The organism is Schumannella luteola (genome assembly GCF_013408685.1).
Classification (GTDB): Bacteria; Actinomycetota; Actinomycetes; order Actinomycetales; family Microbacteriaceae; genus Schumannella; species Schumannella luteola.
The window spans coordinates 1,025,488-1,082,163 of sequence record NZ_JACBZY010000001.1 but is presented as its reverse complement, the minus strand read 5'-3'; the positions used below and the strand labels follow the sequence as shown (position 1 = coordinate 1,082,163).

The following is a 56,676-nucleotide window of genomic DNA, read 5'->3' as shown; positions in this document are numbered from 1 at the left end:
CCGGCACGCGGCCGAGCATCCCGACCTCGAGTCGGCGATCGACCTGCGCGCCGAGCGCTTCGCGCACTCGTGCCTCAACCGGCTGCAGCTGCGCAACACGCTGCAGATGGTCGACCTGGCGAACCAGTCGCAGTCGCTCATCATGGCCGGCACGATGGCGAACCCGATCGCGAGGCGGTCGGCGGCGAGCTCGGCGGCCGGTTCGTCGGCGGTGGCCGGTTCGTCGGCGGCGGCCGGGGTGGATGCGGGACTCGTCTCCGTCGGGTCGGCCGGGTCGGAATCCGCACCCGGCTCCGAGTCCGACGCCGCTGCGGTCTGAGCGCGTGACGCGAGCCGAGCTGTTCCGCGACGCGCAGGGTGTTCCGCACCTGCGCGCCGCGGACCCACTCGCGCTCGCGCACGCCCAGGGTCGGGTCACGGCGCACGACCGCGGCTGGCAGATCGAGGTGGATCGGCTGCGCGCCGAGGGCCGCCTGGCGTCGCTGATCGGCGAGGCCGGACTCGCGTGGGACGTCTTCGCGCACCGCTCCCGCCTCGACGACACCGCCCGCCGCGCGCACGCGGCGCTCGCGGCACTGCACCCGGCGACCCGCGAGTGGGTCGACGCCTACACGGCCGGCGTGCGGGACGGGATGCGCGAACGGGGCGCCGCCGCGCCGGAGTTCGCCCTGCTCGATGCGCACTTCGGCGAGCGCCGCGCGCTCGAAGCCGAGCCCTGGCCCGACCACGCCCCGCTCGGCGTGCTGAACGTCGCGCACGCGCTGTTCGGCACCTTCCCGCTGCTGCTCTGGCGGCAGCACGTCGCGGAGGCGCTGGGCGACGCTGCGGTCGACCTGTTCGTGGGCGGCGGGACTGGCGACCGGGGCGGCGACGCCGCCGGGCCCGGCGACTCCGGCGAAGCTCCGGGCGACGGCGACCCGAACCTCCCGACCGCCGGGAGCAACGCCTGGGCCCTGCACGGCTCGCGCACCGCATCCGGACTCCCCCTGCTCGCGGGCGACCCGCACCGCCTGCTCGAGCTGCCCGGCGTCTACCAGCAAGTGCGCCTCGCCTGCCCCGAGTTCGACGTCGTCGGGCTCGCCTTCCCCGGGGTGCCCGGCGTGCCGCACTTCGGCCACACCGGCGCCGCGGCCTGGGGCATCACGAACGCGATGGCGCACGGCGCCGACCTGTTCCGCGAGCGGCTGCGGCGGGTGGATGCGGGCAGCGGCACCACGGGGCCCGGCCGATCGGCGGGGCCCGGCGACGCGGCGACCTCTGACTCGACGGCCCCCGGCCCAGCGCGGGTTCCCGGCGCGGCCGGTGCCGCGGACGACGCTCCGCTCATCGAGCTGGAAGCGCTCAGCCCGGACGGCTGGGAGCCGGTGTCGGCATCCCGCGTGACGATCGCGGTGCGCGGCGGCGATCCCGTCGAGCTCACGACCTACGAGACCCGGCGTGGGCCGATCGTGACCGAGCTCGCCCCGGTCCCGACCTCCGCCGCCGACTGGTCCGACACGACCGCCGCCTCCGGTGCCGGCACCGTCGGCGACGGTACCGAGTTCATCGCCTACAGCCTCCGCACGCCGGCGCGGGTCGACGCCGACCTCGGCGTGAGCGCGATCCCCCGGCTGCTGCGCGCCCGCACCGCCGACGATGTGGTCGCGGCGTTCGGCGACTGGGTCGATCCGGTGAACCGTCTGCTCGCCGCGGATCGTGACGGCTCCGTGCGCTCCGCGGTCGTCGGCCGCGCGCCCGACCGCGACCGAGCGCAGCGGCGTCTGCCGCTCGACGCGACTCGGGATGCGGTCGTGCCGAATCGGGTCATGCCGCCGTCCGTCGCGGTCGAGCCGGCATCCGGCGGCATCGCGGTCGACGCGAACGAGGCCCCCTACGACCCGGCCCGCGACCTCGGACTCGGCTACCCGTCGGCGAACCGCGCCCGCCGCATCCGCGAGCTGCTCGATGCCGGCCGCTCGACCTCGGCCGACACCGCCGGCCCGGTCTGGGCCGACGCTCGGCTCGACCCGGCCGACACCCTGCGCGCGCTGCTATCCGCGGTCGCCGGCAACGCTGGCGGGCTTCCGTTCGCCGACCGCGGCGCGCACGCCGCTCCGGAGGGCGCCCACGCCATCGGCCTGGTCCCCGACGCTGACTCGCCGCGGCTCTCGGCATCCGCTCGCACTCTCCGCGACGAGCTGCTCGCCTGGTCGGGCGACATGGATGCGGACTCCCCGACCGCCGCCGCCTTCGCCCGCTGGCGCTCAGCCCTCGTCGTCCGCGTCGCGGACGCGCCGGCGCTCGCGCCCCTGCACCGTCCGCACGGATTCGGAGCGATCTACGACCCGTGGTTCTCGGTGCGCGGGCAGGTCGCCGGCGCGCTGCCGCGGCTGCTCACCGACCCGGGCCTCGGCCTCGACGCGGTCGAGCTCGCGCTCGCGGCGCTCGAGGATGCGGCGCACTGCGATGAGACGGCTGAGGGTGCGGATCACGCCGCCGCGGGCGCCGCCCGGGACACCGGATCCACCCGGGAGCCGACCTCCGACGCGACCGACTCCGCCTCCGCGGCCACCCCCGCACTCCGCCCCCGCGCGACCTGGGGCGATACCCACCGAGCGCATCCGCTGCACGTGCTCGCCGACGTGCCCGGCCTCGACCTCGCACCGCTCGGACTGCCCCCGCTCGACGTGCCGCTCGCCGGCGACGGCGACACCGTGCGCTGCACCGCCTCGGCGCCCGGCGTCAGCGACCGCTCCTGGCGCGCTTCGGTCGCCCGCTGGGCCTGGGATCTCGCCGACCGCGAGCGCAGCCGCTGGGGCGTCCCGTTCGGCACGGATGGCGACCCCGCATCCCCCCACTTCGCCGACCAGCTCGACGACTGGGCCGACGCCGGAACGGTCCCGATCGCCACCGACTGGGGCCGCCTCACCCGCGACCCGGCGTTCTCCGACTCCGACGCGATCGGCGAGCGCAACACCGTCGGCTCGTGCACGGAAACCGCTGAGCGGGCCGTCCGAGCTGTCATGCGGCTCGACAGCGCCCCTGACCAGCTTGCGTGCACAGCACCGCGCCCAACCGAGCCTGCCGCCGCCCGCACCCCGACCCCCGAGGAGCCCGCATGACCTCCGACGCCGCACCCACGGCCACCACTGCACCGGCTCCGTCCTTCGACCCCGCGCTCACCGCCGCCGGCGACCCCGACCGGCTGATCGGCGGTTCTCGCGGCGAGCTCGTCTGGAGCGACCCCGACTCCCCGCTGGGCCTCGTCGAGCTGCGCGTGCTCGACCCCGTCGCCGATCTCGCGGCGCTGCACGGCTGGATCGCGCAGCCGCGATCCCGCTTCTGGGGCGGACTCAGCGAGTCGACGCCCGACGAGCTGCGCGAGGTCTACGAGTTCGTGGATGGGCTGCCCACCCACCACGCCTTCCTCGCCTCCGTCGACGGCACGCCCGTCGCGCTGCTGCAGACCTACCAGCCCGAGCACGACCCGGTCGGTGACGCGTACCCGGTCGAGCGGGGCGATGTCGGCATCCATCTCCTCATCGGAGCCCGCGCCGGCGCCCGCATCGCCGGCTTCAGCACCCTGCTCGGGGTGTCGTTCGCCGGCTTCCTCTTCTCCCGTCCGGCCGCCGAGCGCATCGTCGCCGAACCCGATCTGCGCAATGAGGCCGCCGTCACCCGCGCGCGGCTCAGCGGCTTCGAGCTGGGACCCGAGATCGAGCTGGCCGACAAGCGGGCTCAGCTCGCCTTCCTCACGCGCGCCCGACTGGATGCGCTGGTCGCCCGCCTCGCCTGACGCACCAGCTCCCCGCCACCTGCAACCACTTCCCGCAGTCCGCAGTCCGCGGTCCGCAGGGTGGCCACAAACTGCACGCGACACGCCGCCGAAGCGTGCACTTCGTGGCCACCCTCCCGCCCCACCAGCGCCCGCATCCTCAGCACGTCCGTCCCACAGCGCCCCTCGACTGTTCGCGCTGGCAGGCGCGCAACCGCGACGCGCACGTCCCCGCACGGCTAGCGTGGATGCTCGTGCTCACCGTGATCCTCGGTCTCGCCGCCGCGCTCGCCTACGGCTCGGCCGACTTCGTCGGCGGGCTCTCCGGGCGTCGGCTGCCGGTCCCGGTCGTGACTGCGCTGAGCGCGACGACCGGCCTGATCGTGCTGCTTGCCATCGGGGTGCCGGTCTTCGGCGGAACCTGGTCGTCGGGCGCGCTGCTCTGGGGCGGCCTCAGCGCGGTGACCAGCGCGACCGCGCTCCCGCTTCTCTACGCCGCGCTCGCCCGCGGTCCGATGAGCATCATCTCGCCGCTCACCGCGCTGCTCGGCGCGATGGTGCCGATGGTGTGGGGTCTGCTGCAGGGCGATCACCTCGGACCGATGGGTCCGGTCGCGCTCGTCGTCGCCCTGATCGCGGTCGTGCTGGTCGGCTTCGTCCCGCCGGCGCGCGACCCCGCCGATCCGACCAGGCGGCTGCCGATCGTGCGGCCGACCGTGCCGGCGCTGCTGCTGGCGGTCGCGGCGGGCATCCTCGTCGGCGTCATCGTGGTGCTGCTCGACCAGACCCCGCACGATTCGGGCATCCTGCCGCTGTTCGTCAACCGCATCGGCATGGTGCTGATCCTCGGCGTCGCGTCGGCGATCCTGCTGACCCGGATGCGGTCGCGCGCCCGGGCCGCGAACGCCGCCGGAGCGGCTCCCGCATCCGGAGTGCGCACGTTCTCCGGCTTCACGCCACGCACGATCGCCTTCGCGAGCGCCGCCGGACTGCTCGACACGACGGCGAACACGCTCATCCTGTCGGCGCTGCGCATCGGCGACGTCAGCGTCGTGGGCGTGCTGACGGCCATGTACCCGGCGGGCACGATCCTGCTCGCCTCGGTGCTGCTGCGCGAGCGGATCGCGCCGGTGCAGTGGATCGGACTCGTGCTCGCCCTCGCGGCGGCGGCGCTGCTCGCGCTCGCCTGAGCCCGCTGCCTGCGCGCGTCACCGAACCGCCGACTGCGGCCGGCTCGACTGCGAACTCAGGCCTTCGGTCGATTCGCGAGCTCGACGATCCACGGCAAGGTCGTGATGCCGCGGAGCTTGTCGACGGCGACACGCGCCCGCGCGGCCGCGATCGCTTCACGCTCGCTGACGACGAGAGGCTTGTCGGTCGTCGCGTCAGGAACGGTCGGGTTCACGGTGTCGGTCATCGCGATACTCCTCCCGCTCGTGAGTCCCATTGTCCGCCTGCACCTGAGAATCACCAACATCCGCACTCGCTGCAGAAGCGGCACCGGCGCCGGCACCGGCGAGCTCGATCGAGCCCTGGTACGCCGCGAGCGAGCGATTCGTCGCCGCGCTGATGATGTCCGCTTCGTGGACCGCCGCGTACTCGCTCGTGCTCAGCGAGCCGAGCGTCTCGTAACCCACCTCACGGATTGCTGACTCGCCGCTCAAGGTGAGGTTGAGCGCCCATTCCGCGCGCTTCCACCACTGCTCTTTGCGTTCCGCCTGGCGTTGCGAGGCGGATTGGTGGCGCGCTGCCGCGAACGCGATCGCGGCAGCGATCACCGCCGCGAATCCGCCGAAGCCCGGGCTGGTCACCCAGGGGAAGAACCACGAGCCGAACCACTCGTACGCGCCTGGAATGAAGATGCCGACAATCACGAGATCGGCAGTACCGACGATGATCGCGAGCCAGCCCAGCTGCCACGGGCCGGGTTTCCAGCGCTGCCGGATCGCCTGCGGTGCGGCGGAGCCGACTGGCGCTTCGTCGCTCATGCGCCGATACAACTCGACACCCGGGCGGGCGCGATGAAGTTGTCCACAGCCTCGACCGCCGCTGCGCCACAGCCCCGACTATCCGGATCGACGATCGTTCGAGAGCAGGTTAGGATTGCCTTACCTGACCCGTTCGCCCGACAGGAGCACCCGTGGCATCCATCAGCAACATCGAGATCACCCACGGCGTCGCCGGCCTCGTGCGGGCGGAGGTGCTGCGCAGCGAGCGTGTCTCGCCGCACTTCCAGCGGGTCACGATCGGCGGCGACGACCTGGCGCGCTTCGAATACCAGGGCTTCGACCAGTGGTTCCGTCTCGCGATCCCCGTCGCCGAGGGCGACCCCGGCTTCGACCGGCTGCCCGACCGGATCGACATGCGCGGCTACCTGAAGTACCTGACGCTGCCGAAGGCGACGCGTCCGGTGATCCGCAACTACACCGTCCGCGCCTTCCGCCCCGAGCAGCGCGAGCTCGACATCGACTTCGTCGTGCACGGCGACGAGGGCGTCGCCGGGCCGTGGGCGGCGGCAGCGCAGCCCGGATCCGCGGTGGCCCTCATCGACCAGGGATGCGGCTGGAGCCCCGTGCCCGCCGACTGGTTCCTGCTCGTCGCCGACCCCTCCGGGCTCCCGGCCGTGGCCGGCATCCTGCGCGACCTGCCGCGCGATGCCACGGGGATCGCGATCATCGAGCTCGACACCCTCGACGACGCCCAGCACATCGAGGCGCCCGACTCGATCGACCTGCACTGGGTCATCCGCCCCGAGGGCACGAAGGTCGGCGCGACCGCGCTGCAGCACGTGCGCGACCTGCCGTTCCCGGTCGGCGCGCCCTACGCCTTCGCCGTCGGCGAGGCCGCCCTCGTCACCGGAACCCGCCGCTACCTCGTGAGCGAGCTCGGCGTGAACAAGAAGAACGTGACGTTCTGCGGGTACTGGAAGGCCGGCCGCAACAGCGACTGAGCCGGCGCGACGCTCCGACCGCGGAGCAGCACCACCGCGAAAGCCCGCCGCAACAGCGACTGAGCCGGCGCGACGCTCCGACCGCGGAGCAGCACCACCGCGAAAGCCCGCCGCAACAGCGACTAATTCCTCCCCCGTTCACCCGACGCACGCGCCGGGCACCGCCCGATCCGCGGTGAGCAGTGCCACAGTGACGGGATGAAGATCGCGATCGCCGGGGCGACCGGCGTGGTCGGGCGGCACACCGTGGCCGCCGCCGAAGCCGCCGGGCACGATGTGGTGCCGCTGTCGCGCTCGGCCGGGCACGACATCCTCGACGCCGCCGCCACCGTCGCCGCGCTGGACGACGTCGAGGCCCTGATCGACGTGACCAGCGTCGCCACGATCAAGGAGCGCGAGGCGGTCGAGTTCTTCGAGCGCGGAACGCGGGCGCTGCTCGAGGCCGAGCGTCTCGCCGGCGTTCCGCATCACGTGGCGCTGTCGATCGTGGGCATCGACGACATCGACGACGGCTACTACGCCGGCAAGCTCGCGCAGGAGCGGGTGCTGGCCGCCGAGCACGGCGCGGTCGACTGGACGGTGCTGCGGGCGACGCAGTTCCACGAGTTCGCCGAGCAGACCCTCGTGCGAGCGACGGTCGGGCCGGTGACGGTGGCCCCGAAGGCGCTCGTGCGCACGGTCGCCGCCCGCGAGGTGGGCGCCCGTCTGGCCGAGCTCGCCGCGGCGCCCGCCGTGGGCCGCGCGACCGATCTCGCCGGACCCGAGCAGGCCAGCCTGGCCGATCTGATGCGGCGGATGCTGCAGCACGACGGCGCCCGACGCCGTCTGGTCGAGGCGCGCCTGCCCGGCGCCTTCGGCCGCGGCATGGCCTCGGGCGCCCTCGCGGGCGAGCCGGACGCCGACCGGGGCACGATCACCTTCGACGCCTGGCTCGACTCGCCCGACCACATCCGCGTGATCTGAGGATGCCGACCGCCGACGAGGGCGCGGAAGCGAGCGCGCGATGACCGCCTCCGCATCCGACTACCGCTGGTTCCTCGACTACCGGCTGCTCGTCGACTACGGCTACTGCGCCGCAACCGTGCCCGGTATCACCCCGCGCCGCCTGCTCGACCTGCTCGAGGCTCGCGGTCGCGCCACGGCTCCCGACCTCGATTCCCTCATCGGGGCGAGTCAGGACGCCTTCGAGATCGCCACGGTCGACCGGCAGCTGGTCGGCGTGCGGGCGATCGGCACCGCGACCCTGCTGCTGCAGGCGAATGGATGGGTCGGGGTGACCGACGAGCTGATGCGTCCGGTGATCGACGACCACGAGGTGGCCGCACACTTCCTCAACGTGAACGGCGTCGACCGCTTCCACTGGTGGAGCGGGCGTCGCGAACGGCTCGCCTTCGAGCCGCTCGCCTTCTCGGCGCGGCACGACCTCGACGACGACGTCGCGTCGGAGACGCTCGCGGCTCTGACGGATGCCGGCTTCGATCTCGACGACGGCGATCCCGACTCCCCCACCGCGAGCGCGTGGGCGCTGGCCGAGAACCTCACGGGCGTGCGGGTGACCGAAGACCAGCTCGCCGGCCCCTGGCTCACCGGCGTCGTGACCTTCCCCGGGCAGCAGCGCTGACATCCCGCCCTCCTCCCCAGCCGCACGGGGCACGCGTTTCGCACTTTTCACCCCCGAACGGGTGACAAGCAACCTGAGGTTTCCCTACGGTGGTGTCAGCAGCCGAGACCGGGGGAGAGCATGGCCGAGGGCACCGAGATCATCGCGATCGATCCCGACGTGCTGCACAAGGTCGCGAAAGACCTCACCGCCGTCGGCGACCAGGTGAGCGAGGTGGATGCGCGCATCACCCAGAACCCGATCAACGCGGCGGCCTTCGGGCTGATGAACGCGTGGATGGCCCCGCCGATCTCAGGACTCATCTCGCACACGGCCGACGTCGTCAAGGTGACCGCCGAGCTCGCGACCGCGGTCGGCGCCGCCACGAAGGCCTCGGCCGACGACTTCGAGCGCAACGAGCAGTCGATCGTCTCCGGCGTCGGCAAGCTCGAGCAGGATCTCGACCACGCGAACGGACGGTCGATCCTGCGATGACGCTCACCGCCCCCTCGACCTTCGGCGAGACCGGCTCGTTCAGCGAGGCCGGCGCCGCGCTCGGCTCCGCCGCCGGCGAGGCCGCCGGGCGCGCGCTCGGCTCCGCCGCCGACGTCGCCGCGCAGCTCGCCTCGGGCGCCTGGGCGCAGGGCGGCGCCGAGGCCTTCCGCGTCGCGTTCGCCGATCCGGGTGCGACCACGGTCAAGATCGTCAGCTGGGCGCTCGAGTACGTGCATCCCCTCGACACCTGGCTCGACGCGCTCACCGGCGACAAGGTGCAGGTGTCGGCGTTCGCGCAGACCTGGACGGGCGTCTCCTCGTCGCTGCACGACGCGCGCGAGCAGGTCGTCTCGGCGCGCAGCACGATGGCCGAGCAGAAGGGCCAGACGGCGCGGGCCGTGCGCAAGCGCCTCGACGACCTCGACGGCGCGCTCACCGAGGCGGGCGACTGGTCGAACGCCGCCGCGAAGGCGCTCGAACTCGCCTCCACGATCGTGACCGCCGTGCACGACGCGATCATCGGCGCGCTGAGCGAGCTCGCCGGCCTCGTGATGGACCTCTTCGGCTTCACGATCAACCCGTTCAGCAAGATCGACGACCTCAAGAAGGTCATCCACCGCGCGGGCGAGTTCATCAAGGTCATCGGTCAGCTCATCGACCGCATGACGACCGCCTTCGAGCAGCTGAAGGCGCTGCTCGAGGCGCTGCTGCCGGTCATCGGCGACATCCTCGAGAAGCTGCGGCCGATCCTGGCGAAGATGGTGCACGTCGCCGCAATCGGCATCGGCGCGGGTGTCGGGTCGGCGTTCGGACCGCTCGGCACGGCGGGCGGCGCCGTCGTCGGCGGCCTGTTCGGCGGGGCGGCGGCCGACCTCATCCAACCCGACCGCCGCGTCACCGACCTCGACCCGAGCGTGCTCAGCACGCAAGAGCAGCGCACCGCCTATGAGCAGGCCAACGGCGTCACTCGGCTCGACTCGCTCTCGGATGCGGTGCGGCAGAACGGCTACGCCGACCAGATCGGCGCCGCCGAGCGCAGCGTCGTCGACATCAAGCAGATCGTCGGCGACGACGGCCAGACCCGCTACGTGGTCGCGCTGCCGTCGACGCAGGACTGGAACTTCCCCTGGAAACAGGATCAGGGCTCGCTCGGCGATCTCGACACGAACGTCGCGCTCGTCACGATGGACAACCCCGCGCTGCGCACCCAGTACGAGCGGGCGGTCATGCAGGCGATGCAGGATGCGGGCGTGCCGCCCGGCGCGCACGTCGTCTACACCGGATTCAGTCAGGGCGGCATCATGGCCGCCTCGATCGCCGAGCACGACCGCACCTACGTCACCGACGCGATCATCACCAACGGCGCCCCGATCGGCACCTTCGACATCCCGCCGTCGACCCGTGTGGTGAGCTTCGAGCACGCGGCCGACCCGGTGCCGATCGCCGACGGCCAGTACACCGACAGCACCGCCTCCGACCCGAACCGCACGAACGTGAAGCTGCCGAACCCGCCCGAGGGCTGGGATCCGATGAGCACGCACAACAACGCGCACTACACGCAGTCGGTGGCCGCCTGGGAGGCGGCGAACCCGGAGGCCGCGGCCGACGTGCGGTCGATGATCACCGGGCGCGTGGTCGACCACCAGTTCCACGCCTTCAACGAGTGAGAGGCTGAACCGTGGCCTCCCGACGCGCGTCGCGCTCGCTTCTGCCCCGCGGTTCCCGGTCGTCGCTGACGGCGCGCGCCCGCCGCCGCGGGATCCGCCGCCGCTCCGTGCGACGACTGCGGATCGGCGCGGCCCTCGCGATCGGCATCGCCGCCCTCCTCGCGTTCGCCGGATGCGCGCCCGCGTCGAGCGGCGGAGGCGACGTGGTGCTGACCGACGTGAAGAAGGCGATCATCGCCGCCGACCCGGACATCGCCGACGTCACCGTCGAGAGCGCCCGCGACGGGCTCGCCCGGGTGCTCGCCGTCAATGTCGCGATCGCCGACGACGCGATCGACGGCGACCGGCTCTCGGCCCTGCTCAAGGCCACCGTCGACACCCGCGGAGCGTCCGACTTCAGCCAGCTGCACTTCTCGGTCTGGACGCCCGACCTGAACGGCGGACTCGTCGACCTGAGCGACCCCGCCGACGAGCTCGGACTCAGCGCCGCCGACAAGACGATCAGCGACGACGTCGCGACCGTGAAGTCGAAGCTCGGCTGAGCGCCACCGGCCCGACGACCCCGGGGCCGGGCGGCCCCGATCCGAAGACCAGCCCGAAGCGCGATGCGCGAGACACCGGAGAACGACATGAGCGACCCCGCCAGCGGAAACCCCTCCGACCCCTACGGCAGCCCCGACCGGGTGCGAGCATCCGTGCAGGCGCAGGTCGCCGCCGCGGAGGCGCGCACAGCCACCGTCGACGCGCTCGCCGAGCGGGTCGCCGCGACCACCGCATCCGCCCGCTCGCTGCGCGGCGAGGTCGAGGTGACCGCCGAGCCGACCGGCGCCGTGCGCGAGGTGCGCTTCAGTGAGGATGCGCTCGGGCTGCGCGCCGCCGACCTCGGCCGGCTCGTGACGGAGACGATCGCCCGGGCCCAGCGCGACGCGGCCGAGAAGGCGCTCGCCGCCGCCGCGGAGGCCCTCGGCGCCGGCAGCGCGGTCGTCGGGCAGATCCGCGACGAGATCTCCCGCCGCCCCGAGCCGCCGACCGCCGGCGCGCGCCAGGTGCTCTGAGCCGGCGCCGCCGCGACGCCGCGACGCCGCGACGCCGCGAGAGTACGTGCTTTGCAGCCCTACGACCGCTCGTGACCCCGCAAAGTGCGTACTCCCGCGGGGTGTGCACGCGGGGTGTGAGCGCCGGTCAGGCCGCAGGAGCGCCCGGTCCCGGGCCGTCGACGACGAGGCGCTTGCCGAGCGACACGCTCGCGTCCATCGTGTAGCCGAGCGCGACGTAGAGCCCCAGTGCGGCGGCGTTGCCCTCGCGCACCTGCAGGTTGACCTTCGGGCAGCCACGGGCGAGCAGCAGCCGCTCCACCTCGGTCATCATCTCCCGCGCGAGTCCCTGACGCTGGGCGCCCGGGTCGACCGCGAGGTAGTTCACCCAGCCGCGGTGTCCGTCGTAGCCGGCCATCGCCGTCGCGACGATGCGCGGGGCGCCGGCCACGGCGAGCTCGCCGACCAGGAACAGCTCGGGCTGCACCTCGGCCTTGCGGGCGATGTCCTTCCGCGGGTCGTTCCACGGGCGCACGAGTCCGCAGCGCTCCCAGATCTCGACCACGGTCTCGGTATCGGCCTGGGAGAAGGGGCGGATGCGCATCCCTCCAGGCTACCCAGCGGCTCGGGCCGGACTCGCCGCGCATCCACAGCCGGGCATCTACCGGCAGCATCCACCGGCGCAGACGACGAGAGCCGCCCATCCCGGGGATGAGCGGCTCTCGATCGACTCAGTGCCTCACGCGTCGCAGCCCGAGGGCCGCGGCGACGATCGGCTCGAGGTCAGTCCTCGTCGGTGTCGGCGAAGTCGTCCGACTCGCCGTCGACATCCACGCCGTTGGCGCGGTCGGCGATCTGCGCGATGAGCTCGTCACGCGGGCGCACCTCGGTCCACTCGGCCTCGATCTCGGCGCGCTGCAGCAGCGACTCGGTGCGGCGGCGGCGGTTGAACGGCGCCAGGGTGACGACGATGCCGTCCTTGCCCGCGCGGCCGGTGCGGCCGGCGCGGTGCAGGTACGTCTTGTAGTCGTCGGGCGCGTCGGCCTGGATGACGAGGGTGACGTCATCCACGTGGATGCCGCGGGCCGCCACGTCGGTCGCCACCAGCACGGTCGCGCGACCGCTGGTGAGCTTCTCGAGATTGCGCGTGCGGCGCGACTGGTTCAGGTCGCCGTGCAGGCTGACGGCGCGGATGCCGTAGTCCTCGAGCATGTCGGTCAGGTCCTCGGCGAACGCACGGGTGCGCGCGAAGACGAGCTTCTTGCCGGGGCCGGCGGCGAGCTCGGCCAGCACGGCCTGCTTGTCGCGCTGGTCGAGCATGAACACGCGGTGCTCGATGGTCGAGGCGTCCTGGTCTTCACCGGCGACCTCGTAGACGGCCGGCTCGCGCAGGAACTCGTCGACGAGCGCGGCGACGGCCGCGTCGAGCGTGGCCGAGAACAGCAGCTTCTGGCTGGTCTCGGGCGTGCGGCGCAGCAGGTCCTGCACCGGCTCGAGGAAGCCGAGGTCGCACATGTGGTCGGCCTCGTCGAGCACGACGGTCTCGATCTGCGAGAGGTCGAGGCGGCCCTGGCTGACCAGGTCGCCGATGCGGCCCGGGGTGCCCACGACGATGTCGACGCCGCGCTGCAGCGCGCCGTACTGACGGGCGTAGGGCACGCCGCCGTAGAGCTGCGTGGTGAAGAGGCCGACGCTGCGGGCGATCGGCTGCACGGTGCGGTCGATCTGCAGGGCCAGCTCGCGGGTCGGCGCGAGGATGATCGCGCGGGGCGCGCGGCCCGGCTTGCGACGCTCGTTGCTCGACTTCTCGGCGTTCAGGCGCAGCAGGCGCTCGACGAGCGGGGCGCCGAAGGCGATGGTCTTGCCGGAGCCGGTGCGGCCACGGCCGAGCACGTCGCGACCCTCGAGCACGACGGGGATGGTGCCGGCCTGGATCGGGAACGGGCTGGCGGCGCCGAGCTCGGCGAGCGCGGTGACGATGTTGCCGCCGAGACCGAGATCGGTGAACGAGGTGCTCTCGGTGTCGTCGACCTGGATCGCCTCGGCGGTCAGGCGCTCGAGCACGACGTCGTCGGGAACTCCGGCACCCGGCTCGCGGTCGCGGCGCGGGCCGTAGTGGCCCTGCGTCTCACGGTCGCCGCGGTAGCCGCGGTCGTCGTCGCGACGGGGGCGGTCGCCGAAGTCACGACGGGGACGGTCGCTGAAGTCGCGGCGCGGACGGTCGTCGCGGTCGCCACGGAAGCCGCGGTCGCGGTTCTGGTCGCGGTCGCCGAAGTCGCGGCGGGGAGCGCGGTCGCGGTCGCCGAAGTCACGACGCGGTCCGCGGTCCTCGCGGTCGCCGAAGTCACGACGGGGGCGGTCGTCGCCGAAGTCACGACGGGGACGCTCGGCGCGGTCCTCGCGGAACGGGGTGTGGTCGTGACGCAGGGCGCGGGGAGCGCGGTCGCTGCGGCCGGCGCCGTCGAAGCGGTTCTCGCGCCGGGCGCGGTCACCACGGTCGCGGTCGCCGCCACGGAAGCCGCCGTCACGGTTCTGGTCGCGGTCGCCGAAGTCACGACGGGGACGGTCATCCCACTGACGACGCGGACGGTCGCCGCCGTCGCGATTGCGGTCGCCGCCGCGGAAGCCGCCATCGCGGTTCTGGTCACGGTCGCCGAAGTCGCGGCGCGGGCGGTCGCCGAAGCGGTCCTCGCGCGGGCCGCGGTCGCTGCGGTCGCGGTCGAAGCCACGGCCGCCGCGGTCGTCACGGCGGTCATCGCGTCCGCCGCCGAAGCCGCGGTTGCCGCCGGCGTTGCGTCCGCCGCGGTAGCCGGGCTCGGCCGTCTCGCCGTTGCGTCCACGGGGCTCCCAGTTGGGACGGCCGTCGACCGGGGCGTCCCGGCGGTCGTTGCGGTCGCCGCCGCGAGGGCGCTCCGAGGAGTGGCCGCGCGCGACGCGCTGCTCGCCCGACCAGCGGGGCTTCTTGCCGCCGTGAGCGGAGCCCTCGCCGTCGGGGCGGTAGCCGCGGTGCTTGGGGCTCGGGCCCCCGGCACGCGCGCCGCCGCGGGCGGGGCTGTTCTTTCCGGCGCGCGACTGCGCGCCCATGTTCTTGGGCATGGTGCTACTTCCAGGGTTACGTGAACGACGCGCGAATACACACGCGTTTGGGGAACCCGGGCACTCTTTGACCGGGGGCCGCTGCTCAGCAGATGAGTCCTCGCCGCCAGAGATGGCGACGATCCGGCCCGCACGACAAGACAAGTGATGCGCACGACCAGCAATTGGCCGAGGTGTCGAGAGCCGACCGACAGAGCATACGCGGGATCCGCCGCGAATACGACCCCTCGATCCGTCGCGACCTCGCGCAGTCGCCCCGGGTCGCAACTGTGCATGACTCGGGAGGCGCCCGGCATGGCCGTCTTAGGGTGGATGCGATGCGTCTGTCCCCGCGAGCGATCCGAGCCTCCGGTGCCGCGGCGACCCTCGCCGCAGCACTGCTGCTGGTCGCCGGATGCACGCCGACCGGCGACGACGCCGAGACCAACACCCCGCCGACGCGACCGGCGATCCCCGGATTCGTGACCGACCCGGGCGTTCCGGTCGTGCCCGACCTCGTCTACGGCACCGCGCAGGACGGCACGAAGCTCACGCTCGACATCTGCCTCCCGCCCGAGGGCTACGACAGCCGCGACGGGCAGAAGAAGCCCGGCGGATCGGGTGGCGATCCGGCCGGCGATTCCGACGACGCGTCCGGCGACGGCTCGACGGGTGACTCCGGCGGCGATGCGAGCGGCGATGACACCGGCGTCAGCGACTCGAGCTCCGCATCCCCCTCGCCCGATCCGAACGGCGACCGCGGCGGCTCCGATAGCAGCGGCAACAGTGCGAGCAGCGACACCCCACAGCCCGCGATCCTGTTGGTGCACGGCGGCAGCTGGCGCCGCGGCGACAAGGCCGAGCTGACCTGGCGCAGCATCTGCCAGTGGATCGCGAAGAACGGCTACGTCGTCGCCAACGCCGACTACCGACTGGCGCCGCAGTACACGTTCCCGGCCGCGATCACCGACCTGCAGCAGGCGGTGCGGTGGATGCGGCTGCCGGCCCAGCAGGACCGCTTCCGCATCGACCCGAAGCGCATCGGCGCGATGGGCGGCTCGGCCGGCGGCAACCTGGTCTCGCTGCTCGGCACGCGCGGATCCGGCCCGACCGACGAGAACGCGCGGGTCAGCGCGGTCGCCGAGCTGAGCGGACCCATCGACCTCACCGGCGTCGCCGTCACCCCCGACTTCGTGCCCGTGCAGCTCACCTACCTCGGCTGCACGTCGACGACCGACTGCCCCGCCGCCGAGAAGGCGTCGGCGACCTCGTTCATCGACAAGACCGATCCGCCGTTCCTCGTCGCGCACTCGACGAAGGAGCGCATCCCGCTCGAGCAGGCGAACCGCTTCGTGACGCAGCTGCGCGCGAAGGGCGTCGACACGACCTACATCAAGGTCAAGGGCGCCCGCCACTCCATCGCGATGCTCGCCGACAACGACCCGCTGCGCGCCCGCATCATCGAGTTCTTCGACACGAAGCTGCGTGACGCTCCGCGCGTCGCCGCGGTTCCGCCGGGCGGCGCGGGCGACGGCGCGAGCGACACGGATGCGGATCCCGTGGGCGACGACTCCAGCTCCAGCTCCGGCTGAGCCGCCGATCCCTGCGATCCCGCCGTGCAGGTCGACTCGGGTGGCCACGAACTGCACACCATAACGGCGTGTCGCGTGCCATTTCTGGCCACCCACCATCGAGAGCACCCCAGGGTGGCCACAAACCGCACACTATTACGGCGTGTCGCGTGCCATTTCTGGCCACCCACCATCGAGAGCACCCCAGGGTGGCCACGAACTGCACACCAGCACGGCGTGTCGCGTGCCATTTCTGGCCACCCACCATCGAGAGCGGCTCGAGGGGGCGCGGGGTCATCGCGCCGGCAGCACCGTCCGCGAGCGGCGGACGGATGTCAGCCGATGGCGGTGACGCTGAGGGCGATGCCGCTCAGGATGCCGACGGCGCACAGCAGGGTCGCGAGCACGGCGATCCACCCGATGCGGCGCCCCCGCCCGCCGACGATCGGCGCGAGCACCGCGATCGCCGCGACCGCGACGATCCCGACGACGAGCGGCACCCCGATCGACCAGGGCAGCAGGTCGAGATCGCAGGGATGATCCGGCCCGCACGCCGCGACCCCCAGCTGCCGGAACCACAGCGCGACCGCGGCGAGCGCCGTCGCCGCCAGGTTCGCCGGAGCGAGCACCATGACGAGCACGATCTCGGCGGTTGCGGGCACGACGGCGGCAGACGGCCGGTCGCGCGGGTCTCCGGCACGATCACCCCAGCCCCCGCGCTCGGAATCGAGGTCGTCGCGCAGGCTCACCCGCCCAGCCTGCGCCGCGCATCCCCGCGCCGCACCCGGGTCAGCCCTCGCCGGCACTCGCCCGACCGTCGTCGCCCAACGCGCCCCTCGCGCGCCGCGGAGCACCCGGCCGCCGAAGCCCGCGGGTGGCCGCGAATGCGCGCGACATGCCGCGTTGGGCGTGCAGCTCCGGCCATCCACGAGTCAGGCGGGACGCCGAGTGGCCAGAAGTGCAGATGACACGCCGGGCGCGATCTGCATCTCCGGCCACTCGATGCGGGGTGCGGCTCAGCTCGGGGGCGTGAAGACCGGACCGGGACCGGATGAGGGCGCAGGGCCGGTCGGGCCGGAACCCGCCGTCGGCGGCTCGTCGTCCGGGCCGTCGTCCGGCGACGTCGAGCGCGGAGTCTCCGGCGGCGCCTCGGGCGAGGTTCCGGGGGATGCCGCAGCCGGTCCGTCGACCACCGGCTCGGCGGGTGCGCTCGTCGAGCTCGCGGCCGAGCCGGCGGACGCCTCGGCCGCGCCGCGCTGGGCAGAACCCTGCGGCGTCGGCGCACCGGCACCGGCGGTGCCGACAGCACCAGCACCAGCACCAGCACCAGCACCAGCACCAGCACCAGCCAGCGCACTCACGCGCGCATCCGCATCCGCCGAGTTCGCGCTCCCGGTCGCCTGATCCACCGCACCCCCGCCGGCCAGCGCCGCCTTGGCTGCGCGTCGATCCATCCGCCGTTCCTTCGCGCCCTCGACGACCCAGTACAGGGTCGGCAGCACGATGAGCGTCAGCACCGTCGACGACACGAGTCCGCCGATCACGACGATCGCGAGCGGCTGCGAGATGAAGCCGCCGTGGCCGGTGAGTCCGAGCGACATCGGCACGAGCGCGAAGATCGTCGCCGCCGCGGTCATGAGAATCGGCCGCAGTCGTCGCGCGGCGCCGTGCGTGATCGCCTCGCGCACCCGCATTCCCCGGTCGCGGTACTGGTTGACGAGGTCGATCAGCACGATCGCGTTCGTCACGACGATGCCGACGAGCATGAGCACGCCGATGATCGAGGCGACGCCGAGCGGCAGGTTCGCCGCCACCTGCAAGGCGATCGCGCCGGTCGCCGCGAACGGCACCGAGATCAGCAGCAGCAGCGGCTGCCGCAGGCTGCGGAACGTCGCCACCATGACCGTGTAGACGATGAGAATCGCGGCGAGCAGCGCGAGCCCGAGCTGACCGAAGGCGTTCGCCTGGTCGCTGGTGACGCCGCCGAGGGTCGCGGTCGCGCCGTCGGGCAGCTTCACCTCGTCAACCACCTTCTGAACCGCGGCGGACGCGGCGGCCGTGTTCTGGGTGTCGGGCGTGATCGTGATGGTCGCGCTGCGCACGCCGCGCACGGTGGTGACCGAGGTGGGTCCGTCGCGCTGCTCGACGGTCGCGAGCGTCGACAGCGGAACGGCACCGGCGGCGGTCGGGATCTGGAAGTCCCGCAGCTCCTGCAGCGTCGTCGGCGCGGTCGTGTTCTCGATGTACATGTCGAGGGTCTTCTCGTCGATCACGACCGTGCCGATGGATGTCGGCAGCATCGCATCCGCCACGATCCCGCCCACGGCGACCTCGCTGAGTCCGGCGGCCGCGGCCTTCTGCCGGTCGACCTCGATGGCGATGTAGGGCTGCGTGGCCGAGAGGTTGCTCTCCGCCTGCGCGGTCTCCTTCAGCGCGCGCACCTTCTCGAGGATCTGGTCGGAGGCGTCGCGCAGCTTGGCCGAGTCGGGCGCGAGGATGTCGACCTCGATGTCGCTCGATCCGAATCCGCCGCCCGAGCCGGCGACGGAGACGTCGCCGACGTCCTTGAGGTCGCCGACCGCGTCGCGCACCTTCGAGCGCAGCTTCGTCTGGTCGACCGAGGGGTCGGTCGTGATGTTGAAGGTCGCGTCGCCGCCGCCCGTGAACGCGGACTGCAGGCTGCTGCCGCTCGAGCCGAGCGTGGTCGCGACGGTGTCGATGCCGTCGATGCCGCGCAGTGCCGATTCGACCTTCTTGGCGGCGTCGTTCTTGGCATCCAGGCTGGTGCCGGCCTTCATCGACTGGGTCACCGTGAGCGTGTTCTGGCCCGAGTCGCCGAGGAAGTTGAACTGCAGGAACGCCCCGCCGAGCGCACCCGATCCGACGAGCACCAGCAGCGCCGCGACGAGGGTGATGACGGGATGGCGCAGCGTTCCGCGGATGATCGGCAGGTACGCCTTCTGCAGGCGCGTCGGCTTGTCGAGCTCGTCCTGCTCGGGCGCGACGGCGGCCTCGGCGTGCTTGCGGTTCTTGCTGCCGAGGAACCAGTAGGCGAGCACAGGCACGATCGTCAGCGAGACGAAGAGGGAGGCGGCGAGCGCGATCGTCACGGTCAGCGCGAACGGCCGGAACAGCTCGCCCGTGATGTCGCTGACGAGCGCGAGCGGCAGGAACACCGCGACGGTCGTGACGGTGGAGGCGGTGACCGCGGTCGCGACCTCGCGCACGGCCTTCTTGATGGCCGTCAGCTTGTCTTCGCCGAGGCCGATATGCCGCTTGATGTTCTCGATCACGACGATCGAGTCGTCGACCACGCGGCCGATCGCGATCGTCAGCGCGCCGAGCGTGATGATGTTGAGCGTGTAGCCCGCGGCGAGCATGCCGATCAGGGTGATCAGCACCGACACGGGGATCGAGATCGCGGTGACGATCGTCGACCTGATCGAGAACAGGAAGATCAGGATGATGACGACGGCGAAGCCGAGACCGAGCAGCCCCTCGGTCGCGAGGCTCTCGATCGACTGCTGGATGAACGGCGCCTGATCGAAGACGACCGTGAACTCGGTGCCGTCGCCGAGGGCCTTCTGCAGCTCGGGGATCTGCGCGCGCAGCGCCTTCGACACGTCGACGGTGTTGCCGTCGGGCTTCTTGGTGATCGAGATCGACAGCGAGTCCTTGCCGTCGACGCGCGAGTAGCCGGTGACCGGGTTCGCCTCGACCTTCACCGTGGCGACGTCGCCGATCGTGGTGACGGCGCCATCAGACCCGCCGGTCGCGGCGCCGGTCGCGCCGGAGCCGCCCGTCGCATCCGCGCCGCCCGCGCCCGCGGCGCCGCTGTCGCCCGCGGCGCCGCTGGCAGCTCCGCTGCCGGCGCCCGACCCGGCACCCGCGTTGGCGCCCGATCCGCTCGATCCGGCGAGCAGCGGCACCTTCGCGATCTCGTCCGGGGTCGTCAGCCGCACGCCGCCCTGCACGATGAGGGTCTGGTCGTTCTCGGTGATGGTTCCGGCGGGGATGAGCACGCCGTTGCTCTTGAGGGCGTCGCGGATGCTCTGACTGGTGAACCCGCCGCCGTACAGCTTGGCGAGGTCAGGCGTGATCGTGACGCGCTGGCCGCTGTCGCCGAGGATGCTCGCCTCACGCACCCCGGCCGTCTTCTCGATCTCGGTGACCGTCGAGCCCTTCAGCGCGTCGCTGAGATCGTCCGCCGACTTGTCGCTCGTGACCGCGAGCACGAGCACGGGCAGGTCGGCGATCGACCCGGTCACGACCTGCGGGTCGACGCCGGAGGGCAGCTGGTTCGAGATGCGGCCCATCGCGAGCTGCACCTTCTGCTCGGTGCTGACGATGTCGGTGCCGTACTTCAGCGACGCCGACACGGTCGACACGGCCGAGTTCGAGGTGGCGGTCGTCGACTCGAGCCCCTCGATGCCCTGCAGAGCGCTCTCGATCGGGGTCGACACATCCTTCTCGACGACATCGGGGCTCGCCCCCGGGTACTGCGTCACGACGAAGAGCTGCGGCAGGGTGAGGCTCGGGATGAGCTCCTGCTTGAGCGTGGTGAGCGCGACCCCGCCGAACGCCGCGACGACGATCGTCAGCAGGGCGATCAGGGCGCGGTTGCGCAGACTGAAGACAGACAGCAGGTGCACGGATTGACTCCCAGGTCGCCGGCGGTGGTGAGGCGTGCACGACGACGCGCACGCGTCCAGTATCCGCCGCGGGGGTCGACCGGGGCGTACTCCCCGGGGATGATCAGGCGGTACCGCGGTGCCGGTGCCCGCTGATTCCGCTGCGCGGGCCTCCCCCGTGGGGCGGAGGCGGGTGGATGCTCGCGGTCAGTCGGCGGTCGTGGCCGGCGCGTCGGTCGCGCCGGCCTCCCGCTCGGCGCGCGCCTCCCGTGCCGTTCGCCGTCGCGCCGCGACCTTCTTCGCGGTCGCCGTGGCCTTGCCGACCACGCGGGTCGCCCGAACGTTGACCTTCTTCGCGCCCTCGAACTCGCTGCCGAGGATGCCGAGACCGCCGAGCGCGATCAGCGCGCCCGGTCCGGGCAGCGGGATGAGCACGACCCCGAGTGCGACGGTCGCCCCGCCGACCACGCCGACGCCCGTGCGGTAGACCCTGTCGGCCTTCGGGTTGCGTCGGATCGCCGCGCGTCCGCCGACGAACGCCGAGCCGACCGCCCGGCCGAGGGCGGCGCCGGCGCGCTGCGCGGTGGAGCGGGTTCGCGGCGATCCCGTCGATCCCGTCGCGCTCGCATCAGGCCCGGCCGCGGTCGACCCCGTCACGTCGGGCCCGGTGGCATCCGGCCCGCTCTCTCGAGTTCGCGCGTCATCGATCATCCGGGCACGCTAGCCGCCGCCTCTGCGCGCCGCCCGGAACCTCCCGCCGAGCGTCGGAGGGGCCTGATCAGTCGAATGCGGCGTCAGCCGTGCAGCCGCGCTCGCTTCACGAGGCGGTCGACCGCGTTGCGCGCGCCGTGCAGCGCGACGCCGACCAGGTCGAGATCGGCTCCGGCGACCCGGCGCACCGCCGCCCGGTTGGCGGCGTCGTGCGTGGTCGCGAACATGTCGGCGGTGTAGACGGCGACGCGCATCCCGCGCTCGACGCCCTTGGCGCGGGCTGCGGCGAGCGCCTCGGAATCCGCCTCGAACACCATGACCGGCTGGCGCAGCAGCGGCAGGTACCCGGTGTCGTCGGCGTCGACGTAGGGTTCGCCGATCAGCTCCGGGTCGGACGCGACGCCGCTCGCCAGGAACGCCGTCACGTTCAGCCGCTGCCAGGTCGCGAGGTCGTCGCGCACGAGCACCGCCACGCGGGTATCGAAACGCACGGGCGCGTCGGGGTCGGCTGCATCGGGGCCGCCAACGGCGGAGGCGGGATCGGCGGATGCGGAGGTGACGTCGTTCGGGTCGGTCATGTCCTCAGCGTCGCGGCCGCGCATCCGTCTCGTCTTGTACGTTGCTGACGTGATCAGCCGCCCCGACCCGAGCGCGGAGCACCTGCGCGCCTGGTCGCCCGGCATCCCGGGGATGAGCGAGGTGCTGCACGCCCGCTTCGTCGAGCACGCCTACCCGCTGCACGCGCACGGCGACTGGTCGCTGCTGCTGATCGATCAGGGCGAGGTGCACTACGAGCTCGACGGGCGACGGCATCGCGCCCCTGCCGGAACCGTGACGCTGCTGCCGCCGCGCGTTCCGCACGACGGGCACGCGGCGTCGACGCGCGAGGGATTCCGCAAGCGCGTCGCCTATCTCGATCGCGGCTGGCTGCCCGAGCAGCTCGTGTCGGCGGCGAGCGCGCGCCCGCTGTTCGACGACCCGGCGCTGATCGCCGCGACCGGACGCCTGCACGCGCTCGTCGCGCTGCCGGGCGAGGGCTTCCGCGCTGAGTCGGAGCTCGCGGGGATCGGCGCACGCCTGCGCGAGCTGCTCGTCGAGCGCGAGAGCGGGCGGATGCGCACACGACTGTCGGCCGTCGACGGCGGCTACGGCGACGCGAGCGGGGGCGCCGGTCCCGGCCGCACCGCTGACGCTCCGCTCGCGCTGCGGCTGCGCGAGCTGCTCGAAGACGCGGTCGCGCAGAACACGGAGGCCGCCGCCGCGCACCTCACCCTCGCCGCCGCATCCCGTCTGCTGGGCGCCTCACCCGAGCACCTCATCCGCGTGTTCCGGGCGCAGTACGGCGTGCCGCCGCACCGCTACCTCACGAGCATCCGCGTCGACCGCGCTCGTCGCCTGCTGCTCGGCGGGATGCGCGCCGTCGACGCCGCGACGGCCGCCGGCTTCTACGATCAGGCGCACCTCACGCGGCACTTCCGCCGCGTGCTCGGCACGACCCCGACCGCGTTCCAGCGCAGTGCGGCCTGACGCGCCCGCCCGTTCGACGTGCCCGCCGCCTACTCCCCCGCCGGCTCCCACAGCTCGATCGGCAGCCCCTCGGGGTCGTGGATGCGGGCGAAGCGCCCGAGCCCGGCGGCATCCCACTCGTCCCGGCGCTCGACCGCGATGCCGTCGGCCTCGAGCCGCGCGACCAGCTCATCGAGGGCGTCGACGCGGAGGTTCAGCATGAACGGCTGATCGGCGGCGAAGTAGTCGCTGTCGGCGGGGAACGGCGCGAAGACCGTGTCGCCGGACTGCTGCGCCCACATCCCATAGGGACCATCACCCACGCCGAGGTGCCGCTGATACCAGGCCAGTCGCGCCTCGGGGTCGCGGCTGCGGAAGAAGAGCCCGCCGATCCCGGTCACCGTCATGTCGTCTCCGTCCGTCCGCTGTCTGTCGCCGCCCGCCGCTGTCCCCGTCGCGCGGCATCCGCTCACGCGATCTGCGCCAGCTCCTCCGCGCCGAGCGCGATCGGGTTGCGCGAGATGGCCGCGTAGGCGCGAGCCAGCGCATCCACTCCCCGCTCGAGCTCCTCGGGCGGGTACGAGAACGGGATGCGCAGGAAGCGCTCGAAGACGCCGTCGATGCCGAAGCGCGGTCCGGCCGCGATCACGAGCCCCTCGGACCGGGCGGCGAGCGCGACCTGCGAGCTGATCGGGGCGCCGAGGTTGACCCAGGCCGTGAGTCCGCCAGGCACCTCGGGCATGCGCCAGGTGGGCAGGCGGCGGCGCAGCAGCGCGGCCAGCAGGTCTCGGCCCTCGCGCAGCTGCGTGCGGCGGCCGGCGAGGATGCCGTCCATGTCGGGCATGAGCTCGGCGACGATGAGCTGGTCGAGCACGGGCGTGCCGAGGTCGTTGGCGAAGCGGATGCGCGCGATGCGCTGCAGGTCGTCGCGGTTCGCGCGGATCCAGCCGATGCGCAGCCCGCCCCAGACGCTCTTGCCGACCGAGCCGATCGTGATCACCAGGTCGCCGCCGAGGCTCGCGAACGGCGTCGGCGCCTCACTGCCGTCGAGCTGCATCTCCGACATCGTCTCGTCGACGACGAGCCGGGTGCCCTGCCGCGCCGCGGTGGCGACGAGGCGCTCGCGCTGGTCGTGCGGCATCCGGCGTCCGGTGGGGTTGTGGGTGTCGGGCATGAGGTAGCCGAGGCTCGGGCTGGTGCGCTGCAGGGCCTGCTGCAGGGCGGTCTCATCCCAGCCGTCCTCGCTCGTGACGGCGACCTGCACGAGGCGGCCGCCGGCGTTGCGCAGCGCCTCGAAGGCGTGCGGGTAGCTCGGCGACTCGACGAGCACGCGGTCTCCGCGCGCGACGAAGGCGCGGGCGACGAGCGAGATCGCGTGCTGAGCGCCGATCGTGACCATGACCTCGTCGGGGCTCGTCGGCAGTCCGCGGCGGGTGTAGCGGGCGGCGATCTGCTCGCGCAGCGCGAGCACGCCGTAGGGGTCGTAGCCGGATTCGCCCACGAAGGCCGGCAGCTTCATGACGGCGCGCTCGGCGTAGGCGGCGACGCCGGGGATGGCGGGCAGGGTCGCCTTCGAGAAGTCGAGAAGGTCGTCAGCCGGCTCGGGCGCGCTCGTGGCGGACGGGTGCGGCAGGCGGGCGACGCTGCCCGAGCCGCGCAGGCTCTCGATGTGGCCGCTGTCGCGGAGGGCGGCGTAGGCGCTCGAGACGGTGGTGCGCGAGACGCCGAGCGCCGCGGCGAGCTCGCGCTCGGCGGGCAGGCGGGTGCCGAGGGGGATGCGGCCGTCGAGCACCAGCAGCCGTACGCGATCGGCGAGCGATTGGTATGCGGCGCCGGCACCGGAGAGTCGCCAGCCGGTGAGGAAAGTGGCCAAAGAGCGCGCGGACAGGGTCGCCATGCAGCCACGGTAGAGCAATTGGCTATGGATCTCCAAGCCAATCGGGGGATTGGATACTCGACATGAGCACGAACGACGCCGCCGCGACCGGCAGCACGGGTACCGGCACCACCGCCGCCCCGACCGCCGACGCCGCACCCAGCCGCATCCACGCCGCCCTCACCACGCGTCGGGCGATCTGGATCCGTCGCTTCGCGCAGCTCGCCGTCGGGGTCTTCCTCTACGGCATCGCGATCTCGTTCATGGTGCGCGCCGCGATCGGCGTCGCCCCGTGGGATGTGCTGACGCAGGGCCTGTCGAAGGTCACCGGGCTGCCCTTCGGCGTGCTGACGATCATCATCGGCGCGGTCGTGCTCGCCCTCTGGATCCCGATCAAGCAGAAGCCCGGCATCGGCACCGTCGTCAACATCATCGGCGTCGGCGCGAGCGCCGAGGTCGGCTTCGCCCTGCTGCCCGTGCTCGACACCTCGTCGTGGACGTCGCTGTGGGTGCGCATCCCCTTCTTCGCCTTCGGCCTGGTGCTGCTCGCCTTCGCGACCGGACTCTACGTCGGCGCACGCCTCGGCCCCGGCCCGCGCGACGGACTCATGACCGGGCTCGTCGCGCGCACCGGATGGCCCGTGTGGGTCGTGCGCACCGGCATCGAGGTCGTGGTGGTCGCCGTAGGCTGGCTGCTCGGCGGCAACGTGGGCGTCGGCACCATCGCCTTCGCCCTGCTGATCGGCCCGCTCTGCGGGATCGCGCTGCCGCGCCTGCGGGTGCCCGAGCCGCGCGAGACCCCCGCCGAGGCCGCCGCCGACATCCCCGTCGAGCGCGCCGCCAGCGGAACCGCCGCGCCGAGCTCGAATCCGGCGTAGCGTCGCGCCTCCTCGCGCGCCTGCCGCGCGCGGGACACCAGACCCCGGAGGGGCCGGCCGTGCAGGGATCGGCCCCTCCGGCCTTCTCCGTCCGCGGGCTCTCCCTCCGCGATCCCCGAGTTGCCCGATTCCGCGGCATCCGACGGGCGACACACCGCGGAAGTGGGCGACTCGGGTTCAGCGACCGGGGGTGGGTCAGTCCGCGGAGCGCTCCCCTCGCATTGCTGCGGCGTAGATCGCGAGGGCGTCGCGCACGAACTCGGCGCCGCGCCGGCCGCCGTAGTTCGCGGCGAAGCGCGGGTCGGCGACGTACATCTCGCCGAGTCCCGCGAGGTACTCGGCCGAGGGTCCGGCCGGATACCCGGGAGTTCCGGGGATGCCGGCGAGCCAGTCCACGTGCCGGGCCGCGAGCGCCTGCGCCGCCTCCGACGCGGGGTCGACGCCGCGCTCGGCGGCCGCCGCCCAGTCCGCGGCGAGCGCCGCCTGGCGCGCCTGCCACTCCTTCTTCTCCTCGGCGCTCTTCGACTCCCACCACGCGGACGAATCGGCGTAGGCCTTGCGACCCCAGCGCCGCTCGACCTCCTCGCGGTGCTGCGTGTGGTCGAATCCGTCGAACATGTCCTCCGCCATGAGCGGCTCTCCTCTCTCTCGTGCGTCGATCGTGTGCGCGACGGCGTCGATGCGCCGGGCGAGCAGCTCCTGCTCGCGGCGCAGCTGGACGAGGTGGATGCGCAGGGCCGCCACCTCGGGATCGGTCGCCGGCCCGGCCCCCGCGGCGCGCGACCCGCCCTCGATGGGCTCGTCCGCATCCGCACCCCCATCGCCGTGCGCGGCCGACCCGCTCAGCGCCTCCACGATCGCGGGGATGCCGAGCCCGAGCTCGCGCAGCAGCAGGATCCGCTGAAGCCGAACCAGCGCATCCTCGTCGTAGTAGCGCAGTCCGCCGTGGCCGATGCGGCTCGGCGGCAGCAGCCCGACCTGGTCGTAGTGCCGCAGCGCGCGGCTGGTCGCGCCGGTGATCCGACTGACCTGCTGGATGCTCCACTCCATCCGCTCGCTCCCGTCTCGTGTCATGCCGGCCACGCTACGAGTTGACGCTGCGTCAACCGCAAACGACGTTCCCGCATCCGTCGCAGATCGCGCCTTGCGCCCGCGTGAAACGCGATATATCGTGACTCCCACGCAAACGCGATATATCTCGAAAGGACGGGGCGCATGGCCCAGGAGAAGTGGCTCGTCGACGGCCCCAAGACGATCGACATCGAGCGCGTCCGCTCGCTCAAGGTCGGCCTCATCGGCGGACAGGTGGATGTCGTCGCGCACGACGAGCCCGGCGCCCGCGTCGAGGTGCACTCGGTCGACGGGCGTCCGCTCAAGATCACGATCGACGGCGACCGTCTCGAGATCGACCACCCCCAGCTCGGCTGGGACAACTTCCTCGACGTGTTCCGCAGCTTCCACGAGCGCGACCGCGCCGACGTCAGCGTCGCCGTCCCCCGCGACATCGCCCTCAAGCTCGGCGTCGTCAACGCCACCGCGCTGGTCTCGGGCGTGCGCAGCGACGCCAGCCTCTCGACCGTCAACGGCGACCTCGTCGTCGACGGCGTCGAGGGCGACACCACGATCAACTCGGTCAACGGCGAGGTCAGCGTGCGCGACCACCGCGGGCGCGTCGACGCCAAGACCGTCAACGGCGACGTGACCGTCTCGGGTGAGCTCGCCCGCTTCACCGCCGACAGCGTGGGCGCCGACGTCTACGTGGATGCGGCCGGCATCCCCGACCAGCTGCGCGTCAACACGGTCAGCGGCTCGGTCGCCGCCCGTCTCGACGCCGGCGTGCCCGCGCAGTACACGATCAACACCGTCAGCGGACGCATCCAGCTCGACGACGCCGAGATCACCGGCGTGCGCGGCCGCTATCAGGGGCGCTTCGGCGAGCTCGAGCGGCACTGGGTGGATGTGAAGGTCAACACGGTCAGCGGCGCGATCGACGTGCTGCACCGCGCCGACGACGCACCCGCCCCGGCGAGCGAGCCGGACGCCGCCGCGCCGAGCACCTCCGCTGACGCCGCCAGCGCGACCACCGACAGCGCCGACGCCGGCGACACCACGAGCTCCGTCGACCCGACCGCCGGGAGCCCCGCGTGAGCCCCGCGGTCTTCGGGCACGGACACCTGCGGCTCTACCTGCTGAGCCTGCTCGCCGAGCGCTCGATGCACGGCTACGAGCTCATCCAGGCGCTGAGCGACCGCTTCGGCGGCACCTACGTGCCGAGCGCCGGCACGATCTACCCCCGTCTCGCGAAGCTCGAGGAGGAGGGTCTCGTCACCAAGCAGCCCGACGGACGTAAGACCGTCTACGCGATCACCGACGCCGGCCGTGCCGAGCTCGCGGAGCGCGAGCACGAGCTCGACCGGGTCGAGAGCGAGCTGAGCGACTCGGTGCGCCGGCTCGCCGACGAGGTGCGTTCGAGCGTCGACGGCGCGATGAAGAGCCTGCGGGCCGAGCTCGCCGCGGCGGCACGGGATGCGCGCGACGAGTCGCGCGCCACCGGTCGCCCCGAGCGCGAGAGCACGCGGGCCGAGCGGGATGCTCGGGCGGCCGCCGCGGGGAACGCCGCACGTGAGTCGTTCGCGCGCCGCGGGCGAGGTGCGGATGCCGGATCGGGTGCCGTCGGCGCCTCGGCCGACTTCGCGGTCGGCGCTGACGGCACGACCTCGGCCGGCGCGAGCGCAGGCTCCGGAGCCTCGGACTCCGACTCGGCGACGCCAGGCGCCTCCGGCCGCTCGAGCTGGTCGGCCGCCGAGGCGCGCACCGCGAGCCGCGGCCTGCTGCTCGACGCGGAGTCGGCGCTGACCGACTTCCGTCAGCGCGTGCGCACCGACCTGCGCCGGGCCGCGAGTCGCGGCGAACTGCGTCCCGAGACCCTCGAGGTGCTGCGCGCGGGCCTCTCCCGTCTCGCCGACGAGCTGGCCCGCGCCCGCCGCTGACCTGCCGCCGAGCCGACTCGGCGGCGCAGACGCGTCCCCGGCATCGTCGCCGAGGGGTCGCAGATCGTTCCATCGGGGCCGTGATCCGGTCACCATGGACTCATCTGCGACCCCTCAGCCGGCGAGCACAGTCTCGGGAAAGGCACGCACATGGACGCCACGACGCTGCTCCTGGTTCTCACGATCGTCGGGGTCGTGCTCGCCGGGCTCGGCGCCGGCATCCTGCTCGGCTTCGCCGCGGGCGTGCTGCCGGGGATGCGGCGGGTCGACGACGGCGCATTCGTCGGGGCGTTCCGGGCGATCAACAAGGGCGTGATGAACCCGCTCTTCCTCGGGCCGCTGTTCCTGCCGCTGTTCGCGCTGGGCGCCGCTGCGATCGTCGGACTCAGTCGGGGCACGGCCACGCCGATCGCCGCAGCAGCATCAGCGAGCGACGCCACGACCACGCCCGGCGAAGCCGTCGTGCTCCTGTTCGCCGCGGCCGCGCTGCAGCTCGCCGGCGTGATCGGCGTCACGCTCGGCGCCAACGTGCCGCGCAACGACGCCCTCGAGCGCGACGGCGGTCGCGAACCGCGGGCGGCGCGTGCCGCGTTCGAGCGCCCGTGGACCGCGTGGAACGCCGTCCGCACTCTCGCGGCCGTCGCATCCACCGTGCTCGCCGTGATCGCGCTCGCGTTGCTCTGACGAGCGCCGCGGCACCGTCGCGAGCGCGCGCGACGACCGCACGGCGACCCCGCAGAACGCGGGTCGGGATCACGACGCCTGTCGCGCAACCTGAACCCCCGCTCGACAGCCGCCGCAAGCCCGGAAAATCCGGCTTTGACGGGCAACCCGGCCGGAGTAGTGTCTCCGCTCGTGACTGACGAGAGCGCCGGGGAGCATCGTTCTCCCAAGAGCTGGATCATCGGCGAGCCGCTCCCCTCCGACAAGATCGAGGGGCAGCTGCTGCCGAAGAAGTTCGCGCTGCCGATCTTCTCCAGCGACGCGCTCTCCTCCGTGGCCTACGCGCCGCAGGAGCTCATGATGATCCTGCTGATCGGCGGGCTCAGCTTCCTCAGCTTCACCCCGTGGGTCGCGGCGTCCGTCATCGCGCTCATGCTGATCGTGGTGGTGTCGTACCGCCTGCTGATCAAGGCCTACCCCTCGGGCGGCGGCGACTACGAGGTCGCGAGCAAGAACCTCGGCGAGAAGGCCGGTCTGGTCGTCGCCTCCGCGCTGCTGGTCGACTACATCATGACCGTCGCGGTGTCGGTCTCGTCGGGTGTCGACAACATCATCTCGGCGTTCCCCGAGCTGAACGGCGCCCGCGTCGAGATCGCCGTCGGCTTCATCATCGTGCTCGCCGCGGTCAACCTGCGCGGCGTGAGCGAGTCGAGCAAGGCCTTCGCCGTGCCGACCTACCTGTTCATCGCGAGCATCGTGGTGATGCTCGTCGTCGGCTTCGTGCGCATGGCGATGGGGGATGCTCCGGTCGCCGAGAGCGCGTCGTACTCGGTGCGCGCCGAAGACGTCACGCACGCGGCGATCATCATGCTGCTGCTGCGCTCCTTCTCGAGTGGATGCTCCGCCCTGACGGGCGTCGAGGCGATCTCGAACGGCGTGCAGGCGTTCCGCCGCCCGAAGATCCAGAACGCGCAGCGCACCCTCGTGATGATGGGCACGATCGCGATCATCCTGTTCGCCGGGCTCACGATCATGGCGCTCGTCTCGGGTGTGCACTACGCCGAGAAGGCGTGCGACCTGGTCGGCTTCCAGAACTGCGCCGACACTCCGCAGCGCAGCATGATCGCGCAGATCGCGGCGGCGACCTTCGGCAACAACTCGGTGCTGTTCTTCGTCATCCAGGCGGCGACCGCGGCCATCCTGCTGCTCGCGGCGAACACCGCCTTCAACGGCTTCCCGCTGCTCGGCTCGGTGCTCGCGAAAGACAAGTACGCGCCCAAGTCGCTCGGAACCCGCGGCGACCGCCTCATCTTCAGCAACGGCGTCATCGCGATGGCGGTCGCGGCGAGCGTGATCATGATCGTCTTCCAGGCGAACGTGACGCAGCTCATCCAGCTCTACATCATCGGCGTCTTCGTCTCGTTCACGCTCGGTCAGATCGGCATGATCCGGCACTGGCGCCGCCTCCTCAAGGAGGGCGTGAAGAACCAGGGGCCCATCCCCGTCTACCTCGCCGTCAACGCGGTCGGCGCGCTCGTCACCTTCTCGGTGCTCGTCATCGTGACCATCACGAAGTTCACGCACGGCGCGTACCTCGTCTACATCGTGATGCCGATCCTGTTCCTGCTGATGATGGGCGTGAACCGCTACTACCGCGACGTCGAGCGCGAGGTGGAGGTCGATTCCGACACCACCTTCGGCGCCACCGGCGACCACGCGATCGTGCTGGTCGGACGGATGCAGAAGCCCGTGCTGAAGGCGCTCGACTACGCGATCGCCGCCCGCCACGGATCGATCGAGGCCGTGCACGTGTCGATCGACGACGAGTCGAGCCGGCAGCTCGAGCGGGAGTGGGCGGAGCACGGCATCGAGGTGCCGCTGACGGTGCTCTCGTCGCCCTATCGCGACATCAGCCTGCCGCTCATCAAGTACATCAAGAAGCACCGCGAGCAGCACGGCGCCGAGGTCGTCACCGTCTACACGCCGCAGTACATCGTCGGGCACTGGTGGGAGGGCATCCTGCACAACCACAAAGCCCGCCGCATCCGCCAGAAGCTCATGCTCGTGCACGGCGTCATGGTCGCGATCGTGCCGTGGCTGCTCGACAGCTCCGACCTCATCTACGGCCGCCGCTCGCGAGCCCTGCCGGGGGATGTGCGCCGCGGCGAGGTGCGTCGCGGGGTCGCCCCGCGTCGGGCGCTGCCGCCGGCGGCCCTGCGCGCGAACCGCAGCGCCGAGGCACGCCGTGAGGCGAGCGACTTCCGCAACTCGGCGGCCGTCGTCGGCGGGAAGTGGCCGGATGCGCCGCGCCGCCAGAACGACGACCCCTACGCCGAGTCGCGCCTCGAGAACGGCGACTGAGCGCCGTCGCCACCATAGCCGTCCTCGTCGGCCAGCCCGCTACTCCTTCACCGCTCCCGAACTCGAGTTCATGATGCGGCGCTGGAAGATGAAGAACATGATCGCGACGGGGATCGTCATGATCGCGCCGGCGGCGAGCTTGATCGGGTACTGACTGCCCTGACTGAGCTGGCCGCTCGCGAGCTGCGCGACGCCCTTGGTCAGGGTCGTCAGCTGCGGGTCCTGCGCGGCGACGATGAAGTGCGCCAGCTCGTTCCACGACCCCTGGAAGCTCAGGATGATGATGGTCACGAGCGCGGGCCGCGCCATCGGCAGCACGACCGACCAGAACACCCGGAAGGTGCCGGCGCCGTCGATGCGCGCCTGCTCCTCGACCGACACGGGGATCGACTCGAAGAAGTTCTTCATGATGAAGACGCCCGCCGCATCCACCAGCAGAGGCACGATCAGGCCGACGTAGGAGTCGAAGATGCCGAGCTGGTTGATCACCAGGAACTTCGGGATCAGCAGCACCACGTTCGGCACCGCCATGACCGCGATCAGCGCCCCGAAGACGATCCCCCGCCCGCGGAAGCGCAGCCGCGCGAGCGCATAGCCGGCGAGCGAGTCGAAGAACACCCGGCCGGCCGTGACGAACACCGTCACCATCGCGGTGTTGCGGAACCACACCGGGAAGTCGGAGTGCAGGAAGAGCCGCTCGTAGGCCGCGGTCGTCCAGTTCTGCGGGATCAGCGACAGCGGGCTGGATGCGGCCTCCGCCTCGGTCTTGAACGACGTCGCCACGTCGATGAGGAACGGGAAGATGTAGATCACGGCGAGCGCGGCCAGCAGCAGGTAGACCACGCCGCCGCCGAACCGGGAGCGCAGTCCGCGGCGCCGGCCGGGGCGATCGATCACGGCGCTCATCGCGCACCTCCGCTCACGCGCGCCGCGTCGGAGGCGACGCCGGCCACGTCGCCGCGCGCATCCTCGATCCACCGCATGCGGCGGCGCGACACCTTGCGCTCGGCGAGCACCCAGCGCTGCACGAGGGTGAACACGATGATGATCGCGAACAGGATGAACGCGATCGCCGCGCCCCGACCCCACTCGTTGCTGTCGAAAGCGGAGGTGTAGGAGAGGTAGGCGGGCGTCAGGGTCGTCTTGCCCGGCTGCCCCTGGGTGCCGGTGTAGATCTGGTCGAAGACCTGCCAGCAGCCGATCAGGCCGAGCGTGATGACGGTGAAGAGGGTCGGCCGCAGCTGCGGCAGCGTGACGCGGAAGAAGCGCTGGGCCGCGTTGGCCCCATCCATCTCGGCCGCCTCCTGCACCTCGCCGGAGAGGTTCTGCAGGGCCGCGAGGAACAGCAGCATGAACGTGCCGCCGGTCGTGAACACGGCGAGCATGACGAAGGCGCTCATCGCGACCGAGGGCCCCCCGAGCCAGTCCCACCAGCTGACGCCGAGCGCGGTCGGGCCGGTCAGCGCCTCGGGCCCGCTCGTCGCGCCGAAGTGGAAGATGCCCGAGGGGTCGTTGAACCAGTCGGGGCCGTTGATGCCGACCCACGACAGCACCGCGTTGACCGCGCCCGAGCCGGTGAAGAGGAACAGCCAGAGCACCGTGATCGCGACCGAGCTCGTGACCGACGGGAAGTAGAAGGCGGTGCGGAAGAAGCCGCGCCCGCGCAGGATGCGCTTGTTGACCAGCAGCGCCAGCCCCAGCGCGACGATCGTCTGCAGCGGCACGACGAGGATCACGTACCAGAAATTGTTCTTCAGCGAGATGCCGAAGTCACGCTCGGCGAGCCCGCCGCCGCCCAGGATCTGGACGTAGTTGTCACCGCCGATGAAGTTCACGCCCGCGGCGAAGGGGCTGCCGCGGCCGGTCCAGTCCGACACGCTCACCCACGCCGCCATGAGCACGGGCACGAGCAGGAACAGTCCGAGGATCACGATCACGGGCGCCGTGAACAGCCAGCCCGCGAGGCCTTCGCCGCGGCGCAGGCGTCTGCGTGCGTTCGCCATGCTCGTCACTCCCTTTCGTGGGGATCGGATCGAGATGTGGGGTGGGGGACGTGGGGTGGATGCCGCGGTCGCCACCCGAGGCGACCGCGGCATCCGCTCGGGCCTACTTGAACAGCGCCTCGAGGTTCTTCTGCGTGCTCGTGAGCAGCGTCTTCGGATCTCCCGTCTTCAGGCTCGCGAGCTGCGAGTTGAAGTCGGTCACGACGTCCGCCCCGCCCTTCACCGTGGGGGGCGTCTTGGCGTAGTCGGCGGCCTCGATGAACGGCACGAGGGGCGCGTTCTGGCTCTTCCACTCCTCGGCGGCCGACTGGATCGACGGCATGACGCCGAAGGCCTTCGAGAAGGCGAGCTGCTGGTTCTTCGCGGTCAGCGCCTCGACCAGGCTCTGCGCGCCCTTCGTGTTGCCGCTGTCGGCGGCGATGCCCCAGCAGTTCGCGAACTGCAGAGTGCCCTTGCCCTTCGGACCCTCGGGCAGCGGCACGACCTTGTACTTCACGTCGGGGAAGTCGTTCTGCATCGCGCCCGTGATCCAGTTGCCCTCGACCGTCATCGCGCCGAGCTGCTTGCCGAAGGCCTCGCCACCCCAGCCCGCGCCGACATCCTTCGCGAAGGCGAAGTCGCCGGCCTGCAGGTTCTTCTGCACGTACTGCAGGGCCTGCAGGTTGGCCTCGCTGTCGGCGGTCGCCTCGGTGTTCTCGTCGTTGACGAGGTTGCCGCCGGCCTCGGCCATGAAGGCGCCGACGCGGGCGTACTCGCCGCTCATCACGAGGCCCTTGCGGTCGCCGGTGGTGAGCTTCTGCGCGACCGACTGCAGCTGATCCCAGGTGGTGGGGATGTCGGCATCCGTCAGCCCCGCCTGCGACCAGAGGTCGGTGTTGACGATGAGCTGCAGCGTCGAGAAGTCCTTCGGCGCGCAGTAGAACTTGCCGTCGTAGGTGAACGACTTCTGCAGCACCGGGTAGAAGTCGTCCTTGTTCTTCAGGTCGTCGCCGTAGGCCAGCAGCGAGCCGTTCGAGGCGTAGCCGGCCAGGGCGTCGGTCGACAGGTAGAACACGTCGGCCGGCTTGCCCGAGCTGAAGCCCTGGGCGAGCTCCTGCTTGAGGTCGCTCGCGGCCTTGACCGTGGCCGTGATGCCCGAGTCCTTCGACCAGGTCGCCACGGCATCCTTCACGGCCTTCGTCTCGGCGTCGCCGGACGAGCCGATCAGCACGGTCAGCGCCTTGCTGTCATCCTGCTTCGCTCCGCTGCTGAAGCCGGAGCCGCACGCCGTCAGGCCCACGGTCGCGCCGAGCGCGACCGTCACGAGAGCCCATCTCGACATCTTCATCGGGGGTTCCTTTCACTCGTTGGTGCCGGATGCTGTGGATCCGGCCTCGTCGACGGGCGCCAGGTGACTCGACCGGCGGACGATGAGCTTGGGGGTGACGAGGCGGTGCCGTGCACCGTCGATCTCGTCGGGGTTCAGCACGCGGCGGCCGTGCTCGCCCATGAGCAGGTCGAGCACCGCGAGGGCGACCTGGTCGAGCTGCTGGTCGACACTGGAGAGGCCGACGGCGCCCGCGACGGGCGTGTTGTCGAAGCCGATGACGGGGAACTTCGGATGCCCGGCCTCGCGCACGGCCATCATCGCGCCGAGCGCGAGCGAGTCGCTCGCGCAGACCAGCGCCTCGAGATCGGTGCCGCCGGCGAGGAGGCGCTCGAGCTCGACCCGCGCGGGGGCGACGCCCTCTTCGGCGCGGATGGTCAGGGACTCGAGGTCGGCGTCGGTCGTTCCGTCGGCTCCGGCGTCGCCGAACAGCTCGCGCATCGCCGCGACCCAGCCGCTGCGGCGGTCGTCGCCGGTGCCGGAGCCGTCCGGCCAGCCGAGGTAGCCGATGCGGCGCAGCCCTCGACCGGCCAGGTGCACGGTCGCCTGGCGCACGCCGTCGGCGCCGTCGACATCCACCCAGGGCCGGCGCGGGTCGTCGAGATCGGCCGAGCCCCAGGGCCGGCCGAAGGCGACGAAGGGCACGCCGTTGTCGGCGAGCCAGTCGAGGCGGGCGTCGCCGTAGGCGGTTCCGGTGACGACGAGCGCGTCGACGTCGGCGCCGTCGCGCAGGCGACGGTACTGCTCGATCTCGGCGGCCTCGTCGGCGGCGGTGAAGAGCATGATGCGCATGCCGCGGCTGTCGGCCCGCTCGGTCAGGGCGTGCAGGAAGCGGTCGAGCACGGCGCCGGAGACGCCGCCGCGCGAGAGGGCGCCCATCCGGATGCCGATCGTGCTGCTGGTCTGCGTGCGCGGTCGGCGGGCGGAGGCGTGCGGCCGGTAGCCGAGCGCGTCGATCGCGTCGCGCACTTTCTGGCGGGTCGCCTCGCGCACGATGTCGGGCGCGTTGAGCACGTTCGAGACGGTCTGACGCGACACTCCCGCGGCGACGGCGACGTCGTCGATCGTGGGGAGCGGGGTGGCCGTCATGTCGTCTCCGACTTCGTCGTCGTGGGGGATGCGGGGCGCCGCCATGGGGGTCGCGGTGTCTCCGGTGCGAATTGTTTGAACGATCAAATCCGCGGTGTTAGGTTACCTCCCGAACCGCCCGAGTCAACCCCCGGCCGGTTCGACGACCGACACGGAGCCCGACGCCGAGACGCCCGGAGCCCCACATGAGCAACCGATTCAAGGGCGAGCGGATCATGCAGCACCCCATCCCCCGACAGCCGTTCCTGCACGACGCGGCGATCGCGCTGCGCGCTCCCGCGCAGGCCTGGTCGCGCCCCGACGGAACGATCGGCGACTCCGTGACGGCCGCATCCACGTCGGCCGCGCCGGTCGTCATCGACGGGCTCTACCTCGGCGACACCCGCGTGCTCGACGGCTGGCGGCTCAGCGTCGCCGACGCCCCCGGCGAGCACATCGCGACCGCGCAGGACGCGGCGACCGAGCTGCGCGTCGTGCGCCTGCATCGCGAGCTCGACGGCCCCGGAGCCGACCCCGACGTGCGCAGCGAGCTGACCCGCAGGGTGCGCGCCGACGGCGTCGACGAGATCCTCGTCATCCGCTCCCGCCGCGACCTCGAGCTGCGGGTGCCGGTCGAGCTGCGGCTGCACGCCGACCTCTCGCCGATGAGCGCGGTCAAGGAGGGCCGGCGCGGCGACTATGCCGTGCGTGTCGAGCTCCGCGCGGATGCCGACGCTGCCGCGAGCTGGGGTCGCGACGGGCTGACAGCGCTGCTGCGCGCCCCGGATGCGGTCATCCGACCCGACGCCGACGCCGATGCCGATGCCGACGACCCGGCCGCGATCATCCTCAGCTGGGATGTCGTGGTGCCGCCGCGCGGCGAGGCCTCCCTGGCGTGGTCCCTCGACCTGCACGACGAGCGCGCCGTCGTCGATGCCTCACCGCATCCGACCCCCTGGAGCCCGCCCGACCGTGACGGTGTCGACGACACCGGAGCCGGCGCCGCGGACGACGACCGCGTGCACCGCTGGCTCGACCGCGCCCTCGCCGACCTGGATGCGCTGCGCCTCGTGCGCCGCGGATCGGACGCCGAGTTCCTCGCCGCGGGCGCCCCGTGGTTCCTCACGATGTTCGGCCGCGACGCCCTCTGGGCCGCCCGCCTGCTGCTTCCGCTCGACGGCGGCGTCGCGATCGCCGCGAGCACCGTGCGCGCGCTCGCCGAGCTGCAGGGCCGCGAACGCGTCGCCGAGACGGCCGAGCAGCCGGGCAAGATCATGCACGAGCTGCGCAGCGCCACCCTCAGCCTGCCGACCGAGAACCTCGAGCTGCCGCCGCTCTACTACGGCACGGTCGACGCGACCCCGCTCTGGATCTGCCTGCTGCACGACGCCTGGCGCGCCGGACTCCCCGAGGCCGAGGTGCGCGCCCTGCTGCCGCAGCTGCGCGCCGCCCTGGCGTGGATGCGCGACTTCGGCGACAGCGACGGCGATGGACTGCTCGAGTACGTCGACGAGAGCGGACGCGGCCTCGCCAACCAGGGCTGGAAGGACAGCGGCGACTCGGTGCAGTGGCGCGACGGCCGTCTCGCCGAGGGCCCGATCGCGCTCGTCGAGGTGCAGGGCTACGCCTACGAGGCGGCCGTGCACGGCGCCGACCTGCTCGAGGCGCTCGGCGCGGCGCCGGGCGGCACCGGCGCTGGCGCCGACCGGGAGCCCGACTCGGATGCGGACGCGGATGCCGCGGCGGCCCTCGCCGATGAGGTCGCCGGCTGGCGCGCCTGGGCCGAGCGCCTGCGCATCGCATCCCGGTCGTTCTGGATCAGCGACGCGGCAGACACGGCATCCACCCCGTACCCGGCGATCGCCCTGGATGCGCACAAGCGCCCCGTCGACAGCCTCACCTCGAACATCGGCCACCTGCTCGGCACGGGTCTGCTCGACACGGCCCAGGTCGACCACGTCGCCCGCGCGGTCACCTCGCCGGCGCTCGACTCCGGCTACGGACTGCGCACGATGTCGAGCGACGACGCGGGCTTCTGGCCGCTGAGCTATCACGGCGGGTCGGTGTGGGCGCACGACACCGCGGTCGTCATCCGCGGGCTGCTGCTCGAGGGTCGCCGCCCCGAGGCCCGCCAGCTCGCCGAGGGGCTCCTCGCTGCGGCCGCCGGCTTCGGCTACCGCATGCCCGAGCTGCACGGCGGCGATCGTGCCGCCGACATCCCGTCGCCCGTGCCCTACCCGGCGGCCTGCCGCCCGCAGTCCTGGTCGGCCGCCGCCGCGGTCACGGTCTGGAGCGCCCTGCGCGGCTGACCCGGCGTCGGCGCGGCGCGGCGTCCGCGCGGCGCCGCGGTGCCCAGCCGAGCACGGCGGCTCAGCCGAACGACGACAGCGTCGCGATGACCTGGCGCGCGATCGTGCGCCCGGCGCGGTTCGCCCCGATCGTCGAGGCGGCCGGTCCGTACCCGGCGAAGAACACCCGCGAGTTGCGCCACGACGCACCCTGCCCGACCGTGATGCCGCCCGATTTCTCGCGCAGCTTCAGCGGGGCGAGGTGCCTCAGCTCGGGCCGGAATCCGGTGGCCCAGATGATCGCATCCACCTCGACCTCGCGCCCGTCGGGCAGCACGACGCCGTTCGGCGTGACCCGGGTGAACATCGGCTGAGCCAGCAGCAGACCCCGATCGATGGCGGCCTGGATGCGGCGGCTGCGCGGAACCCCGGTCGTCGACACGATGCTCGGCAGCGCGCGCCCCTGACGAGCCGCTTCGTCCTGCTGGCGCACCGACGAGCTGCCCGACTCGATGTTGAGCTCCTGCTCTTCGAGGAACTCGATCGGACGCCGCGAGAACCAGGTCGTCTCCGCGGCGACCTTCTCGAGCTCCATGAGGAAGCCGATCGCGCTCGTGCCGCCGCCGACGATGGCGACGCGCATCCCGGCGAACTCCGACGCATCCCGGTACTCGGAGGTGTGCACCATGCGCCCGCGGAAGCTGTCGAGTCCCGGGTACCACGGGATGAACGGGGCTCCCCAGGTGCCGGTCGCGTTGACGAGCACCCGCGTCGTCACCCGCTGCGTCGTCAGGCCGGCGGTCGCGGCCGCGCTGCCGCCGTGCCGGGCCGAGCTGTCGTCGAAGGTGACGGTGAAGCCGTCCATGAGCCCCTCGACACGGGTCACGTTCGCGGGCCGCACGACCTGCAGCCCGAAGTGCTGCTCGTACTGCGCGTAGTAGTCGGCCACGACATCCTTCGCCGGAGCGTGCCGATCGGCGGTGTCGAAGCTGAGGTCGAGCTCGGCCATGCCCGGCAGGTCGTTCACGCGGTGCGCGTAGCCGAGGCGCAGCGCCTCCCAGCGGAACTGCCAGGCGCCGCCGGTCGAAGGACCGCGGTCGAGGATGACGAAGTCGTTGCCGGGATCGAGCCCGAGGCGTCGCAGGTAGTACGCGACCGAGAGACCGGCCTGCCCCGCCCCCACGACCACCACGGAGGTGTCGAAGGCGGGGTCGGTCACCGCACCAGAGTAGTCGCGGGCACCCTGCGAGCGCGGCGTGAGCGCGAGGCGGATGCGCGGCGTCGGCGAGCGCCGCGCAGCCCGGGTGCGGCGGGAGTGCGGGCCGGGTCACAGCCGGTGTCGCCGCCCGGGACCGGCCCGGGTCGAGCCCGGGACCGGCGCGGGACGCTCGAAGCGCCGTGATAAACTGCCGGACAGATTTGTGAACTCACCCACCACCTGAAACCGAGGGGGTCGCGCATGGGGCGGGGCCGTCAGAAGGCGAAGCACACCAAGGTCGCACGCGACCTGAAGTACTTCAGCCCAGACACCAACTACGGCGCTCTCGAACGAGAGCTCTCCGGCAACCCTCGACTCGAGGAGGACCTCGAGAAGTGGCCGGAGTACAGCGACGACGACGCCGAGGGTGACGACGACCTCGACGAGGACGAGTCCAAGACCGCCTGAGGTCGTCACCGCTCACACCGCGAGGTCGAGCAGACAGCAAGCGCCGGGTCGCCCCGGCGCTTTTGTCGTGCCCGGATGACCGCGGCGCCCTCGATGGAATGGCCCGCCGCATCCACCGGTTGCCCCTGGCATGCCATTGAGCGGAGAGTACGCACCGTCCACATCCGACTGGGCCCGTGAGCAGGCCGAGCTGATCGAGAGCTCCGGCGGCGCCGAGGGCACCGAGAACCGCGGACGCCCCGTGATCGTGCTGACCACGATCGGCGCGAAGTCGGGCCTGCTGCGCAAGACCGCGCTCATGCGCGTCGAGCACGAAGGCCGGTACGCCGTCGTCGCCTCGCTCGGCGGGGCCCCGAAGCCGCCGGTCTGGTACTACAACGTCAAGAAGAACCCGCACGTCGAGCTGCAGGACCGCGAGGTCAAGAAGGACTACACGGCCCGCGAGGTGCACGGCGACGAGCGCGCCGAGTGGTGGGAGCGCGCTGTCGCGACCTGGCCCGACTTCGCCGAGTACCAGAAGAAGACCGAGCGCGAGATCCAGGTCTTCGTGCTCGATCCGCACGACGCCTGAGCTCTTCCGACCACAACGCGACGGGTGGATGCGCGGCCTCGCGGCTCCGCATCCACCCGTTCTCCGTGCCGCATCGCTCGATGCCGCGCCGCTCGCCGGCTATCGGGTCAGCGGAACGTGACCCGATAGCCGGCGAGCGCGAAGCCGATCACCACGACGACGCCGATCACGATCCAGGTCAGGATCGAGAGGATGTTGAGCGCGAGCCCGGCGATCGTGAACCCCTTCGCGGTCGGCTCCTTGCGCCACGATGCGACGCCGAGCACGAGGCCGATCGGCGCGACCAGCCCGAATCCGCAGAACGCGATGATGCCGAGCACCATGCTCGCGATGCCCATCGCGCGTGAGGGGTTAGCCGGGGCCGTCGGCGCGGGGGCTGACTGGGTCGGCAGGGTCGGAGGAGCGGGCGGCGCGGAGAGCGTCTGCTGTTGCGGGATCGCCGACCCGGACGCGGCGGGGCCCGACTGCGTCGGAGAGGTGGGCTGGGGGAAAGGCGCCGGCCCGACGGCGGTGAGGGTCGTCTGGGAGAAGTCGGCCTGCGCGGCTGCTGGCTGGGCGGGCCCCGGCTGGGCGGGCCCTGGCTGGGCGGCATCGGATGGGATCGCGGTCTGCTGCGCGACGCCGGCCTGCGCGGCGATCGGCGGCGCGATCACCGTCGGCGCGGGCCCGGTCGATGCCGCCGGACCGCCTCCGGGCGCGATCGGAGGTGACGTCGCCGGCAAGGCCGGAGCCGGCGGTGCGGCGGGGGCGGACTCGGCCATCCATCCGTTCGCGACGGCGTCCGCGGCCTGAGCCGCAGCGGGCTCGCCCTCCGTTGTCGGAGTCGCGGTCACCGCCGAGGTCACGGTCGCGGTCTGCGGAACCTGAGAGACGTCATCCGCTGGTGCCGCCTCGGCCGGGATCGCCGACGGCGTCGCGCCCGCGGCGCTCGCGGCAGCGGCCTTTCGCGGAGCCCGCTTCGCGCGGGGAGCGCGCGCCGACTTCGGCTTGGTCGTCGCCTCGGCAGCGGGAGCCTCGGCGACGGGGGTCTCGGGGGTGTTCGTCTCGGTCATGCGGCTGACGCTAGGGAGCGCATCCGCCCGTCGGTGAGGATGTCCCCGATCCGCGACACGGCGAGACAGCTTGCGACAGGTCCGAGCGAGCACGTGCCTTGTCCGCGCGGGGCGGAGCTGACTCCAGACCGCGCGACGCGGATACTGCCGACGGCGAGATCGAACCGCGCCGAGAGGCATGACAAGAGCGCTGAGCAGTACCGGCGTACCGACATGCCAGTATCCGCGTGACGGCGTGCGGAGGGGGCCTGCTTGCGACCGTCGGCTTCGGCCAAGCCACCGTCTCGGCGAGCACGAACACGCGCTGACCCGCTGGTCTCGCCGCCGATACTGCTCGAGCTACCGAGCAGCGCCACCGGCGCCGCTGGTCTCACGGCACGCCAGTATCCGCATCCCCTCAGGGCGCGGACGTCGACCTGTCGCCCATCCGACTCGTCAGCGCACGCGCTCGGCACAGGCTCCGCGGCGCACCTCTCCCGGTTCACCGCACGCAGCGCCTCACCGCGGGCGCCTCCGCGCCTCACCGCACGCGACTCCGCGCCTCTGCGACTCGGCGCCTCACCGCACGCGACCCCGGATCAGGCCGCGTACGCCCCCGCGAGGCGCACCGCGCCGCCGTCGACGCCCTTGGCACCCTGCTCGAAGGCATCCGCGCCCGAGGCGGCGGTCGGCGCCTCGCCGAAGTTGACCTGCCCGGCGACCCAGGCCGGCATCCCTGCGGCGGCGAGCCCGGCGATCACGCCGTCGGCGACCGACGGCGCGGCGACGACGAACATGCCGATGCCGAGGTTCCAGGTGCCCTCGGTGCTCTCGAGGCTCTGGCCGCCGAGGTCGGCGAGCACGCGGAACACCGGCGACGGCGACCAGGATGCGCGGTCGAGCTCCGACCACGAGCCGCGCGGCAGCACGCGGGCGAGGTTCGCGGCGATGCCGCCGCCGGTGACGTGCGAGATCGAGTGGATGCCGCCGGCGAGCGCCGGGTCGGCGAGCAGGCCCAGCAGCGGCGAGGTGTAGAGCCGGGTCGGCTCGAGCAGCACCTCGCCGACGACGCCGCCGAGCTCGGCCGAGGTGTCGGAGAACCCGATCGAGTTCTGGCTGAGGATGTGGCGCACGAGCGAGTAGCCGTTGGAGTGGAACCCGCTCGACTCGATGGCGATGACGACGTCGCCGTCGGCCACGCGGTCGGCGCCGAGCACCGCATCCGCCTCGACCGCGCCGACGGCCGCGCCGGCGACGTCGTAGTCGTCGGGGCCGAGGAGCCCGGGGTGCTCGGCCGTCTCGCCGCCGACGAGGGCGGTTCCTGTCTCGGCGCAGGCCCGGGCGATGCCGGCGACGATGTCGGCGATGCGCTGCGGCACGACCTTGCCGCAGGCGATGTAGTCGGTCATGAACAGCGGCTTCGCGCCGACCACGACGATGTCGTCGACGACCATGCCGACGAGGTCCTGGCCGATGGTGTCGTGCTTGTCGATGGCCTGCGCGATCGCGACCTTGGTGCCGACGCCGTCGGTGGAGGTCGCGAGCAGCGGGCGGTCGAAGCTCTTCAGGAACGAGACGTCGAACAGTCCGGCGAAGCCGCCGACCCCACCGAGCACCTCGGGGCCGTGCGTGCGCGCGACGGCCGACTTCATCAGCTCGACGGCGAGGTCACCGGCGGCGGTGTCGACTCCGGCGGCGGCGTAGGGGTTCGCGGGCGTGTTCGCGGGGGCGTCGGTCACGGCTCCAGGGTACCGGCGGCGCGGGGCGGGCCCGGCCGGCGCCTTCGCCGCCGTCCGCGGCGCCACCCCAGGCGCCCTCCGTTCAGCCCACGGGCGAGCGCAGCCGGCCGCCGGGCTGACCGCGCGCTGACGGCGAACAGCCCGCCGCGCGTCGGCGCCACCGCCTACCGTGAAGACGTGCACACCTCCGGCAGCCCCAGCACCTGGCGCGCTCGCGAAGACGCCTCGCGCGACGTCCTCGTCGCGCTGTACCTGCGCGACGCGCTCGGCGTGATCGACCCCTCGGGCCTGCCGCGGCTGCTCGGAACCGGGCTGCCCGCATCCACCGCCCCCGCCGACGAGATGACGGGATGGGCGTGGATCCGCTGGTGGGTCTCGGTCGTCGAACCCGAGGCCGGCATCCCCGCGCTGCCCGAGCACGCGACGCCCGCGTGGGAGGCGGCCGTGCGCAAGCACCTCGACGACGCGCGCACCTGGGCCGACGTCGCGCACCAGGAGTACGGCATCCGCCTCGCCGAGCGCGCCTTCTCGGGCGAGACCGGCGACACGGATGCGGGGGTGCTGAGCGAGCTCGTCGCCGAACGCGAGCAGGCGGCCGGCACGCACGCCGACTTCGATCTGCGCATCGAGGTGCTGCCGCTCACGACGGCCGGCATCTGGTGGATCGGCGACAACGCCATCGCGGTCGACGAGCTGCTGCGCGAGAAGCCCGACGACTACCGGCAGGCGCTCGCGCCGATCGTCGAGCGGCTGGTGCCGAGCGCGGCCGACCGGGCGCGCGACCGCACGCTCGACTGACTCCGTCCGCGCCGGCCGCGGGGCGCCCGTCCGATGGACAGCACGCCCCCGGAGCGCGTGAGACAATCGACCGTACCCAGCCGGGTACGGGTCACCCCGCGTCCATCTGGAGTTGCTCCTCGCATGTGCGGCATCGTCGGCATCGTCTCTTCCGGCCCCGTCAACCAGCAGGTCTACGACAGCCTCTCGCTGCTGCAGCACCGCGGTCAGGACTCGACGGGCATCGCCACGAGCGAGGGCTCGATCATCCACACCTACAAAGCCAAGGGCCAGGTGCGCGAGGCCTACCGCACGCGTGACATGCGCGCGCTGCTCGGCACGATGGGCCTCGGCCACGTGCGCTACGCGACCCGCGGCGACGCCTCGCAGGAGCAGGAGGCGCAGCCCTTCTACGTCAACGCGCCCTACGGCATCGTGCTCGTGCACAACGGCAACCTGACGAACACGCGCGAGCTCACCGACGAGCTCTTCCGCATCGACCGTCGCCACCTCAACACCTCCTCCGACACCGAGCTGCTCGTCAACGTGCTCGCGCACGAGCTGCAGTCGCAGGTGCGCGGCACCGAGCTCGACCCCGGTCAGGTCTTCGACGCGATCACGACGCTGCACGAGCGCGTCGAGGGCTCCTACGCCGCGATCGCGCTCATCGCCGGCCAGGGGCTGCTCGCCTTCCGCGACCCCTTCGGCATCCGCCCGCTGGTGCTCGGCAAGCGCAGCGAAGGTCTCGTCGGCACCGAGTGGATCGTCGCCAGCGAGTCGCTCGTGCTCGAGTCGGCGGGCTACGAGTTCGTGCGGGATGTCGCCCCCGGCGAGGCGATCTACATCGCCCGCAACGGCGAGATGTTCTCGCGCCAGTGCGCCGCGAACCCGCGGCTCATCCCCTGCTCGTTCGAGTACGTCTACCTCGCGCGCCCCGACTCGATCATGAACGGCATCTCGGTCTACGACGCGCGCCTGCGCCTCGGCGACCGCCTCGCCGACACGATCGCCACGCACGTGCCCTCGGGCGACATCGACGTGGTCATGCCCATCCCGGATTCGTCGCGCCCGGCCGCCATGCAGGTCGCCCGCAAGCTCGGCATCGAGTACCGCGAGGGCTTCTACAAGAACCGCTACGTGGGCCGCACCTTCATCATGCCGGGGCAGGAGCAGCGCAAGAAGAGCGTCAAGCAGAAGCTCAACGCGATGAGCTCCGAGTTCCAGGGCAAGAACGTGCTCATCGTCGACGACTCGATCGTGCGCGGCACGACCTCGAAGGAGATCGTCGACATGGCCCGCCAGGCCGGCGCGAACTCGGTCACCTTCACGAGCGCGGCCCCGCCGGTGCGCTACCCGCACGTCTACGGCATCAACATGCCCAGCCGTCGCGAGCTCGTCGCCGCCGGACGCAAGATCCCCGAGATCGCCCGCGAGCTCGGCGCCGACCACCTCATCTACCAGGAGGTCGCCGACATGGAGTCGGCCATCCTCGAGGGCAGCGACATCCAGTCGCTCGAGAAGAGCTGCTTCACCGGCGAGTACGTCACCGCAACCGTCACCCCCGAGTACCTCGAGTGGGTCGAGGCGAACCAGCTCAGCTGACGCGCGCGCTCGGCTGACGCGGCGGCTTCGGGTCCGTCGCGCTGGCTCAGCCAGTCCGTCGACTCAGGCGGGTGCGGTGGCGACCGCCACCCGCTGACACGGCGCAGAGAGACGCTCTCGGGCGATCAGGCGAGGGGATGCGCGCTCAGCGCGCGTCGCCGTCGGCCGGCTTCTCGGCGTCGGCCTTCTCGGCATCCGGCTCGAGGGCGTCGTCGCCGGCATCCACCGGCTGCGCGTCGGCGTCGTCGAACTCGTCGAGCTCGGCGTCCGCCTCCTCGACGACCTCGCGCTCCATCACGACGTAGTGCGCGCGGCGGCGGGAGACGCGGTCGGCGACGAGGCCGATGATCGCGCCGATGAGCACACCGCCGACGACGCCGTAGATCGCGAAGTAGCCGGCCGTCGCGGCGAAGCCGACCGCGGGGTCGGCCTTCTGGGTGCTGGTGAGGATGAGCGACACGAGACCGCCGAGCACGGCGCCCACGAGCATGAACACCCCGAGCTTGGGAGCACGGCGGATGCGCACGCGCTGCTCGGCCGGCTGCGAGGGCTCGGCCGGGGCCACCTCGGCCGGGGTGCTGTCGTCGCGGGGGTCGCTCACCCCTCTATTGTCGCCGCTCCCGAGGGGAGCTCCGACCACGCGGCTCCGCGAGAGTACGCGGATTGCGTCGCGACACGCCGCCGCGCCCGAGCGAAGTGCGTACTCTCACGGAGCCCGCTTGGCGGGCCGATTCGGCGGGATGCGGCTCAGCGCTGCCAGCGCACCGGCAGCACGGCGGTGAGGTCGGCGCGCGATCCCGAGGCCGACACATCGGCGGCGGCGAGCGCATCCGCCCACTGCCGCGAGCCGGTGGCGAGCGCGATCCAGGTGGCCGCGTTCATCTCGACGACGTTCGGCGGGGTGCCGCGGGTGTGCCGAGGACCCTCGATCGCCTGGGTGGCGCCGAACGGCGGAACCCGCACCTCGACGCTGTTGCCCGGCGCATCCTCGGCCAGCAGCTGCAGCAGGTAGCGCACGGCGAGCGCCGTCGTGTCGCGGGATGCGGTCTCGCCGTCGGCGGCCGCGGCGAGCGCCGCTCGCACTCCGGCGACGCCGTCGGGGTCGGGGATGCGCGCGCGAGCCATGAGGCCACGCTAGCCCGCACCGGTGCGTCGTCGGCACGCGACGGATCAGTCGAGCGGCGAGAGCGCCGACTGCACGACGATCCACGGTCGCACCTCGACGAGCAGGTGCCCGTCGACGACGGCCGGGTCGGCGCCGGCCCGGGCGAGCAGGTCGTCCGACTCGATGCCGCGCACGATCGTGAGCTCCTCGCCGTCGGCGGCGGGCAGCGACCCGGCGGCGACGAGGCTGCCCTCAGCCCGCAGCTCCTCGTGGAACGCGCGATGCCCCGCGAACCACGGCTGCATCGTCTTCGGCGTCGAGCGATCGGAGGCGGGCCCCTCCCGGTGCACGAGCAGCAGCCAGGTCTCCGGAGCCTTCATGCCGCCAGGCTATCGACGCCCGCCGATGCGCGACGCCGCGCAGCCCGGGTGACGCCGCGATCCACCCCGGCGAGAGGCGCCGCCCGCGAAAGGTAGGCTGTGCCGGTGCGAATCCTCGTCCTCGGCTCCGGGGCGCGCGAGCACGCGATCGTGCGCGCTCTCCTCCGCAGCAGCCAGCCCGACGCCCACGAGATCATCGCCGCGCCCGGCAACGCCGGCATCGCGGCCCTCGTCGAGACGGTCAAGCTCGACGCCTCGAACGGCAAGCTCGTCGCCGACTACGCCCGCGACTCCGAGGTCGACCTCGTCGTCATCGGCCCCGAGGCCCCGCTGGTGGCGGGCGTCGGGGATGCGCTGCGTCGCTACGGCATCCCCGTCTTCGGCCCCGACAAGGCGGCCGCCGCACTCGAGGGCTCGAAGAGCTTCGCGAAGCGCGTGATGGAGGCCGCGAAGGTTCCGACCGGCGGCGCCGTGCACGCCGAAACCGTCGAGGAGGTCGAGGCCGCCCTCGACCGCTTCGGCGCCCCGCACGTGGTCAAGGCCGACGGCCTGGCCGCCGGCAAGGGCGTGCTCGTCACCGACGACCGCCAGGCCGCGCTCGACCACGCCTCCTTCTACCTGCAGCAGGGCGGGGTGCTCATCGAAGAGCACCTGGCCGGCCCCGAGGTGTCGCTGTTCCTGCTCGCCGACGGCCACGACGTGCTGCCGCTGAGCCCCGCGCAGGACTTCAAGCGCGTCTTCGACGGCGACGCCGGCCCGAACACCGGCGGCATGGGCGCCTACTCGCCGCTGCCGTGGCTGAGCGACCGCTGGCCGAGCGAGGCCGACTTCGTGGATGAGGTGGTCGACACGATCGCCCTGCCCACCATCCGCCAGCTCGAGGCCGAGGGCACCCCCTTCGTCGGTCTGCTCTACTGCGGCCTCATCCTCACCGCCGACGGCATCCGCGTGATCGAGTTCAACGCGCGCTTCGGCGACCCGGAGACGCAGGTCGTGCTGCCGCGTCTCGACACCCCGCTGGCCGACCTCATCACGGCGGCGGCGACCGGCGGCCTCGGCCGTCTGCCGTACCCGAAGTTCAGCGGCGATGTCGCGGTCACGGTCGTGCTCGCCAGCGAGGGCTACCCCGAGAACCCGATCACCGGTCGTCCGATCCGCGGACTCGCCGAGCTCGAGGCCGACCTGCCCGAGGGCGTCACGGTCGACCACGCCGCGACCGCGCTCGTCGACGGGCAGTACGTCGCCACCGGCGGACGCGTGCTCAGCGTCGTCGCCCGCGGCGCCGATTTCGCCCAGGCCCGTGAGCGCGCGTACGCGGCGCTCGGCCGTCTCGATCTCGAGGGTGCGCACTTCCGCACCGACATCGCTGCGCGGGTCGCGCAGTGACCGAGTCGGGCGGCGACGCGACCGGCACGACCGCGCAGCCGCAGGGCGGCGACCCCCGCCTGGCCGAGCTCGGCTGGGCGCACGTCTATTCGGGCAAGGTGCGCGACCTCTACCGTCACGCGAGCCACCCGAAGCGGATGCTCGTGGTCGCGACCGACCGCGTCAGCGCCTTCGACTTCGTGCTCGAGCCCGGCATCCCCGGCAAGGGCGCCGAGCTGACCCGCCTGAGCCGCTGGTGGTTCGACCGCCTCGACGTGCCGAATCACCTCGACCCGGCGGGCCTCCCCGCCGACCTGCCCGAGGACGTCGCGGCGCGCGCCATGTTCGTGCGCGAGCTGGAGATGTTCCCCGTCGAGGCGGTCGTGCGCGGCTACCTCACCGGATCGGGCTGGGTCGAGTACCAGGCCTCGCGCACCGTGTGCGGCATCCCGCTGCCCGACGGCCTCGGCGACGGCGACCGCCTGCCCGAGCCGATCTACACGCCGGCCTACAAGGCGCCGCTCGGCGAGCACGACGAGAACATCAGCTTCGAGCGCACCGTCGAGCTGGTGGGCGAAGCGGATGCGACCGCGATCCGCGACCTCAGCATCCGCATCTTCTCGGCCGCGAGCAACCTCGCCGCCGAGCACGGCGTCATCATCGCCGACACCAAGTTCGAGTTCGGCCGCGACCCCGAGACGGGCGAGATCGTGCTCGCCGACGAGGTGCTCACGAGTGACTCGAGCCGGTACTGGGATGCGGCGGGCTGGTCCGCCGGCGGGCCCGACCGGCTGGCGAGCTTCGACAAGCAGATCGTGCGCGACTGGCTCGCCGCGAACTGGGACAAGCAGGGCACGCCGCCCGGGCTGCCGACGGAGATCGTCGAGCGCACGGCCGCGCGCTACCGCGAGCTGATCGAGCGCCTCGCGGGCTGAGCCCGAGCCTGCGGTCGGTGTCATCGGGCCGCTTCTCGGCGTCGTCGCGATCTCGGGGCGTACCCGGTCGCGCTCCCGCGCGAAGTCCGGGTTAATGGGGACACCTGCCCGTGTCGGAGTTCTGCTCACGCGGCTAGAGTTCGCAGGTAAAACGACATTCGGCGCATTCTGCACGCACCCCCACGCACCCACCCCACCGCGCCGGAGAGGGATCATGATGAGCGACAACCCTGCAGGCCCCTCGGGTCCGTCGTCGGACGACGACCTCTCCCCCGAGGATCGCCCCACCACCGCGCGGCTCCCGCAGCGCGACACCAGCACCCCCGCCGGCGCAGCCCCGCCGGTCTCCCCGTACGGCCAGCCCTCCGCCGGCCAGCCCGCGCCCCAGCAGCCGACCGGCCAGCAGCCGTCCGCTCCCCAGTACGGCCAGCCCGCGCAGCCGGGCGCCGAGCAGTGGTCGGTTCAGCAGAACCCGCAGCAGAGCTGGCAGGCTCCCGCCGCATCCACCCCGCAGCAGCCGTCCGCGCCCCAGTACGGGCAGCCGACCTACCCGCAGCAGACGGGGCAGCAGCCCGGCGTGCCGCAGTACGGACAGCCGACCGGCCAGCAGCCCTCCACCCCGCAGCCTTCCACCCCGCAGCCCTCGGCCGCACAGTACGGCCAGCAGAACGACCCGAACGCGGCGACCGCGCAGTACGGCCAGCAGACCGGATCGCAGCAGCCTTACGCGCAGCCGACCGGCGCCCAGCCGACGGCCTCGTACGGCCAGCCCGCCGCGCAGCAGCCGACCCCGCAGTATGGCCAGCAGCAGCAGGCCTACGCCACGGCGCCCGGCTCGACCGGCCAGCAGTTCGCCGGCGGCACCGGCGGCACCGGTGGCCCCGCGCAGCCGAACACGGCCTACGCCGGCGGCGGCCAGCCCGGCCAGCCGGCCCCGAAGAAGTCGGCCCGCAAGCTGATCATCGGCCTCGTGGCGGGCGGCGGCGCACTCGTGCTGCTGATCGTCGGCGGCATCGTCTTCTTCAGCATCGGCGCCGCCAACCACGCGCCGAGCGTCGCGGTCAGCGCCTTCCTCGACAAGCTCAAGGCCGGCCAGGCCAAGTCGGCTGTCGCCTCCCTGTCGCCGAAGCCGAGCGGCGATCTGACCCTGATCGATGACGCCGTCTACAAGAAGGGCGGCGGCCAGGTCACCGACTACACGATCAGCCGCACCAGCGGCACGTCGGTGACCGCTCGCGTCGAGTACAAGAACGGCACCAGCTCGAGCGAGACCTTCTCGGTCAAGTCGACCGGCAAGGATCTGTTCTGGGACAAGTACGCGGTCACCGGCGACTCACTGCCGACCATCCGCGCCACCTCCTCGGCCCCGGCTGCCCTGACCTTCAGCGTCAACGGCAAGACGCTCAAGGCCAAGGACGCGTCGAAGGCGACGACGAGCTTCGAGTTCGTCGCCCTGCCCGGCACCTACGAGTTCGACTACTCGGGCAAAGGCTCCGACCAGTTCAGCTGGGAGACCGGATCGGTCGAGGTCGCCGGGCTCAGCGAGAGCACCGTCGACAGCTCCGACCTATCGGCGAAGCTCGCCGTCGAGCTGAGCGACTCGGGCAAGGAAGCCGCCAACAAGGCGATCGACGCCTTCGTGCAGACCTGCTTCGACCAGAAGGTGCTGGCGCCGACCGGCGGCTGCGGCTTCAAGATCAACGGCACGCCCGGCATCACCTACTCGAACATCCGCTGGTCGGTCACGACCCGTCCCGATCCGAACTTCGGCGCGTGGGACGGCAAGGGATTCAGCGTGGTCAGCCTGTTCGACGGGCACTACCACGTCGAGGCCGACGCCTCGAACGGCTCCGCCTCGGGCACCTCGACGGGCGACGTGCGCTCGGTCAGCCTGCTCGGCCAGATCGTGCTGCAGGACGACGGCTCGCTGAAGTACGAGTCGAAGCAGATCTGACGCCGCGATCATCCGATCGACCGGATGCGCTCTTCCCGCTCAGGGAGGGGCGCATCCGTCGTTCAGGGTCGACTCGACCCGGCGGGAATCTATGCATACGCATCGGAGTTGACACCGGCATGACCGACCCGACGCACCCCGAGACGGCTCGCGCCGACCGCCTCGCCGCCGACACCGCGATGGGCGCCGTCACCCTCGACGTCGCCGACCTCGACGCGATGACCGCGTATTACCGCGACGCCGTCGGCCTCGACGTGATCCACGCGATCGGCGACCGCGTCGCACTCGGGCGCGGTGCGAAGACGCTGCTCAGGCTGCACCACTCCCCCGACCTCAAGCACGCCGGGCCCCGCGAAGCCGGACTCTTCCACACGGCCTTCCTCTTCGACTCGAAGGCCGCCCTCGCCGCCGCCGTCTACGGGGTCGCGCAGCGGCATCCCGACACCTTCCGCGGCTCGAGCGATCACCTCGTGAGCAACGCCTTCTACTTCGACGACCCCGAGGGCAACGGCGTCGAGCTCTACTGGGATCGCGACCGCAGCGAGTGGAGCTGGGCTCACGGCCGCGTCGAGATGAACACGCTCTTCCTCGACCCGAACCGCTTCCTGCAGCAGAACCTCACCGAGGAGGGCCTCGCCGGCCCCGGCCAGGGGGATGCCGAGATCGGCCACGTGCACCTCTCCGTCGGATCGATCGCTCCGGCGCGCGAGTTCTACGTCGACCGGCTCGGCTTCGACACGACGGCCGAGATCGGCGACACGGCCCTGTTCGTCAGCGCGGGCGGCTACCACCACCACATGGCCATGAACGTGTGGAACAGCAAGGGCGCCGGCCGCCGCCAGCCGACCCTCGGCCTCGGGCAGGTCGACATCGTGCTGCCCGGCGCCGACGCGGTCGGCGAGCTGAGTGAGCGGATGCGGCACTACGGCATCGACGCGCGCGACGACGGCCGCACGGTCAGCTTCGACGACCCGTGGGCGAACACGATCCGCGTGCTCGCGACGTCGGAAGCGGAGACGCAGGCCGACGCGGCGACCAGCGGCACGCCGACGCGGCCGTAGGGTCGCCGGCGATCCCGGCTCAGCGCAGCCGAGGGATGCGGTGAGGGTGCGCTGAGATCGACGCGGCCCACTGGCGCGCCGCGGGCGACAGTGCGTAGCGTGCGGAGCAGCGGCTCCCCGCTCGGCGGGAGCCGCATCCTGACGCGAAGGAGCCCCCGATGAGCATGATGACCGACATGATGCAGTCGATGTCGAAGTCCGACATGGCGATGGACATGGACATGACCGCGATGCAGGAGTGCATGGAGGCGTGTTCGGCCGCGGCGATGGCCGCGACCATGTGCTCCGACGCCGACCTGGGCGACGGCATGGCGCGCTGCTCGTCGATGTGCGCGAACATGGCCGACGTCGCGACCACGATGATGCGGATGATGATGCGCCCGATGGGCATGGACATGTCCGCGATGAAGGCCATGATGGGCGCCTGCATGGCGATGGGCGAGGCCTGCGCCGCCGAGTGCCGATCGCACTCCGAGATGGCCGAGCACTGCCGCATCTGCATGATGGCCTGCGAGGCCATGGTGGCGAGCTGCTCGAAGATGATGGCGTCGATGGCCTGAGCCGCGGCATCCGACCGCCGCGCTGAGACCGAGGCTGAGGCCGAGCTCAGCTCCGCGCGACGCCCCTGCCTCCTCGGCGGGGCGTCGCGCGGGCTATGCCGCGCGGGCCGGGTAGCGCACGCCGACCACGGCGACCAGCTCGGCAACGGGGTGGAAGGCGATCGGCTCGCCGATCGTCGGAACCACCGCGGTGCTCAGCGTCGTGAGCCCGCCGTCGAGCGCGGCCACCACAACCGAACCCGCCCGGGACTCCACGACGATCCCGTCGCGCCAGGCGCTGGGAGACGCGTTCGCCACCATCTGCTGGATCGGCAGAACACCGGTCACGCTGCTGGGGGTCATCGCGTCCTCCTTCTCGGGATGCGACTCCGGGATCGGAGTCGAGATCAACTGGTGCGAGCGACACTAGGCGGGCTCGCGCAGGCGCGCATCCCGTCGCGTCACACGGCGAAACCGGGCGTCACACGCCGTTCTCCGGCCCCGTGTCAGACGGATGAGGCACCATGGTCGCGTGCCGACTCGACGCCGCGCCGCCCATCCCTCCTCCCGTTCCGCCCGAGGCTCCGCCGCCCGCCGCTTCGCGGGCATCGCGGCCGCGGCGACGGCCGTGGCACTGGTGCTGTCGGGATGCGGCATCGCTGCTCCGCGCTTCGAGATGCTCGCCTTCCAGCCCGACTACGCCGATGTCGACCTGATCGATCAGAGCGCCGACGGCATCCAGATGCTGGGCGTGCAGGGCGCGCACCTCACGGAGGGCGGCGCCGGGGTCGAGAAGCTGAGCAAGGCCGTGCTGAAGCAACGCGATCGGGCGAAGAAGCTCGGCATCCCCGCGCAGCTGCTCGTCATCAACTCGCGGCCCGGGCAGGGCTTCAGCCGATCGCTCGCCGAGCAGATGCTGACCTCGAAGAAGAACCGCGAGACGGTCGCCCGCGAGCTCGCGGACGAGGTCGACGCGGGCGGCTGGGATGGCGGCATCATGCTCGACATCGAGTCGATCGACGGCGACCTGGCCGACGACTTCGTCGAGTTCGCCGCCGACCTGCGCGAGGCGGTCGGGCCGGAGGTGCGGCTGGATGCGGCGATCGCCACCGCGTCGAGCAAGGCCGGCTACCGCGATCGCGGCTTCGATGTCGAGCAGCTCGCGAAGAGCCTCGACCACCTCACGCTCATGGCCTACGACCTGCACGGGCCGTGGGCGCCGAACGACCCCGGCCCGGTCGGCGACCTGCCCTGGCAGCGCAAGACGCTCGACGCGCTGCTCAAGCTCGTCGACCCGCAGCAGGTGCAGCTCGGCGTCGCCGGCTACGGCTACCGCTGGGGCGGACCGGTCGGCGCGAAGGCCGTGAGCGTGGCGCAGGCGCGGCGCTACGTCGCCGAAGCCGGCGCCGTCGCGACCTTCGACGAGAAGCTCGGCGAGTGGACGGCGACGCTGCCCGACGGCACCGTCATGTGGTGGTCGGACTCGCGCTCGATAGCCCAGCGCGTGAAGCTCGCGCAGGATCGCGACCTGCACGGGGTGGCGGTCTGGTCGCTCGCGGTCTCCGACCCGATCGTGCCCGTCGCCGACTCCTCCGACTCCGAAGACTGACCATGGATCGGATGCGCGCGTGACGCGACTGTGGGCGGCGCTGCTCGCGCCGGTGATCGTGCCGCAGGGGCGACGGCTGAGCGCGGCGACGCCTCGGCTCGCGGCGCCGACGACGGAACCGGATGCCGCCGCCCTCGCCGATCCGCGACTCGAGGTGCTCGTGCTCGGCGACTCGACGGCGATCGGCACCGGAGTGGACCGGGTCGAGGATGCGCCGGCGGCGGCTCTCGCACGGGAGCTCGGGATCGGTGCTGTGCTCGCCCTCGGGCGCAACGGCGCCACGGCGGCCGAGGTGCGCGCCGAGTTCCTCGACCGTGCGGCGGCGAGCACCGCATCCATCGTCGTCGTGGTCGTCGGCTGGAACGACGCGATGAAGCTGCGATCGACGCGCGCCTTCGCCCGCGACCTCACGACGATCGTGCGCACCCTGCAGGCGCATCGGCTCGGGCGCCGCGTGTTCGTCGTCGCGCCGCCGCACTTCGAGCGCTTCGCGGTGCTGCCGCAGCCGCTGCGCTTCGCCCTCGGCGCGCACGCCGCCGGACTGCGCCGCGCCGCCGGGCGTGTGTGCCGGCAGTGGGGCGCCCGACTCGCGCCCGGCATCGACGGCGCCAGCGCATCCACCGCCGACCGCTTCCACCCGGATGCCGCCGGTTACACCCGCCTCGCTCAGAGCGTCGCCGCCGTGCTGCGCGACTGAGCAGCCCGGTCGTCGCCGCGCGATCCTGTCACCCCGCGAGCGCCGGTAGGATGGCCGCATCCCCTCCCCTGAACTGACGGAGTGATCTGTGCCCACCATCGTCGTCGAGGTCATGCCCAAGGCGGAGCTGCTCGACCCGGCCGGCAAGGCCGTCGCCACCACCCTCGGCAAGCAGGGTCGCAGCCACTTCAGCGGCGTGCGCATCGGCAAGCGCTTCGAGCTCACCGTCGACGAGGTCACGGATGCCGTGCTCGCCGAAGCCCGCGAGCTGGCCGACGAGCTGCTGAGCAACGGCGTCATCGAAGACGTCGTCAGCGTGCGGGTCGCGGAGTAACCGCCGTGCGCATCGGTGTCGTCACCTTCCCCGGCTCGCTCGACGACCGGGATGCGCAGCGCGCCGTGCGTCTGGCCGGCGCCGAGCCGGTCGCGCTCTGGCACGGCTCTCACGACCTCGACGGCGTCGAGGCGATCGTGCTGCCCGGCGGCTTCAGCTACGGCGACTACCTGCGCTGCGGTGCGATCGCCGCGCAGTCGCCGATCATGACCGAGGTCGTCGCCGCCGCGAACAAGGGCCTGCCGGTGCTCGGCATCTGCAACGGCTTCCAGATCCTGGTGGAGTCGCACCTGCTGCCCGGCGGACTCATCCGCAACGACCACGGCGACTTCGTCTGCCGCGACCAGCGCCTGCGCGTCGAGAACGCCGACACCGCCTGGACGAACGCGTTCAGCGCCGGTGACGAGATCACCATCCCGCTCAAGAACGGCGAGGGCGGCTTCATCGCCGACGCCGAGACGCTGAACCGCCTCGAGGGCGAGGGCCAGGTCGCGTTCCGCTACCTGGAGAAGAACCCGAACGGCTCGCTCAACGACATCGCCGGGCTCACGAACGCGCGCGGCAACGTCGTCGGCCTCATGCCGCACCCCGAGCACGCCGTCGAGGCGGGCTTCGGACCGGACACGGATGCGGCCATGCGCTCCGGCATCGACGGTCTGAAGTTCTTCACGTCGATCCTCGAGAGCACGCTCGCCCGGGCCTAGCGCTCGCGCGCCTCGGCGTCCGCCTGCACGTGGACGGGGTCGGGCAGCGGGATCGCCTGCGTGAAGCTCAGCCCGCGCCTCTCGGCGTCGGCTGAGCCCGTGAACAGGCCGCCCGTGTCG

General features: G+C 72.3%; 54 protein-coding genes and 1 pseudogene (2 of these 55 cut by a window edge). 32 read left to right on the top strand and 23 right to left on the bottom strand.

Annotated elements, in window-relative coordinates; all coding sequences use genetic code 11:
• The 4 genes from BJ979_RS04790 to BJ979_RS04775 all read left to right on the top strand — a co-directional run.
• A protein-coding gene (locus BJ979_RS04790; RefSeq protein ID WP_246286693.1) for an IucA/IucC family protein crosses the window boundary here: on the top strand, positions 1-319 show its 3' portion. It extends 1,634 nt beyond the left edge of the window; only the last 319 of its 1,953 coding nucleotides appear in the window; its start codon lies beyond the left edge, outside the window; the stop codon is at positions 317-319.
• 4 nt (positions 320-323) lie between these two features.
• On the top strand, positions 324-3,101 hold the full coding sequence (locus tag BJ979_RS04785; RefSeq protein ID WP_343046600.1) for a penicillin acylase family protein: 2,778 nt from the start codon (positions 324-326) through the stop codon (positions 3,099-3,101).
• Positions 3,098-3,775, top strand: coding sequence for a GNAT family N-acetyltransferase (locus tag BJ979_RS04780; RefSeq protein ID WP_179565694.1), 678 nt, complete (start codon positions 3,098-3,100; stop codon positions 3,773-3,775). The genes BJ979_RS04785 and BJ979_RS04780 overlap by 4 nt, the downstream gene beginning before the upstream one ends.
• Positions 3,776-4,002: 227 nt before the next feature.
• Positions 4,003-4,944, top strand: a complete 942-nt coding sequence (locus BJ979_RS04775; RefSeq protein ID WP_218853436.1) for an EamA family transporter — start codon at positions 4,003-4,005, stop codon at positions 4,942-4,944.
• Between the two features lie 56 nt (positions 4,945-5,000).
• Here the strand turns inward: BJ979_RS04775 and BJ979_RS04770 are convergent, their stop codons facing one another.
• Positions 5,001-5,171 (bottom strand): hypothetical protein, encoded by a 171-nt coding sequence (locus BJ979_RS04770; protein ID WP_179565693.1) that lies wholly within the window; start codon positions 5,169-5,171, stop codon positions 5,001-5,003.
• On the bottom strand, positions 5,140-5,742 hold the full coding sequence (locus tag BJ979_RS04765; RefSeq protein ID WP_179565692.1) for a hypothetical protein: 603 nt from the start codon (positions 5,740-5,742) through the stop codon (positions 5,140-5,142). Before BJ979_RS04765 ends, BJ979_RS04770 begins: the two co-directional genes overlap by 32 nt.
• A gap of 152 nt (positions 5,743-5,894) precedes the next feature.
• On the opposite strand from BJ979_RS04765, the gene BJ979_RS04760 reads away from it, so the two are divergent.
• The 7 genes from BJ979_RS04760 (at position 5,895) to BJ979_RS04730 (ending at position 11,521) form a co-directional block, all read left to right on the top strand.
• The gene (locus BJ979_RS04760; RefSeq protein WP_343046599.1) at positions 5,895-6,704 is read left to right on the top strand and encodes a siderophore-interacting protein; all 810 of its coding nucleotides are present in this window, start codon (positions 5,895-5,897) and stop codon (positions 6,702-6,704) included.
• A 198-nt stretch (positions 6,705-6,902) separates the two neighbouring features.
• Positions 6,903-7,667, top strand: a complete 765-nt coding sequence (locus BJ979_RS04755; protein ID WP_179565690.1) for an SDR family oxidoreductase — start codon at positions 6,903-6,905, stop codon at positions 7,665-7,667.
• 40 nt (positions 7,668-7,707) lie between these two features.
• Positions 7,708-8,325: a DUF6461 domain-containing protein gene (locus BJ979_RS04750; protein ID WP_179565687.1), complete on the top strand. Its 618-nt coding sequence runs from the start codon at positions 7,708-7,710 to the stop codon at positions 8,323-8,325.
• A gap of 120 nt (positions 8,326-8,445) precedes the next feature.
• Positions 8,446-8,799 carry a hypothetical protein gene (locus BJ979_RS04745; protein ID WP_179565685.1) on the top strand — a complete coding sequence of 118 codons (354 nt, stop codon included), beginning with the start codon at positions 8,446-8,448 and terminating at the stop codon, positions 8,797-8,799.
• Complete coding sequence (locus BJ979_RS04740; protein WP_179565683.1) at positions 8,796-10,466, top strand: alpha/beta hydrolase; 1,671 nt, start codon at positions 8,796-8,798, stop codon at positions 10,464-10,466. Before BJ979_RS04745 ends, BJ979_RS04740 begins: the two co-directional genes overlap by 4 nt.
• 11 nt (positions 10,467-10,477) lie before the next feature.
• On the top strand, positions 10,478-11,008 hold the full coding sequence (locus BJ979_RS04735; protein ID WP_179565681.1) for a hypothetical protein: 531 nt from the start codon (positions 10,478-10,480) through the stop codon (positions 11,006-11,008).
• A gap of 87 nt (positions 11,009-11,095) precedes the next feature.
• Positions 11,096-11,521 (top strand): YbaB/EbfC family nucleoid-associated protein, encoded by a 426-nt coding sequence (locus tag BJ979_RS04730; RefSeq protein ID WP_179565679.1) that lies wholly within the window; start codon positions 11,096-11,098, stop codon positions 11,519-11,521.
• 127 nt (positions 11,522-11,648) lie between these two features.
• On the opposite strand, the gene BJ979_RS04725 is transcribed toward BJ979_RS04730, so the two are convergent.
• Positions 11,649-12,104 carry a GNAT family acetyltransferase gene (locus tag BJ979_RS04725; protein WP_179565677.1) on the bottom strand — a complete coding sequence of 152 codons (456 nt, stop codon included), beginning with the start codon at positions 12,102-12,104 and terminating at the stop codon, positions 11,649-11,651.
• Positions 12,105-12,283: 179 nt separating this feature from the next.
• On the bottom strand, positions 12,284-14,596 hold the full coding sequence (locus tag BJ979_RS04720; protein WP_246286692.1) for a DEAD/DEAH box helicase: 2,313 nt from the start codon (positions 14,594-14,596) through the stop codon (positions 12,284-12,286).
• Positions 14,597-14,913: 317 nt separating this feature from the next.
• On the opposite strand from BJ979_RS04720, the gene BJ979_RS04715 reads away from it, so the two are divergent.
• Positions 14,914-16,167: an alpha/beta hydrolase gene (locus tag BJ979_RS04715; RefSeq protein WP_179565675.1), complete on the top strand. Its 1,254-nt coding sequence runs from the start codon at positions 14,914-14,916 to the stop codon at positions 16,165-16,167.
• 314 nt (positions 16,168-16,481) lie between these two features.
• Here BJ979_RS04715 and BJ979_RS04710 read toward each other — a convergent pair whose 3' ends face one another.
• The 4 genes from BJ979_RS04710 to BJ979_RS04695 all read right to left on the bottom strand — a co-directional run bounded on the left by BJ979_RS04710 (position 16,482) and on the right by BJ979_RS04695 (position 22,066).
• Positions 16,482-16,895 (bottom strand): hypothetical protein, encoded by a 414-nt coding sequence (locus tag BJ979_RS04710; protein WP_179565673.1) that lies wholly within the window; start codon positions 16,893-16,895, stop codon positions 16,482-16,484.
• A gap of 267 nt (positions 16,896-17,162) precedes the next feature.
• Positions 17,163-20,798 carry an efflux RND transporter permease subunit gene (locus tag BJ979_RS04705; RefSeq protein ID WP_179565671.1) on the bottom strand — a complete coding sequence of 1,212 codons (3,636 nt, stop codon included), beginning with the start codon at positions 20,796-20,798 and terminating at the stop codon, positions 17,163-17,165.
• A gap of 186 nt (positions 20,799-20,984) precedes the next feature.
• On the bottom strand, positions 20,985-21,488 hold the full coding sequence (locus BJ979_RS04700; protein ID WP_179565669.1) for a PGPGW domain-containing protein: 504 nt from the start codon (positions 21,486-21,488) through the stop codon (positions 20,985-20,987).
• Positions 21,489-21,571: 83 nt separating this feature from the next.
• Positions 21,572-22,066, bottom strand: a complete 495-nt coding sequence (locus BJ979_RS04695) for a DUF2000 domain-containing protein (protein WP_179565667.1) — start codon at positions 22,064-22,066, stop codon at positions 21,572-21,574.
• A 49-nt stretch (positions 22,067-22,115) separates the two neighbouring features.
• Between BJ979_RS04695 and BJ979_RS04690 the strand changes: the two genes are divergently transcribed.
• Positions 22,116-23,015, top strand: coding sequence for an AraC family transcriptional regulator (locus BJ979_RS04690; RefSeq protein ID WP_343046598.1), 900 nt, complete (start codon positions 22,116-22,118; stop codon positions 23,013-23,015).
• A 29-nt stretch (positions 23,016-23,044) separates the two neighbouring features.
• Here BJ979_RS04690 and BJ979_RS04685 read toward each other — a convergent pair whose 3' ends face one another.
• The gene (locus BJ979_RS04685) at positions 23,045-23,401 is read right to left on the bottom strand and encodes a VOC family protein (protein WP_179565663.1); all 357 of its coding nucleotides are present in this window, start codon (positions 23,399-23,401) and stop codon (positions 23,045-23,047) included.
• 62 nt (positions 23,402-23,463) lie between these two features.
• Positions 23,464-24,891: a MocR-like transcription factor YczR gene (yczR, locus tag BJ979_RS04680; RefSeq protein WP_179565661.1), complete on the bottom strand. Its 1,428-nt coding sequence runs from the start codon at positions 24,889-24,891 to the stop codon at positions 23,464-23,466.
• Between the two features lie 62 nt (positions 24,892-24,953).
• Between yczR and yczE the strand changes: the two genes are divergently transcribed.
• A complete protein-coding gene (gene yczE, locus BJ979_RS04675) occupies positions 24,954-25,748 on the top strand; it encodes a membrane protein YczE (protein WP_246286691.1) in 795 nt (264 codons plus the stop codon).
• A 195-nt stretch (positions 25,749-25,943) separates the two neighbouring features.
• Here the strand turns inward: yczE and BJ979_RS04670 are convergent, their stop codons facing one another.
• Complete coding sequence (locus tag BJ979_RS04670) at positions 25,944-26,798, bottom strand: MerR family transcriptional regulator (protein WP_179570014.1); 855 nt, start codon at positions 26,796-26,798, stop codon at positions 25,944-25,946.
• A gap of 165 nt (positions 26,799-26,963) precedes the next feature.
• Between BJ979_RS04670 and BJ979_RS04665 the strand changes: the two genes are divergently transcribed.
• The 4 genes and pseudogenes from BJ979_RS04665 (at position 26,964) to BJ979_RS04650 (ending at position 31,762) form a co-directional block, all read left to right on the top strand.
• Positions 26,964-27,896, top strand: a complete 933-nt coding sequence (locus BJ979_RS04665) for a DUF4097 family beta strand repeat-containing protein (RefSeq protein ID WP_179565659.1) — start codon at positions 26,964-26,966, stop codon at positions 27,894-27,896.
• Positions 27,893-28,372, top strand: a pseudogene (locus tag BJ979_RS17520) (PadR family transcriptional regulator); the annotation flags it as partial. The gene BJ979_RS04665 and the pseudogene BJ979_RS17520, both read left to right, overlap by 4 nt.
• A gap of 516 nt (positions 28,373-28,888) precedes the next feature.
• The gene (locus BJ979_RS04655; protein ID WP_179565655.1) at positions 28,889-29,422 is read left to right on the top strand and encodes an anthrone oxygenase family protein; all 534 of its coding nucleotides are present in this window, start codon (positions 28,889-28,891) and stop codon (positions 29,420-29,422) included.
• Between the two features lie 171 nt (positions 29,423-29,593).
• A complete protein-coding gene (locus BJ979_RS04650; protein WP_343046597.1) occupies positions 29,594-31,762 on the top strand; it encodes an APC family permease in 2,169 nt (722 codons plus the stop codon).
• A gap of 39 nt (positions 31,763-31,801) precedes the next feature.
• Here BJ979_RS04650 and BJ979_RS04645 read toward each other — a convergent pair whose 3' ends face one another.
• The 4 genes from BJ979_RS04645 to BJ979_RS04630 all read right to left on the bottom strand — a co-directional run bounded on the left by BJ979_RS04645 (position 31,802) and on the right by BJ979_RS04630 (position 36,220).
• Positions 31,802-32,668 carry a carbohydrate ABC transporter permease gene (locus tag BJ979_RS04645; protein ID WP_179565653.1) on the bottom strand — a complete coding sequence of 289 codons (867 nt, stop codon included), beginning with the start codon at positions 32,666-32,668 and terminating at the stop codon, positions 31,802-31,804.
• Positions 32,665-33,765: a carbohydrate ABC transporter permease gene (locus BJ979_RS04640; protein WP_179565651.1), complete on the bottom strand. Its 1,101-nt coding sequence runs from the start codon at positions 33,763-33,765 to the stop codon at positions 32,665-32,667. The genes BJ979_RS04645 and BJ979_RS04640 overlap by 4 nt, the downstream gene beginning before the upstream one ends.
• A gap of 103 nt (positions 33,766-33,868) precedes the next feature.
• Positions 33,869-35,092 (bottom strand): sugar ABC transporter substrate-binding protein, encoded by a 1,224-nt coding sequence (locus BJ979_RS04635; protein WP_179565649.1) that lies wholly within the window; start codon positions 35,090-35,092, stop codon positions 33,869-33,871.
• Positions 35,093-35,104: 12 nt separating this feature from the next.
• Positions 35,105-36,220 (bottom strand): LacI family DNA-binding transcriptional regulator, encoded by a 1,116-nt coding sequence (locus BJ979_RS04630; protein ID WP_179565647.1) that lies wholly within the window; start codon positions 36,218-36,220, stop codon positions 35,105-35,107.
• 185 nt (positions 36,221-36,405) lie between these two features.
• On the opposite strand from BJ979_RS04630, the gene BJ979_RS04625 reads away from it, so the two are divergent.
• On the top strand, positions 36,406-38,508 hold the full coding sequence (locus BJ979_RS04625) for a glycogen debranching N-terminal domain-containing protein (RefSeq protein ID WP_246286689.1): 2,103 nt from the start codon (positions 36,406-36,408) through the stop codon (positions 38,506-38,508).
• A 61-nt stretch (positions 38,509-38,569) separates the two neighbouring features.
• On the opposite strand, the gene BJ979_RS04620 is transcribed toward BJ979_RS04625, so the two are convergent.
• The gene (locus BJ979_RS04620; RefSeq protein WP_179565645.1) at positions 38,570-39,706 is read right to left on the bottom strand and encodes an FAD-dependent oxidoreductase; all 1,137 of its coding nucleotides are present in this window, start codon (positions 39,704-39,706) and stop codon (positions 38,570-38,572) included.
• A gap of 240 nt (positions 39,707-39,946) precedes the next feature.
• Here BJ979_RS04620 and BJ979_RS04615 point away from each other — a divergent pair, with 240 nt between their 5' ends.
• Together BJ979_RS04615 and BJ979_RS04610 are read left to right on the top strand one after the other, a co-directional pair.
• Positions 39,947-40,153: a DUF3073 domain-containing protein gene (locus BJ979_RS04615; RefSeq protein WP_141162128.1), complete on the top strand. Its 207-nt coding sequence runs from the start codon at positions 39,947-39,949 to the stop codon at positions 40,151-40,153.
• A 130-nt stretch (positions 40,154-40,283) separates the two neighbouring features.
• On the top strand, positions 40,284-40,724 hold the full coding sequence (locus BJ979_RS04610; RefSeq protein ID WP_179565643.1) for a nitroreductase family deazaflavin-dependent oxidoreductase: 441 nt from the start codon (positions 40,284-40,286) through the stop codon (positions 40,722-40,724).
• Between the two features lie 107 nt (positions 40,725-40,831).
• Here the strand turns inward: BJ979_RS04610 and BJ979_RS04605 are convergent, their stop codons facing one another.
• Positions 40,832-41,776, bottom strand: coding sequence for a DUF4190 domain-containing protein (locus BJ979_RS04605; RefSeq protein ID WP_179565641.1), 945 nt, complete (start codon positions 41,774-41,776; stop codon positions 40,832-40,834).
• A gap of 578 nt (positions 41,777-42,354) precedes the next feature.
• On the bottom strand, positions 42,355-43,494 hold the full coding sequence (gene purM, locus BJ979_RS04600) for a phosphoribosylformylglycinamidine cyclo-ligase (RefSeq protein WP_179565639.1): 1,140 nt from the start codon (positions 43,492-43,494) through the stop codon (positions 42,355-42,357).
• Between the two features lie 177 nt (positions 43,495-43,671).
• Here purM and BJ979_RS04595 point away from each other — a divergent pair, with 177 nt between their 5' ends.
• Both BJ979_RS04595 and purF read left to right on the top strand, forming a co-directional pair.
• Positions 43,672-44,292, top strand: a complete 621-nt coding sequence (locus tag BJ979_RS04595) for a hypothetical protein (RefSeq protein ID WP_179565637.1) — start codon at positions 43,672-43,674, stop codon at positions 44,290-44,292.
• Between the two features lie 123 nt (positions 44,293-44,415).
• Positions 44,416-45,873: an amidophosphoribosyltransferase gene (gene purF, locus BJ979_RS04590; RefSeq protein WP_179565635.1), complete on the top strand. Its 1,458-nt coding sequence runs from the start codon at positions 44,416-44,418 to the stop codon at positions 45,871-45,873.
• 145 nt (positions 45,874-46,018) lie between these two features.
• On the opposite strand, the gene BJ979_RS04585 is transcribed toward purF, so the two are convergent.
• From BJ979_RS04585 to BJ979_RS04575, 3 genes are all read right to left on the bottom strand, one after another.
• On the bottom strand, positions 46,019-46,474 hold the full coding sequence (locus BJ979_RS04585; RefSeq protein ID WP_179565633.1) for an MFS transporter: 456 nt from the start codon (positions 46,472-46,474) through the stop codon (positions 46,019-46,021).
• Positions 46,475-46,620: 146 nt separating this feature from the next.
• Positions 46,621-46,998 (bottom strand): sterol carrier family protein, encoded by a 378-nt coding sequence (locus BJ979_RS04580; protein WP_179565631.1) that lies wholly within the window; start codon positions 46,996-46,998, stop codon positions 46,621-46,623.
• 45 nt (positions 46,999-47,043) lie between these two features.
• On the bottom strand, positions 47,044-47,358 hold the full coding sequence (locus tag BJ979_RS04575; protein ID WP_179565629.1) for a YciI family protein: 315 nt from the start codon (positions 47,356-47,358) through the stop codon (positions 47,044-47,046).
• A 105-nt stretch (positions 47,359-47,463) separates the two neighbouring features.
• On the opposite strand from BJ979_RS04575, the gene purD reads away from it, so the two are divergent.
• The 5 genes from purD (at position 47,464) to BJ979_RS04550 (ending at position 53,233) form a co-directional block, all read left to right on the top strand.
• Entirely contained in the window at positions 47,464-48,744 is a 1,281-nt protein-coding gene (gene purD / locus BJ979_RS04570) for a phosphoribosylamine--glycine ligase (RefSeq protein WP_179565627.1), read from the top strand.
• Positions 48,745-48,803: 59 nt separating this feature from the next.
• Positions 48,804-49,658, top strand: coding sequence for a phosphoribosylaminoimidazolesuccinocarboxamide synthase (locus BJ979_RS04565; RefSeq protein ID WP_179570008.1), 855 nt, complete (start codon positions 48,804-48,806; stop codon positions 49,656-49,658).
• A 217-nt stretch (positions 49,659-49,875) separates the two neighbouring features.
• Complete coding sequence (locus BJ979_RS04560) at positions 49,876-51,612, top strand: hypothetical protein (protein ID WP_179565625.1); 1,737 nt, start codon at positions 49,876-49,878, stop codon at positions 51,610-51,612.
• A 119-nt stretch (positions 51,613-51,731) separates the two neighbouring features.
• Positions 51,732-52,673: a VOC family protein gene (locus BJ979_RS04555; protein ID WP_246286687.1), complete on the top strand. Its 942-nt coding sequence runs from the start codon at positions 51,732-51,734 to the stop codon at positions 52,671-52,673.
• A 158-nt stretch (positions 52,674-52,831) separates the two neighbouring features.
• Positions 52,832-53,233, top strand: a complete 402-nt coding sequence (locus BJ979_RS04550) for a four-helix bundle copper-binding protein (protein WP_246286686.1) — start codon at positions 52,832-52,834, stop codon at positions 53,231-53,233.
• Positions 53,234-53,326: 93 nt separating this feature from the next.
• Here the strand turns inward: BJ979_RS04550 and BJ979_RS04545 are convergent, their stop codons facing one another.
• Positions 53,327-53,575, bottom strand: a complete 249-nt coding sequence (locus BJ979_RS04545) for a nuclease (RefSeq protein ID WP_179565622.1) — start codon at positions 53,573-53,575, stop codon at positions 53,327-53,329.
• A gap of 169 nt (positions 53,576-53,744) precedes the next feature.
• Here BJ979_RS04545 and BJ979_RS18060 point away from each other — a divergent pair, with 169 nt between their 5' ends.
• From BJ979_RS18060 to purQ, 4 genes are all read left to right on the top strand, one after another.
• Positions 53,745-54,821, top strand: coding sequence for a glycosyl hydrolase family 18 protein (locus BJ979_RS18060; protein WP_179565620.1), 1,077 nt, complete (start codon positions 53,745-53,747; stop codon positions 54,819-54,821).
• A 19-nt stretch (positions 54,822-54,840) separates the two neighbouring features.
• Positions 54,841-55,518 carry a GDSL-type esterase/lipase family protein gene (locus tag BJ979_RS04535; RefSeq protein ID WP_179565618.1) on the top strand — a complete coding sequence of 226 codons (678 nt, stop codon included), beginning with the start codon at positions 54,841-54,843 and terminating at the stop codon, positions 55,516-55,518.
• 88 nt (positions 55,519-55,606) lie between these two features.
• The gene (locus tag BJ979_RS04530; RefSeq protein WP_141162142.1) at positions 55,607-55,852 is read left to right on the top strand and encodes a phosphoribosylformylglycinamidine synthase subunit PurS; all 246 of its coding nucleotides are present in this window, start codon (positions 55,607-55,609) and stop codon (positions 55,850-55,852) included.
• 5 nt (positions 55,853-55,857) lie between these two features.
• Positions 55,858-56,556 (top strand): phosphoribosylformylglycinamidine synthase subunit PurQ, encoded by a 699-nt coding sequence (purQ, locus tag BJ979_RS04525; RefSeq protein WP_179565616.1) that lies wholly within the window; start codon positions 55,858-55,860, stop codon positions 56,554-56,556.
• Here purQ and BJ979_RS04520 read toward each other — a convergent pair.
• On the bottom strand, positions 56,553-56,676 hold the final stretch of the coding sequence (locus BJ979_RS04520; protein ID WP_343046596.1) for a mechanosensitive ion channel family protein. It continues 1,133 nt past the right edge of the window; 124 of the gene's 1,257 nt are visible here — the last part of the coding sequence; its start codon lies off the right edge, out of view; its stop codon occupies positions 56,553-56,555. The genes purQ and BJ979_RS04520 overlap by 4 nt on opposite strands.

Coding starts and splice junctions, on each gene's coding strand:
- BJ979_RS04780 (WP_179565694.1), top strand. CDS start 3,098: ATGACCTCCGACGCCGCACCCACGGCCACCACTGCACCGGCTCCGTCC.
- BJ979_RS04775 (WP_218853436.1), top strand. CDS start 4,003: ATGCTCGTGCTCACCGTGATCCTCGGTCTCGCCGCCGCGCTCGCCTAC.
- BJ979_RS04770 (WP_179565693.1), bottom strand. CDS start 5,171: ATGACCGACACCGTGAACCCGACCGTTCCTGACGCGACGACCGACAAG.
- BJ979_RS04765 (WP_179565692.1), bottom strand. CDS start 5,742: ATGAGCGACGAAGCGCCAGTCGGCTCCGCCGCACCGCAGGCGATCCGG.
- BJ979_RS04755 (WP_179565690.1), top strand. CDS start 6,903: ATGAAGATCGCGATCGCCGGGGCGACCGGCGTGGTCGGGCGGCACACC.
- BJ979_RS04750 (WP_179565687.1), top strand. CDS start 7,708: ATGACCGCCTCCGCATCCGACTACCGCTGGTTCCTCGACTACCGGCTG.
- BJ979_RS04745 (WP_179565685.1), top strand. CDS start 8,446: ATGGCCGAGGGCACCGAGATCATCGCGATCGATCCCGACGTGCTGCAC.
- BJ979_RS04740 (WP_179565683.1), top strand. CDS start 8,796: ATGACGCTCACCGCCCCCTCGACCTTCGGCGAGACCGGCTCGTTCAGC.
- BJ979_RS04730 (WP_179565679.1), top strand. CDS start 11,096: ATGAGCGACCCCGCCAGCGGAAACCCCTCCGACCCCTACGGCAGCCCC.
- BJ979_RS04725 (WP_179565677.1), bottom strand. CDS start 12,104: ATGCGCATCCGCCCCTTCTCCCAGGCCGATACCGAGACCGTGGTCGAG.
- BJ979_RS04720 (WP_246286692.1), bottom strand. CDS start 14,596: ATGCCCAAGAACATGGGCGCGCAGTCGCGCGCCGGAAAGAACAGCCCC.
- BJ979_RS04715 (WP_179565675.1), top strand. CDS start 14,914: ATGCGTCTGTCCCCGCGAGCGATCCGAGCCTCCGGTGCCGCGGCGACC.
- BJ979_RS04700 (WP_179565669.1), bottom strand. CDS start 21,488: ATGATCGATGACGCGCGAACTCGAGAGAGCGGGCCGGATGCCACCGGG.
- BJ979_RS04695 (WP_179565667.1), bottom strand. CDS start 22,066: ATGACCGACCCGAACGACGTCACCTCCGCATCCGCCGATCCCGCCTCC.
- BJ979_RS04685 (WP_179565663.1), bottom strand. CDS start 23,401: ATGACGGTGACCGGGATCGGCGGGCTCTTCTTCCGCAGCCGCGACCCC.
- yczR (WP_179565661.1), bottom strand. CDS start 24,891: ATGGCGACCCTGTCCGCGCGCTCTTTGGCCACTTTCCTCACCGGCTGG.
- yczE (WP_246286691.1), top strand. CDS start 24,954: ATGAGCACGAACGACGCCGCCGCGACCGGCAGCACGGGTACCGGCACC.
- BJ979_RS04670 (WP_179570014.1), bottom strand. CDS start 26,798: ATGGAGTGGAGCATCCAGCAGGTCAGTCGGATCACCGGCGCGACCAGC.
- BJ979_RS04665 (WP_179565659.1), top strand. CDS start 26,964: ATGGCCCAGGAGAAGTGGCTCGTCGACGGCCCCAAGACGATCGACATC.
- BJ979_RS04655 (WP_179565655.1), top strand. CDS start 28,889: ATGGACGCCACGACGCTGCTCCTGGTTCTCACGATCGTCGGGGTCGTG.
- BJ979_RS04645 (WP_179565653.1), bottom strand. CDS start 32,668: ATGAGCGCCGTGATCGATCGCCCCGGCCGGCGCCGCGGACTGCGCTCC.
- BJ979_RS04640 (WP_179565651.1), bottom strand. CDS start 33,765: ATGGCGAACGCACGCAGACGCCTGCGCCGCGGCGAAGGCCTCGCGGGC.
- BJ979_RS04635 (WP_179565649.1), bottom strand. CDS start 35,092: ATGAAGATGTCGAGATGGGCTCTCGTGACGGTCGCGCTCGGCGCGACC.
- BJ979_RS04630 (WP_179565647.1), bottom strand. CDS start 36,220: ATGACGGCCACCCCGCTCCCCACGATCGACGACGTCGCCGTCGCCGCG.
- BJ979_RS04625 (WP_246286689.1), top strand. CDS start 36,406: ATGAGCAACCGATTCAAGGGCGAGCGGATCATGCAGCACCCCATCCCC.
- BJ979_RS04615 (WP_141162128.1), top strand. CDS start 39,947: ATGGGGCGGGGCCGTCAGAAGGCGAAGCACACCAAGGTCGCACGCGAC.
- BJ979_RS04610 (WP_179565643.1), top strand. CDS start 40,284: ATGCCATTGAGCGGAGAGTACGCACCGTCCACATCCGACTGGGCCCGT.
- BJ979_RS04605 (WP_179565641.1), bottom strand. CDS start 41,776: ATGACCGAGACGAACACCCCCGAGACCCCCGTCGCCGAGGCTCCCGCT.
- purF (WP_179565635.1), top strand. CDS start 44,416: ATGTGCGGCATCGTCGGCATCGTCTCTTCCGGCCCCGTCAACCAGCAG.
- BJ979_RS04580 (WP_179565631.1), bottom strand. CDS start 46,998: ATGGCTCGCGCGCGCATCCCCGACCCCGACGGCGTCGCCGGAGTGCGA.
- BJ979_RS04575 (WP_179565629.1), bottom strand. CDS start 47,358: ATGAAGGCTCCGGAGACCTGGCTGCTGCTCGTGCACCGGGAGGGGCCC.
- BJ979_RS04560 (WP_179565625.1), top strand. CDS start 49,876: ATGAGCGACAACCCTGCAGGCCCCTCGGGTCCGTCGTCGGACGACGAC.
- BJ979_RS04555 (WP_246286687.1), top strand. CDS start 51,732: ATGACCGACCCGACGCACCCCGAGACGGCTCGCGCCGACCGCCTCGCC.
- BJ979_RS04550 (WP_246286686.1), top strand. CDS start 52,832: ATGAGCATGATGACCGACATGATGCAGTCGATGTCGAAGTCCGACATG.
- BJ979_RS04545 (WP_179565622.1), bottom strand. CDS start 53,575: ATGACCCCCAGCAGCGTGACCGGTGTTCTGCCGATCCAGCAGATGGTG.